This window comes from Marivita cryptomonadis (assembly GCF_002115725.1).
Classification (GTDB): domain Bacteria; phylum Pseudomonadota; class Alphaproteobacteria; order Rhodobacterales; family Rhodobacteraceae; genus Marivita; species Marivita cryptomonadis.
This window is the reverse complement of record NZ_JFKD01000001.1, coordinates 287,696-345,366: the sequence shown is the minus strand read 5'-3', so window position 1 is coordinate 345,366 and position 57,671 is coordinate 287,696. Positions and strand designations below refer to the sequence as shown.

The following is a 57,671-nucleotide window of genomic DNA, read 5'->3' as shown; positions in this document are numbered from 1 at the left end:
TTCGTTGGTTTTTCAGAAATTCAGAACTTGCCATCAATGGCGAAGAACATCGTCTCACCGGAGTGGTCATCTACACCGTCATTGTCGGTGGACACCCACATTGTGCCGTCCTGAGCGATGGCCAGACCTTCAACCTTGTCGAGCACATAGCCGCCGGTCGAAGTCAGGTAAGGCAGCAGGTCAACCACCTCTTCTTTGGCCACAACAGGCAGGTCTCCACCCAGCGGTGCGGGCACCATCTCGGACAGGGCCACCCGATAGACCTTCTTGGTCACGGCCGCATCACCGATCTGATTGTCGCGTTCGATGATGTAGACGTAATCGCCATGTGCGGTGATTTCCGACAGACCAACCCAACCGGTCTCAGGTTCGGCTTTCTCGTAGCGCACGGCACCCCATTCTTCGGTCTCGAGGTTGTAGGCTACGAGTTTCACATGGTTTGCAGGATCATCGGCCCATTCGCGCTGAACCGCCATCCATAGCGTGTTGCCGACCTTGGTGATTCCTTCGAAGCCAAATCGACGCTCGACCGCCAGCAGCTCTGATGGAACCGGGATGGTCGTTTCAATCTCGCCATCGCCATTCACATGGTAAAGCGCATGCAGGACACCGCGATCCAGACGGCCTTCCGAGGCAACCCAGAACCCGCCTTCACCGTCCAGCGTGATACCTTCCATGTCCATCAACTGTGCGGGCTGACCGCCACGTGTGACGGGGATTGCATGTTTGATCTGCGCCGGGGTTTGGCTTGGATCGATGTGGAAGATGGTGGGCTGGAAACCGTAAAAGCTATCATTGACCGCCCAGATGGTGCCGTCCGTGTCGGCGACCATCCCGGAATTCGCGCCCCAACCGGTGAGCATTTCCATGCCCGCAGAGGTGATGTGCGGATAAGAGGCAGGTGCATCCTGATATTCGTAGATCATGACATGCGCCCGCGCTGCGCCGTCCTCAAGGCCGTCGAACTCGTTGGCGGTGGCCAGCAGGTTGCGGCTTGGGATCGCGACTGCGCCTTCGGGGGAAATGCCTGAGGGCAGCAATTGCTTGAGCACAGGATTCGCGGGGTCGGTCATGTCGTAGACGCCGATCACCGACGCACGCTCGGCCAGCAGAAACACGTAAGGCGTGTCGCCGAACACGGCAGCTTCCATGCCTTCGGGTTCCACGCCTTTGGCGTCGGACCGGCGGTCAGGATAATGACCGATCTGGACCACCGCATGTTCGAACGACGCACCACTTTCGTAAATGACGGTGCCGTCCTTGTGGAACACGGTAAAGCCGCGCGATCCGCCATCCATATCGCCTTCGTTGGCGGTCACGACATGATCATTGTCGATCCACTGGATGCCATCGGGTTCACGCGGAACGCTTGTCAGGGTTTCGTTGAACAGCAGTGCTGCGCGTTCGTCGGTGGCATCGACGTTTTCGAGGTCCACAGACCCGGCAGAGAAGTGGCTGAGCACCTCACCGGTCGCGGACAAAACCACGATGTGGTTGTTTTCCTGCATCGTCACGACGATCTCGCCATTGGCGTTCACATCGACGAATTCGGGTTCGGGATCTTCGGGCGCGATATCGGCAAGGCCAGTGACATTCGCGCGGACCTGTGCGTCGCACTGCATCATGCCGTTGCCATCGAGCGGAATGATCGACACATGGCCTGCGGGCATCTGAGGCACGCGGCCATCGCCTGCATCCTCGTCACGTTCGTTCTCAATGGCGACAACGACGAAGGAACCATCGGGCGCAACGGCGGTCGAGTCAGGCTGACCGCCCAGATCACAGCGCGCGGCCTCGGCACCCGTCGCCATGTCGAGATGCAACAGGAAACCGGACGGTGCGGTGTAGCTTTCCGACGTGTTCACGCCGACAAACACCGTGTTGCCCAGCGCGGACACAGCCGTCGGCTCACCGCCTTCAAGCGTCACATTGCCCTTGGGTTGCGGGTTGGCCGGGTCGGTGATGTCGATCATGCCGATCACACCCAGCGGGCTGTCGGAATAGACCAGCGTCATGCCGTCAGCGCTGGCCGAGATGATCTCGGCGCTGGATTCGCGAGCCAAGTCTTCGCCGTCGGCCATATTGGCCACGACCGGGAAAGACGCGATGCGGTTGAAATTCATCTCGGCGGCAGCAGCCGAGGCAGTCAGAGCTATGGCCGATGTCAGGCACAGCGCGCGGTATGTCATGGAATTCACCCCTTGGATTGACACCAAGGGAGGTGCCGCGACTGCGCGACATGTGAATGACAGTTTTGATTCAGTTTTGTGAACTTGCGATTGGCAACTTGCCACGCGGCAGGGAAACCGCCCGATGCCTTCAGGACACGATTGCTGGCCAAAAACGTGCCTACACGTCGTCCTGCTCAGTTATCTGGTTTCCAATCGGGCTGGGTCGCAAAGCAGACGACATCTCTTCCAAGCTGATCCCAATGCGGTTTGTCACGCTCATATATGACAACCTCGACCTCCAGCCCGCTTGGATTGTCCATAGTTCCAAGCGTAAGTGTCAGATGATTTGGGGATCGCGTGTTCTTTCCGTAGATCGGGCTACCGCAGGTCGTACAAAAGACCTTGGTCACCTCGGACCCAATGCCAGATGTGTAACTGAATTGGCTTAGTGTTCCAGTCACGTCCACAGCTTCTGTACGGAACATAGCGCCGACAGAATGGCCCGTGCCGCTAAGTCGGCGGCATTCCTCGCAATGACATTGAGCAACAACAACAGGCGGTCCATTGACCGTATATACAACGTCACGGCAAAGGCATTGCCCGGTAAATCTCATTGTCATGCTTTAGACTTTACGGCGCGCAGGAAGATGCGCAATCACATTGCAAGACGCTGGCAACGCGTCCGGTATCTAGTTCATGCTCAAATGCGGATTATTTTTCGGTCCGAGTTCGGGGGCGTCATCACGCAACCACTCACACCTGGGAAATGCGTGAGACCTGACCCGGTCCCACGCATGTTTCGTCTCAAGTCCCACGATCACACGCTCATGCAGACATACTTCATCTCGAGGAATTCCTCGATGCCGTGATGGCTGCCTTCGCGGCCAAGGCCCGACTGCTTGACGCCACCGAAAGGGGCCACCTCGGTCGAAATGATACCGGTGTTCACGCCGACGATGCCATATTCCAGCGCCTCGGCCACCTTGTAGACGCGGCTGAGATCCTTGGCGTAGAAATAGCTGGCCAGACCGAAGATCGTGTCATTGGCCAGTGCGATCACGTCATCCTCGGTCTCGAACTTGAAGAGCGGGGCCAGCGGGCCAAAGGTTTCCTCGGTCGAGAACGACATATCGCGGGTTGCCCCGGTCACAATGGTTGGCGCGATGAAATTGCCATCGTTGCTACCCGACTCGTCACCCAGAATGATCTCAGCACCTTTAGATTTCGCATCAGCGATATGCTCGCGCACCTTGTCGATCGCCTCGGAATTGATCAGCGGCCCAAGATCGGTGCCTGCTTCAAGACCGTCGCCCACCTTCATCTTGGACACGCGATCCTTCAGCTTTTGCGCGAAGGCGTCATAGACTCCGGCCTGCACGTAGATGCGATTGGCACAAACGCAGGTCTGACCGTTGTTGCGGAACTTGCACATGATCGCACCTTCGACCGCCGCATCCAGATCGGCATCATCGAACACGATGAAGGGCGCATTGCCGCCCAGCTCCATCGAACACTTCATCACCTGATCTGCCGCCTGACGCAGCAGGATGCGACCCACTTCGGTGGAGCCTGTGAAGGTGATTTTGCGGACGGCCGGGTTCTCGCACATCTCTTTGCCCACTTCGGACGCCGAGGACGACGGCACGATGTTCAGCACGCCTGCAGGGATGCCAGCGCGTTCGGCCAGAACACCCAGAACGATGGCCGACAGCGGTGTCTCGGCGGCGGGGCGCGCGACAAAGCTGCAACCTGCAGCCAATGCCGGACCGGCCTTGCGGGTGATCATCGCGTTGGGGAAATTCCACGGCGTGATCGATCCGACAACCCCGATAGGCTGTTTCATCACCATGATGCGCTTGTCGCGCTGATGGCCGGGGATGGTTTCGCCATAGATGCGCTTGGCCTCTTCAGCGAAGAATTCGATGAAGGATGCGCCATAGGCAATCTCGCCCTTCGCCTCGGCCAGCGGCTTGCCCTGTTCGGCGGTTAGGATCGTGGCAAGGTCGTCTTGATGTTCCATCATCAGATCAAACCATTTGCGTAGAACACCCGCGCGTTCCTTGCCGGTCCACTTGGCCCATTCCTTTTGCGCCTTTTCGGCGGCGGCAATCGCATCGGCCACTTGGGCGCGCGATAGGTCGGCCACATCGGCAATCGTGTCACCACGCGCGGGATTGTCCACCGCGAAGGTGCCATCATCGCCGTCGATCCAAGCGCCGTTGACATAGGCGCGGGTTTCCAGCAGCGATGGATCCTTGAGAAGGCTGGCAAGGTTTGTTGTCTGGTCGAGCATGGAGTCCCTCCGGATTTTGTGCTGACAAAGGTGGAACACTTGCTACATGCAATAACAAGTGCTGATCTTTCGGAGCCGTGACGTGGAATTGGACGACGCCTACGCCAACAGCAAACATATCCCCAACGGGGACGGATTCCCAGCCATCTGGCGCGCCGATGCGGATGCCTATCGTCAAAGGATGTCGGTTTTGGGCCGTGCGCGGCTGGGCGTGATGTATGGTCACGGAACGCGCGAGATCGTTGATCTGTTCTTGCCGGACGGGGTGCCCAAAGGTCTGGTCGTCTTTGTGCATGGCGGGTTTTGGCGGCAGACGGATGGATCGCTTTGGTCACATTTGGCGCAAGGTGCTGTTGACAGTGGTTGGGCAGTGGCGATGCCAACCTACGACTTGTGCCCGCGCGTGCGGATTGCCGACATCACCCGTCAGGTGGCCAACGCGATTTCTGTAATCGCGCGAGAGTTGTCAGGCCCGATCCGGCTGGCTGGGCATTCCGCCGGTGGGCATCTGGTGGCGCGGATGTTGGACCCCGGTGTGCTGCCGGATGATGTGCGGGCGCGGATCGCCAATTGTGTGCCGATCTCGCCGCTTTCGGATCTACGACCGTTGATGCAAACCTCGATGAACACGGACTTCAAGCTGGACGAGGCGCAGGCCGTTGACGAAAGCCCGATTGCCATGAACCCACCCGACATACCGGTGACCGTCTGGGTCGGCAGCGATGAACGCCCCGCCTTTCTGGATCAGGCGCAATGGTTGGCCGATGCGTGGGGCTGCGGACATGTGATCGACGCGGGCACGCATCATTTTGATGTCATAAACGGCATGACCCGAGCGGACAGCCCCCTGATGCGAGCAATTCTCGACACCCCGTCTTGACACTTAGCAAAATTCGGAAAGAGCTTCCGACGCATAATGTCTTTTTCTGACCGTGAATTGACTGAAAAGGACAGGCCGCATCGTTCAGCCCCATGCGAGGGTCGTCGGGAAGGAGTCGACTGATATGCGATATTCAGGTTTCCGCGTGATCAAGGAAGCGCTCACCGGCCATCGCGGCTGGGGGCCGGCGTGGCGTGATCCTGATCCGCAGCCAGAGTACGACTATGTCATCATCGGTGGCGGCGGGCATGGTCTGGCGACCGCCTATTACCTTGCCAAGGAATACAAGCAGTCGCGCATCGCGGTGCTGGAAAAGGGCTGGATCGGCGGTGGCAATGTGGGGCGTAACACCACGATTGTGCGGTCTAATTACATGCTCGACGGAAACGAGCCATTTTACGAATTCTCGCTCAAGCTTTGGGAAACGCTGGAGCAGGACCTGAACTACAATGCGATGATGAGCCAGCGCGGGATCATCAACCTGATGCACTCCGACGCCCAGCGCGACGCCTATATCCGTCGCGGCAATGCGATGATCCTCAATGGTGCGGATGCGCAGCTTCTGGATCAGAAGCAGGTGTTGGAAAAGTACCCGTTTCTGAACGTGAAGAACGCCCGTTTCCCGGTGATGGGCGGCCTGCTGCAAGCGCGCGCAGGTACGGCGCGGCACGATGCGGTCGCGTGGGGCTATGCCCGCGCGGCAGACCAGCGCGGAGTGGACATCATCCAGAACTGCGAAGTCACCGGGTTCAGGATCGATGGCGGCAAGATCCTCGGCGTAGAGACCTCGCGCGGCTATATCGGTGCAAAGAAAGTCGGGTCTTGCGTGGCCGGTTCATCGTCCAAGGTCATGGCCTATGCCGGGATGCGCCTGCCCATCGAAAGCCATGTGCTTCAGGCGTTTGTATCCGAAGGACTTAAACCCGTTCTGCCCGGTGTCATCACATTCGGCGCGGGGCATTTCTATGTCAGCCAATCCGACAAGGGTGGTTTGGTTTTCGGTGGCAATATCGACGGCTACAATTCCTACGCTTCCCGCGGAAATCTTCCGATGGTCGAGGACGTGATGGAAGAGGCCATCGCGATGTTCCCGATGCTGGGCCGCGCACGTTTGCTGCGCTCTTGGGGTGGGATCATGGATATGTCGATGGACGGCACGCCGATCATCGACAAAACCCATATCGATGGGCTCTATTTCAATGGCGGCTGGTGCTATGGCGGGTTCAAGGCAACGCCTGCGTCGGGCTTGGTCTATGCCCATCTGCTTGCCACCGACACACCGCATGACACCGCCACTGCATTCCGACTGGACCGGTTCCACACCGGGCACATGGTCGACGAAAAAGGGATGGGCAATCAGCCCAATCTGCACTGATGATCATCAACCACCCCCTTCTTGGCCCGCGCGACCTGAGCGAATTCGTTTATCTGGGTGATGCCTGCCTGCTCAACCGCCCCGATTGGCAGGCCGACGATGCGCTGGATCAGTTCATCGACTACGGCCACACCCGCGACAACCCGGCAGGGTTACACCGCGAGCTATGGTACCACGAACAAGGGGACAGGTCGTGGCTTGTGGTGACCCGCAACACGGTCACGCACGAGATCACATCGGTGGAACTGGCCCGCAACGTGGCCCGGGCAGAGGGGCGGTCCAAATGACCCAGAAGAACCGTTTGGACGGCGGGCTGATCGACCGGTCCGAGACCTATTCCTTCCGCTTCGACAGCCAGTACTACAAAGGTCACAAAGGCGACACGCTGGCCTCTGCCTTGCTGGCCAATGGCGTGCGGCTGATGGGACGGTCGTTCAAGTACCACCGTCCGCGCGGGCCGATGACTGCCGGGTCAGAGGAGCCGAACGCGATCGTTGAGTTGCGCGAAGGGGCCCGCAAGGAGCCCAATACGCGGGCGACGACGGCAGAGCTTTACGACGGGCTGCGGGCCAATTCGCAGAACCGTTGGCCGTCACTGAAATTCGACGCAATGCAGGTGAACGACCTTCTGTCGAACTTCTTTGCCGCTGGGTTCTACTACAAGACCTTCATGTGGCCCGCCGCGTTCTGGGAAAAGGTCTATGAGCCGATCATCCGCCACGCTGCCGGTCTGGGATCGCTCAGCCTTCAGGACGACCCAGATGGCTACGATAAGGGCTTCCTGCATTGCGACCTGCTGATCATCGGCGGTGGCCCTGCTGGGCTTGCGGCCGCGTTGACCGCTGGGGCAAGCGGCGCGCGGGTGATCCTGTGTGACGAGGATTTCCTGATCGGTGGTCGCCTGAACCTTGAGACCTATGCGGTCGGCGGTATGTCGGGTGCAGCTTGGGCGGCGGAAACCGTGGCGCGGTTGCAGGCGATGCCGAATGTGCGTGTGATGCCCCGCACGACCGTTATAGGTGCGTTCGACCACGGGATCTACGGCGCGGTCGAGCGGGTGAGTGATCATCTCGCCGTTCCAGAAGACGGCAAGCCAAGGCAAATCCTCTGGCGCATCACCTCCAAGCGCGCGCTGCTTTGCGCTGGGGCCACGGAACGCCCCATCGTGTTCGAGAACAACGACCGCCCCGGCATCATGCAAGCCAGTGCCGTTCGCGCCTATGCGAACCGCTGGGCGACGACACCCGCAGAGCAGGTTGCGATCTTTACCAACAATGACGACGGCCACTGCACCGCGTCCGATCTGGTGGCGAAAGGTGTGGAGGTCGTTTCAGTGATCGACACCCGCGCCGATGCGCCGACCTCGTCGGACTATGACGTGATTGCGGGTGGCGTGATCGACCAAACGTGGGGCCGGCTAGGCCTGTCCCAGATCGAGGTGAAGATGCCCAAAGGTGGTATCCGCCGGATCAAATGCGGTGCCTTGGGTGTTTCGGGCGGTTGGAACCCGAACGTGCACCTGACCTGCCATCAGGGCGGGCGACCTGTCTGGAACGAAGAACTTTCCGCTTTTGTACCCAGCGCAACTCTGCCGCCGGGTATGTCGGTAGCAGGGGCTGCGAATGGCGTCTTCTCGACCCACGGCGCGCTTCAATCCGGCGCGGACGGGGTGAAGGCCATCCTCGCCGATCTGGGCATCAACGCCAGCGCCCCCGCCCTGCCCGAGGCCGAAGACACTCCCGCCCGCATCACCCCATTCTGGCACGTCAAAAACGCCAAACGCGCTTGGGTGGATCAGCAGAACGATGTGACCGCCAAGGACATCAAGCTGGCGCATCAGGAAAACTATGTCTCGGTCGAGCATCTGAAACGCTATACCACGCTGGGCATGGCAACCGATCAGGGCAAGACCTCGAACATCGCCGGTCTGGCGATCATGGCCGAAGTGGCGGGCAAGGCGATCCCCGAGGTGGGGACCACAATGTTCCGCCCACCCTATACCCCCACAGCGATGGGCGTCTTCGCAGGCCGCGCGTGGGGCATGGACACCAAACCAACACGCCTCACCCCCAGCCACAAATGGGCCGAGGAACAAGGCGCAGTCTTCACCGAAGCGGGTCTTTGGCTGCGCGCACAATGGTTCCCGCAACCCGGCGAGACCCATTGGCGGCAAAGCTGCGACCGTGAGGTGATCCAGACCCGCAAATCGGTGGGCATCTGCGATGTGACCTCGCTGGGCAAGATCGACGTGCAGGGCGCGGATGCGGCGGCGTTCCTGAACACCGTTTACTGCAACGGTTTTGCCAAGTTGCCGGTCGGCAAGGTGCGCTATGGCCTGATGCTGCGCGAGGACGGGATCGTCATGGATGACGGCACCGCCGCGCGTCTGGCCGAGGACCATTTCGTTGTCACAACCACCACGGCCAAGGCGGTTCCGGTCTATCGCCACCTCGAATTTGTGCGTCAGTGTCTTTACCCGGACATGGATGTGCAGATGATTTCGACCACAGACGCCTGGGCGCAGTTTGCGGTGGCCGGTCCGAATTCTCGCAAGCTGTTGGAAAAGATCGTCGACGACGGTGTGAACCTGTCGAACGACGCGTTCCCCTTCATGGCCTGCGGCGAGATCACAATCTGCGGTGGGCTACGCGCACGGCTGTTCCGGATCTCCTTCTCGGGCGAACTGGCTTACGAGATTGCCGTACCCACCCGCTATGGCGACGCGCTGGTGCGCCGGTTGATGCAGGCGGGCGAGGAATTCGATGTGGTGCCTTACGGGCTTGAGGCGCTCAATGTCATGCGGATCGAAAAGGGCCACGCGACGGCGAACGAACTGAACGGCACGACCACCGCACTGAACCTTGGGATGGGCAAGATGGTGTCCAAAGCCAAGGATTCCATCGGGTCGAAACTGTCTGAGCGCCCCGGTCTGAATGAACCCGACGCGCTGAAACTGGTGGGGCTGAAGCCGGTGGACCCTGAGCACAAGGTGCCCGCTGGCGCGCATCTGATGACCAAAGGCGACACGGTGCAGGCAAAGAACGATCAGGGATACGTCACCTCGGCCTGCTATTCGCCAAACCTTGGCTGCCATATCGCGCTTGGCTTCCTGAAATCCGGCGACACCCGCATCGGGGAAATCATCCGCCTTGTCAGCCCATTGACTGGCGTGGATCACGATGTCGAAGTCGTCAGCCCGCATTTCGTCGATCCGGAAGGAGACCGTCTCCGTGCATGATCTGGCCCCCCTGTGCGCCCTCAGCAGCGCAGAACCGCACACCGATACAGTGGCGGGTGTCACACTGACCGAAAACCCCGGTCACGCCTTTGTCTCTGTCGCCGCCCGGCTCGGACAGGAAAGCGCCTGTGCCGAACGTCTTGGCACTCTGCTGGGCGCAAATGCGCCGGGCGTCGAAGCTTGGGTCCGGTTAGACCCGATGTCAGCCTTTTGGATGGCACCGGACCAATGGATGGTCAGCGCTCCGTTCAGCACTCATGAAGACCTTGCCACGCACCTGACCGACCATTTCGGCACAACCGCGTCGATCACCGAACAGACCGATGCCTGGGTGTGTTTCGACATGCAGGGCGGCGGCGTCGAACAGGTGATGCAGCTGTGTGCCAATATCGACATCGAAACGATGCCTGTCGGTTCCGCCACGCGGAGCGTGATCCATTACATGGGGGTCTATGTACTACGAAGCGCACCGGATGCTTTGACGGTCCTCGGTGGCAGGTCCTCGGCTGGGTCGTTGCACCATGCGCTGCTGACTGCGATGAAATCCGCGCTTTAGGGCGGGAACCTTTGCCCGCGCACAACGTTATCTGGTCGTTCAGAAATAACGGTGCTCTTAAAGACGTATCATGTCCATCCGGCCTGCGTCGGCGTTTGCCTCTGGTGCGGACAGCCTTGCACAGCGCGCGCGCCCCCGGGTGATCGCGCTGACCATCGCAAAACACGCGCCCATCTTTCTCATCCTTGTTGTTCCGCCGGCGCTCTGGGCCAGTGTCGACCGTGACTGGGCGCTGGTGATCGCCCTCGCGATACCGTCAGCGCTTGCGCTTGCCCTTTTTGCGTTTTCATATCGGATCGCGCTTCCGGAAGACCTGCGGCGGGTCGAGGCGATGGTGACAGTTGCTTTCATCATGTTGATCGGTGCTCTCTTCGCGGTGCCAGCCTTTATGACACTTGGCATGGCGCCACACGCGGCCCTTTTCGAAGCCATGAGCGGAATCACAACGACGGGACATTCGGTTGCAGCGGATGCTCAAAACTGGCCCTTTGCCGCGCATTTTCTGCGGGCGTGGCTGCAATGGTGTGGCGGGTTGGTGATGGCGACAGCGGTGCTGGCCCTTCTGCTGCCAGCGGGCGTGCCGACCCAACGCTTGGGCCGCGCTGGTATCGACCAAGGCGACCGGATTGCATCGACACGCGTGCAGGCGCGGCAATTGCTAAGTGTCTATCTGAGCCTAACGGTGATCATGGCGATCCCCACAATGCTGATCATTCCGGACTGGCGCGAGGGGTTTGTGCTGACCCTTTCTGCCATTTCGACCGGGGGCTTTGCACCCCGACCGGACAGCCTCGCATCCTACTCTGCCGCCGGTCAGGGCATCGTGATGCTGACATGCGTTTTGGGATCGGTATCGTTGCTGACATTTGTTCTGCTGGGGCAAAAGAAGCCGGTTGATGCTTGGTGGTTGGGCTCCATCCGCCGGGTCATGATGGCATTGGGGTTGCTTTGCATGGCGTACGCGATTGTGTTGCTTGTCACCGTGAGCACATCTGCCGAAAGCATTTATGGCGAAATGCTCAACCTGATTTCCGGTATGACAACCGCCGGGTTTTCGACCAATGCGATGCCCGTCTATGGACCGGCAGTGATCATTTTTCTGATGGCGATGCTGCTGGGTGGCGATGTCGGGTCCACCGCCGGGGGCTTCAAGATCGCGCGCTTCGGCATTCTGATGCGCGCAATGGTTCATGCGATGCGCGACGTGCGTTTGCCCAAGCGGGCAGTGAACCCACTGATGGAGAACGGCAAGAAGGTTGAAGCAAGCACGCTGATCAATCTGCTGGCGCTTCTGATGCTCTATGCGGCGACAGTGGTGCTTCTGTGGCTGCAATGCCTTGCCCATGAACTGCCCGCGCTTCCGGCGCTGTTCGACATCATTTCGACCCTGTCCACTGTCGGTCTGTCCAGCGGCATCGTGAATGCCGATTTGCCGCCCGACCTGATCCTGTCGCTGAGCTTTGCGATGTGGCTGGGCCGTCTGGAATTCATTGCGGTGCTGGTGCTGCTGGCCCCGTCCACCTGGCTGAAGAGGAGCTGACCCATGCGGGTAGTCATTCTGGGCGCGTCACGATTTGGCGCCGCCATTGCCGAAAAACTGATCGAGGAAAACCACGAGGTCGTTCTGATCGACAAGAATCGGGACCGGCTGGAAAAACTGTCCGAACGGTTGGATTGCGGCATGATCGAAGGCGACGGCACCATGCCCTCGGTGCTTGAAGAAACCTTCCGCGACAAGAAGGATGCTTTTGTCGCCGTAACCAACGCATCCGAAGACAACATCCTTGCCGCGCTGGTTGCCCGATCAATCGGTTTTGGGCGAGTGATCCCGCAGATCGTGACATCTCAGCTGGTGAATGTCTGTCGTCAGCTTGAGCTTTATGACGTGATCAATCCACACGCGACGGTCGCCGAGAGCATTGCCGATGCACTGGAGGACAAGACCGCCCTCGAAAACGAGCCGGTGTTTCAAAATAACCTTTGCCTGAAACGAGTCGAAGTGCCGAAACGCTTGGACGGCATGACATTCTCAGACATCGACCTGCCGGATGGAGTTCGCGGTATCGCGGTGATTGCACAAGAAAGCGAAAGACTTCTGACAGGTGACGAAGTGCTTACCGCCGGAGACAGTCTTTTGTTTGCTGTCGAGCGCACTCAGCTGGACGCGCTTAGGGGGCTTTTCGAAGTGACGGGATCGTGACGAAGAGATCGGGGAACCCGATAGCCCACCATGGGTTGATACGGTGAAAGGAAAAACCCATGACAGCAGAATTTCTTGTACCACTTCTTGCCCTGATGACGATGTTGGCTTTGATCATTTTCGCCCTCGTCAGCAAGCACCGAACAGAAGAAAAGCTCCATGATCCGAACGCGCCAAAGTCGCGGTTGGCCAAGGACGCGCCCGATCACTGAACGGCGCACCACAGATCCGAACACAAAGAAAAGCGCGCTCCGATCGGGGCGCGCTATTTCGTTTGATGGGACGGGATTAGTCAGGTGTGAAGGGCTGATACTCGAAACTGATGGACAGCATGTACCGGTCGTCTGTTTCCGTTTCCTGCAGATCAGCATCCAACTGACTGGCAAAGGCAAGGATCAACCGCTTTCCCAAACCACTTCCCGAATCTGCTGATGTTTCTGCTTCAACCGAGTTTTCGATGACCAGACGCACATGGGTTGTGCCGCCTTCAGTTGTCTCTTTCAGATGCACTTTCAAACGGAACACTCCGTCAGGACCGGGACCGCCATATTTGAACGCGTTCGACAAAGCTTCGGTTGTGACCATGGCAAGCGGGCTGGTTTGATCCGGCAAAAGCGTCACCGGGTCCAGCACCAGGTCAATCTCGACGGGACGGTATTGCGCACTGCCCACAGCGTTGACCTGCGAGACAAGATCGCCCAACAGCACGTCGAACCGAATATGGGTGAGCGAAGGTTCCTGATACAATGCCCGGTGCACCGAGGCGAGGCTGGTCACTCGATCCTGAAACTGTCGCAACGCCGCAACCGCTTCGGGGCTGGCCACCTGTCGCACCTGCATGTTGATGATCGACGAGATGAGCTGAAGGTTGTTCTTCACCCGGTGGTGCACTTCTTTCAACAGCACCTCACGTTCGAACACCGCGTTCTCCAGATCGGCTTCGTCACGCAGCAACTGGTCGGCCATGCCTTCGAAGGTTTCGTTGATAGTCAGAATCTCGCTGGGCGCGTCGTCGATCTTTTCCGAGGTCTCGACATCGCGATAGGTCGCAAACCGGCGCATCCTGCGGCCCAAATCGCTGATGTGCCGCAACACAAGACGGTTCAGCGACACCACCGCGACAATGATCCCGACAAGCCACATGAGAAACGGAAAGAGCAGCGTTGAAATCGTGAACCAAGGTGCACTTGTGCGCTGCAACTCGGCGCGCCCCCAGCTGCCCAAGGCATAGACCTCTCCGGGCAGGATGGGCACAACCGAAATCAGCCGGGTTTCCCCGGTTTGGGTGGTTGCGGTGAAAAAGGTATCACCCTGATTTACGAACCCGTCAAACGCCAGACCACTTGGCAGATAATCCGTTATCGGACCGTCGGGCGTAAAGCTCGACAAGGTGTCGCCAAATTTGTTGAAGGTCAAAAGTGCAACATCCCGGTTTGGGCCGGTCGCGGTGTCCGATTGCAGCAAAGGTTCTGTCTCGAACGAAATCGTGACGAACCCTTTAAGCACATCATCCGACGAAAAGGTCGGATAGGCGACGATGATGACCGGCAGCTCCGAAGCTGACCCTTGCGGGTTGAAGGTAATGTATGGCTCGGGATTGGCGAACAAGGCGTCCGACCGCGCGTCGGGCAAAAACTCGAACCGCCGACCGATGCTATTGCAGTTGGACACGGACCCTGGCTCTAGCAGCCCGGCAAAGGCCAGCCGCGGATTGCTTTCCTGAACGCGCTGCATGATGGCCGTGCAATCCGTAATGCTGAGTTCTGCCGCGCCCATCGTATCGGCAAGTGCGCTTGCTGTCCCGATCTTGGAAAAGAGCGCCTGACGTTCAGGCGCTACAAGTGCCGCAGTGCGTGCGTGAATGGACGCTTCGAGGTTGTCATTCGTAATGTGCAACGCCCGCCAGCTTTGGCCCATCGCCACCAATCCAATCGGCAACAAAGCCAAGGACAAAAGGAAAGCGATGCGCACAACCAACTTCTGGCTGAGCGCTTTCACTCCGCTCTCTCGGCCCTGCGAGACTGCGTTATCGGTGTTAGGCGTTTGCATTGATCCTATGTCATGACTTCTGTGTCATGCACACACGCCAAGTCCCCGTCGAAAGGGCCGCCCGGTTCTGAAAGCGCCGTTCGTATCGTCGAAGACATTGCCACTCCGCTCGTTTGTTTCGATCAGGTTCCCGTCATGCAACGCACCATTTTGTAACCGGTTCCGTTAAAATGGGGATCAAGTCAGGAATTTTCTGCAAAAAACTCCATCGGACCTGCGCTGGGTGGAAACTGCCGCAGGCTTGACGCTGCTGACCTTTTGGCAACACTGCATCACACGGGGTGAAGACAACCCTGCCTCAGCACGGGTGATCTTTGACCAAACTCACGCAGAATCCACATCGCACGACAGACATCCAGGAGAAGGTTCTTGAAGTCGCAATCGGTCGCGAACTGCGGGCTTTTCGCAAGCAGCAGAATCTGACTGTGGCCGACTTGTCGAAACAGACCGACATCTCGGTCGGGATGCTCTCCAAGATCGAAAACGGCAACACCTCGCCTTCGCTCACCACGTTGCAAACGCTGGCAAATGCGCTGTCAGTTCCATTGACCGCGTTCTTTCGAGGGTTCGAGGAAAAGCGTGAGGTGGTGCATACACCCGCCGGTCACGGCCTCACCATCGAACGCGAAGGCACGCGGGCCGGGCATCAGTACAACTTGTTGGGCCATATCGGCGCGAACACCAGCGGTGTGATCGTCGAGCCCTACCTGATTGTACTAAACTCGGAATCGGACACGTTCCAGACGTTCCAGCATGACGGTATAGAAACCATCTTTATGCTCGAAGGCGCTGTCGATTATCGGCACGGTTCCACGATCTATCCGCTCAGACCAGGCGACACCCTGTTTTTCGAAGCCGATGCACCGCATGGACCGGAAACGCTGGTAGAGCTTCCAGCCCGGTATCTGTCGATCATAAGCTACGCCCAAAGCTGAAAAATCAGGCAGACACAGTTTTCCTAAGAGGAATATTTCATTCCCCTTGTTGTCGATAGACACAGGCGATGTTATCCAACGCCATCGTTTTGAACTCCGACAACGCAGAAGGAACGCGGGATGTGTGGAATCGTTGGATTATTCCTCAAAGATCGCTCGCTTGAACCACAGCTTGGGTCACTGCTGACCGACATGCTGATCACAATGACGGATCGCGGCCCCGACAGCGCTGGCATCGCGATCTATGGCGAAGAAAACGCAAATATATCAAAACTGACAGTCCAGTCGGACACCCCGGATCAGGCCTTTGCGACGCTGGAAGCGGATCTCGGAACTGCGCTGGGCAGCCCGGTCCATCTGCGCCGGAAAGACACACATGCGGTTCTGAACATCCCGCGCGGCCAACTGATTGCCGCCCGCGCTGCACTGGCCGCACTCAATCCCGACATCCGCGTCATGTCCGCAGGCGACACGGTTGAGATCTACAAAGAGGTCGGTCTGCCCAAGGAGGTCGCGGCGCGCTTCGACCTGCGCGCGATGTCCGGCACGCACGGCATCGGCCACACCCGCATGGCAACCGAGTCGATGGTGACGACGATGGGCGCGCATCCGTTCAACACCGGGCCGGATCAGTGCCTTGTCCATAACGGGTCGCTGTCCAACCACAACCGCCTGCGCCGCAAGCTGCAGCGCGAGGGCATCCACATCGAAACCGAGAACGACACCGAGGTGGGTGCCGCCTACCTCACATGGCGTATGCAGAACGGTGCGACGTTGGGCGAGGCGCTGAAAAGCTCGCTCAACGATCTGGACGGGTTCTTCACCTTCCTCGTCGGCACCAAAGACGGGTTCGGCGTGGTGCGTGATCCCATCGCCTGCAAACCAGCGGTGATGGCCGAAACCGATCAATACGTGGCGTTCGGATCGGAATACCGCGCGTTGGTCAATCTGCCGGGCATTGAACAGGCCCGCGTCTGGGAACCGGAGCCCGCAACCGTGTATTTCTGGAGCCACGCCGACACCTCCACCCCAACAGAAAAGGCCGCCTGAGATGCAGACCATCGACATGGCCAACACGCCCCTGCGCGATCTGAACGCCACGCTTCAGGCGCAGGCCGAAGCGACCAACCAGACCGCATGGGAAATCGTGAACCCAAAAGGCAGCCACGCCATCGCGGTCGGTCTAGATGCCGAGATCGAAGTGACGGTCAAGGGATCGACCGGCTATTACTGCGGCGGCATGAACAAGTTGGCGACGATCAACGTACACGGCTCTGTCGGGCCGGGTGTGGCCGAGAACATGATGTCCGGCACGGTCATCATCGACGGCGACGCTTCGCAATACGCGGGTGCCACCGGCCATGGCGGCACGCTCATCATCAAGGGCAACGCCTCGTCGCGCTGCGGCATCTCGATGAAGGGCATCGACATCATCGTGCACGGCAATGTCGGACACATGTCCGCCTTCATGGCGCAATCGGGCAATTTGGTTGTCTGCGGCGATGCAGGTGATGCGCTGGGCGACTCGATTTACGAGGCACGGTTGTTCGTGCGCGGATCGGTCAAATCGCTTGGAGCCGATTGTATCGAGAAAGACATGCGCCCGGAACACATCGCATTGCTGACAGACCTGCTGGAACGCGGCGGCTGCGATGCCAAGCCCGAAGAGTTCAAACGCTACGGCTCTGCCCGGCAGCTTTACAACTTCAACATCGACAACGCGTATTGAGGGCCGGACAGATGAAAGACGACCACACCAGCGCCCCGCGCACCGTTCCGATCCAATCTGCCACGTTCTCCAACCCGGTCAACGCCGAGATCCGGCGCGCAGCCGCCACCGGCATCTACGACATTCGCGGCGGCGGTGCGAAACGTAAGGTCCCGCATTTCGATGATCTGCTGTTCCTCGGCGCGTCGATCTCCCGCTACCCGCTCGAAGGCTACCGCGAGGCGTGTGACACTTCTGTCACTCTCGGCACGCGCTACGCCAAGAACCCGATCAAGCTCGACATCCCGATCACCATCGCAGGCATGTCCTTCGGTGCCCTGTCCGGTGCTGCGAAAGAGGCGTTGGGCCGGGGGGCGACACTTGCCGGAACATCGACAACAACCGGCGATGGCGGCATGACGCCCGAGGAACGCGGCCATTCCAAAACGCTGGTCTACCAATACCTGCCCTCGCGCTACGGCATGAACCCCGATGACCTGCGCCGCGCGGATGCTATCGAAGTGGTCGTCGGCCAAGGCGCAAAACCCGGCGGAGGTGGCATGCTGCTGGGTCAGAAAATCACCGACCGCGTGGCCAACATGCGCAACCTTCCCAAGGGGATCGACCAACGCTCTGCCTGTCGTCACCCGGATTGGACAGGCCCGGACGATCTTGAGATCAAGATTCTCGAACTGCGCGAAATCACGGGCTGGAAGGTCCCGATCTATATCAAGGTCGGCGGCGCGCGGCCCTATTTCGACACCACACTCGCGGTAAAGGCCGGGGCGGATGTGGTCGTCCTTGACGGAATGCAGGGCGGCACAGCAGCCACGCAGGATGTGTTCATCGAAAATGTCGGAATGCCGACGCTGGCCTGCATCCGCGAAGCGGTGCGCGCACTGGAAGACCTTGGCATGCACCGCGAAGTGCAGCTGATCGTGTCGGGTGGTATCCGCACCGGGGCCGATGTCGCCAAATGTATGGCACTTGGCGCAGACGCCGTGTCCATCGGCACCGCAGCCCTGATCGCGCTGGGCGACAATGACCCGAAATGGGAAGCCGAATACCAAAAGCTGGGCACCACCGCCGGGGCCTATGACGACTGGCACGAAGGCAACGACCCTGCGGGCATCAGCACCCAGAACCCGGACCTCGCCTCGCGTCTTGACCCGGTTGAAGGCGGGCGACGCTTGCGCAACTATCTCAAGGTGATGACGCTTGAAGCACAAACCATTGCCCGTGCCTGCGGCAAGAACAAGCTGCACAATCTCGAACCCGAGGATCTGTGCGCGCTGACCATGGAGGCTGCGGCGATGGCCAAGGTGCCGCTCGCCGGAACCGACTGGTGGCCCGGCAAGCCCGGCACAACATTCTGAACAAAACCCAAAGGCGCGGCCCCCATGCTGCGCCTTTTTCCATTGGATAACAGACAACGGGGAACAGATCGCATGACCACGGATCTCGCCAAATTCGCCAAGGACAATGGCGTCAAATACTTCATGATTTCCTTCACCGATCTTTTTGGGGGGCAACGCGCCAAACTGGTTCCGGCCCAGGCGATCGCGGATATGCAGGAAGACGGCGCTGGCTTTGCCGGATTTGCAACGTGGCTCGATATGACACCGGCCCATCCCGACATGCTGGCTGTACCTGACCCGTCTTCAGTCATCCAACTGCCGTGGAAACCAGAGGTCGCTTGGGTTGCCGCGAATTGCGTCATGGAAGGCGAAGACGTGGCCCAAGCCCCGCGCAACGTGTTGCGACGGTTGATCGACGAAGCAGCAGGCGAAGGCCTGCATGTCAAGACCGGGGTCGAGGCCGAGTTTTTTCTGCTGACCCCTGACGGCGATCAGATCAGCGATCCGTTCGATACGGCGGAAAAGCCCTGCTACGACCAGCAGGCAGTTATGCGCCGCTATGATGTGGTCCGCGAGATTTGTGACTACATGCTCGAATTGGGCTGGGGTCCGTACCAGAACGACCACGAAGACGCGAACGGCCAGTTCGAGATGAATTGGGACTTTGACGATGCGTTGAAGACAGCCGACAAACATTCGTTCTTCAAGTTCATGGTCAAATCCGTCGCCGAAAAGCACGGCTTCCGCGCGACCTTCATGCCCAAGCCGGTTGAGGGACTGACGGGCAATGGTTGCCACGCCCATATCTCGGTCTGGGACGCACCGGGCGACAAGGCGAAAACCAACGTCTTTGCAGGCGACGGTGATGGCCCAACCGGAGAGGTGGGCCTGTCGGAGCGCGGCAAGCATTTCCTTGGCGGCATCATGAAACACGCCAGCGCACTGGCCGCGATCACCAACCCCACCGTGAACAGCTACAAGCGCATCAACGCGCCGCGTACCATCTCGGGCGCGACATGGGCACCGAACAGCGTAACATGGACCGGCAACAACCGCACTCACATGGTCCGTGTGCCTGGACCCGGACGGTTCGAGCTGCGCTTGGCCGATGGTGCGGCGAACCCATACCTGTTGCAGGCGGTCATCATCGCCGCTGGCTTGTCGGGCATCCGGTCCAAGGCCGATCCGGGAAAGCGCTATGACATCGACATGTATGCCGAAGGCCACAAGGTACGCGGTGCCCCGCGCTTGCCGCTCAACATGCTGGACGCCCTGCGCGCCTATGACAAGGACAAGGAATTGAAGGTCGCGATGGGCGATGAGTTCTCGTCCGCTTTCCTGAACCTCAAGATGCAGGAATGGAATTCCTACGTGTCACACTTCACCCAGTGGGAGAAAGACAACACGCTGGACATCTGACTTTGGCCTTGCCGAAACAGTGAATTCGGGCATTGTGGCGGCTGAATGCATACGATTGCAAAAAGGCCTGCCATGCCCGGTTTCCAATCCGAAAAACAGCTTGTCCGCGATTACTACGCCGGTTTGTCGAGGGCTGAGGACAGCGCCAAAGTGATGGCCCAGTTCTGCCACCCCGATCTGATCTGGCGGGGCTACTATCCTGTCGGTCTGTTGACCGGACCCGAGGCCGTTGCGGCACAGTTCTGGACGCCGATCAAAACTGCGCTCACGGCGCTGCAACGACGCACCGACCTGTTCTTCGCCGGGCGCAACCATATGGCCGATGATGGCGCAGTCTGGGTGGCGTCGATGGGGCATCTCATGGGCCTTTTCGATGCACCACTCTGGGGCATCCGCCCGACCCGCAAGATCGCCATGCTCCGCTTCGGCGCGTTTCACAAGATCGAAGACGGTAAGATCACCGAAGAGGTGATGTATTTCGACCTGCCCCAACTGATGATGCAGGCCGGGCAAAACCCGTTCGGCCCGCAAACCGGTGCGCATCTGATACAGCCGGGGCCGATCACCCATGACGGGCTCCACTACCACGATGCTCCCGAGGCCGAAGGAAACGCGACCCTACATGCCATCAACGCGATGGTGGGCGATCTGGGCGACTGGAACCTTGGCCTGCCTTTGGTCGAGGAACTGCGCCGCACGTGGCACGAGGATATGCTCTGGTGGGGGCCTGCCGGGATCGGAGCAACCTACACAATCCCGCGCTATGCCGAGCAGCATTCCGCCCCGTTCCGCGCAAGTTTTACCAATCGGTCAAAAACCGGTCACCTCTGTCGTATGGCCGAGGGGCATTTCGGTGGGTTCTTCGGCTGGCCCAACTTCACCGCCGAATTCACCGGCGGGTTTATGGGGATGCCTGCCACTGGAAAGCGTGTCGAATTCCGGGTGATCGACTTTTACCGCCGCGATGGGGACAAACTGGCCGAGAACTGGATTTTCATCGACCTGCTGCACCTCTGGGCGCAGCAGGGTGTGGATTTGCTCGACCGTACGGTTCGGGTAGGCTGACCGTACGGGTCGGGGCGGCCGGACATTTCGAAATGTCGGGCCAAGTGTTTTCGAAAACACTTGGCACCTAGCCTTACTGGACCGGAAAATAATCCTCACAGTCGCCATCACGGTAGACATCCGCCGTACAGCAGTGCAGCCCGCCGCCAAACGCATAGGCATCTCGCAGCTCGACCGGAATGACTTCCATCCCAAGCTTGTCCATCTGCTCCATCTGGTAGACTTCGGACGCCTCAACGCAGACCGTCTTGGGATCAAGCACCAGCACGTTCATCGACAGCCATGTCGAGGAATAACACAGCGGCGGCGGCGTGTTGTGTGCGGGCTGGGCAGCGTCGACGATTTCCCAATCGTTCTTGTTGAAATATGCGCGCTGTTCGTCTGGCAAACGACGGTTCGGGTTGTTCAGGATCAGACCGGGGCGCAGCGGTGTGAAGGTCGCGTCGATATGGATCGGGTACGGATCGCCGGGGAAGTTCACCGCGCGGACGCGATGGTCGGGGAAGTGGCGGCGCAGCCATTCGATCCCCTTCATATTCGTAGTGAACCCGTGCTGCACGATCAGGTCTTTGCCAAAGCGCAGAACATCCGCCGCATCAAATAGAGGCTCTTCCTCGGTCGTGACAAAGAACTTTTCGGCGGTCCACTTCAGGCGCTTTTCGATGCCGATCTTCTCGGACAGGTAGTCGGCGTGATAATCCGCGTCCGTGAGGCGCGGCTTGGGCGCCGCTTCGTGGCGGAAGTTCACATCCTCTTCCCAGTACTGCTGCATCAGCGGACGGTAGCAGAGGTATTCGAACCAACGGCAGCGATAGGACATGGTCGCCTCAAGGATCTCGTGTCCCACGGTCAGCAGCACGTCGCGCGGCGGCATACAGCCGAACTGGCTGTCGGTGTGGAAATCGGGCGTCGTTGCCGGGAGGCTGAAATCCGTCGGCGTCGGGCGGTCGACCCGCACACCGCGCTTGCGCAACATGTCGGCAAAGTTATCCAGCAGCTCGTTCGCGCGGTCGATGGTTTCCTGCGGACGGCGGCCCCATTGGCCGCGCATGTCGCTGTCCTCGGGCACCTTGGCGTCCAGCGCCGGTTCCTCGGGTGGGATATGACAGTCATCGGCTTTGCCCACGATCACGTGGCGCAGAGTATCCCATTCGTTCCAGCTTTTGACCTGGGTTGTGTCGGGTGACCAATTCATTCGGTTCTTCCTTGATTGGTGGGTCTTACGTGCGGATCACGTATTCTTTTCGGGTGGTTTCGATGACGTTCCACGACCCGGAAAAGCCCGGACGCAGGATGAAGCTGTCGCCAGCCCTCAATTCGTATTCCGTGCCTTCGGCACCGGTGATGATCGAATGACCAGACAGGATATGGCAGAACTCCCATTCGTCATAGGAAATGCGCCAGTGGCCGGGCGTCGATTCCCAGATGCCACAATAAAGGCCATCATGCTCTTCATGGTTCCATGTCCGGAACATGGGCGACCCTGAAATCACACGGTCAGCCGGTGGCGCGTCTTCCTCGACCTCGACCGAGGGCAGAACGCGCAGGAACAGATCGGACATGTAAGATGCTCCTTGACTGGGTTGCGGAAGGGATGCGTCACAAGACGCAGGTCAGCAAGCCCAAAGACGACGAAAGGCGTCGCAGGAAGGACGCCTTTCAGTTTTTACCGGGGGATTGAATTGTCAGTTGCCGAAATTCGACAACCCGTCAAAGTCTATCCCCTGCATTGCCTCTAACAAAAGCGCTTCGTCACCGCCTTCGATGGTGATCAGGATGCGATTGTTGACCAAAGCCATCGCCTGACCGTCATTGATAGCGACGCGCTGACGCCCCACACGTTCGACCTTCATGCCCATCGCTGCTGCATTGGCGACCATGGCACCCATGCTGGCGACCATCGCGTTGTCTGCCATCATGGTGATCGAATAGTACTGCGATCCATCAGACGCACGGTATCCCGCGCTGGCCCCCATGCCGCCACCCATCATTGTCAGACCTGCCTGCATGTCAGTTTCCACCTCGCGGGTCCAGCCATCGGGTGCCGGGGGCAGGAATTGCTGGAACGCCTCAGTGCGCAAGGCCATCAGTTTTTGACGCGCAAAATCCAGTTCTTCCAAAGCATAGGTCACATCACCGTCGTTATAGGCATCAATGGCTGCTTGCAGCGTGTCAGTAATTTCGTCTGCCTGCGCCGAGAGCGGCAAGGACAGGGAGGCAGCAACAGCCAGCGTCATTAATCTTTTCATTTCAAATTCTCCATTCGCGTATGGCCTTGGCTCGACAAAGCGCCGCGCCTTGCACAACTTTAAGCGCGATCTTCGCTTCCCTTTCAACCGGGCTTTTGCGATTGTTTTGTCAGACCCGGTTCGGTGCCCCCCCCCGAGATGCCATTAATGCCGCTCCGGATGGTTTGATTGGAGGATTTGGAATGGCGGATTTCGACACTCAAGTGCGCGAAAGCCAGGCACAGGTGGCCGAAGCACAGGCCAAGATCGCGGAACTGACCGGACGGATCGAAACCGCACGCGCCAAGATGAAGGATGGCACAGATGTCACCTTTGACATCGAGAACGCCACTCTCGATGACGTACACGCGCATACGGATGTGATGAACGCGAATATTGCAGAGCTCATCATGGGTCTGGATGACGTGACCGCTGCGTTTTCCAAGGATTTTGACGAGATGCGGTCAAAAACCGGTTGGGAAAGTTTTGTCGGGATCTTCTCGACAGGCAAATCAGAGTCGATGCGTCAGGAACGGATGAAAACTGCCTCCATCGATGATAAGTTGCAGGATTTGATCGCCAAGTCCGACGTGATCGTGACACTGTTGCAGGGGCAGTTGAACCTGCTGAACGAGCAGAAAGACAAGGTCGAGGTAAACCTTTCCGAAACACTGGACGAGCGCGAGGCGACCGTTGGAGAGCTTGAAGCGGTGAAGGCTGACATCCTTGCGATGGACCCCAAGATCATCGCTTTGGAAGGCAAGATCAGCGTTGAACAAGACGCCGCAGCCCGCACCAAGCTGGAAACCGAACTCGCTGAACTGAACGCCGCCTACAATGCGATGGTGCAGGACGAACAGGTCAAGCTGGCCAAAAGCCAGACGCTCGAACGGTATATCGAGAAGGGCAAGACGTGGATCGACTCGCTCCAGAATCAGGCGGCGACGCAGATGGTGTTGATCAACAAGCTGCAGACCGACACCAAGCAGCGTGTTGTTCTGTATGATGCGTTATCCAAGTCGTTGAAGACAGCGCAGCAGCAGGACGTTGCGCACCGCATCAACGAAATTGGCGTGAAGACCGACCAAGAGGCCCAAACCGCCATGGCTGGGATTGGCGCGGCGACCAATCAGAAGATGGCGGACATGCTCGAAAGCCACGAGGACCACATGGTGTTCGCCCGCGAGGTTCTTGAGGCCAAGGCCAAGGCGGACGAACGCTTTGCCCGCCGGTTCCAAGCGATTGTCGAGAAACATGACAAGAACCTGTATGGGGCATGACCACCGCGGCCAATGATCACCGGGGGCTGCCTGACACCCAGGCCAGCCGCCGTTATTTTGCGAAGTTCGACAAGATCCTCACCCATCTTGGCCGGGTTGCGGCGATGCTGCATGTGGAAAAGCGGCTGACCAAGGAGGAGGTTGAGGTTCTGACGCGCTACGTGACCGCGCTCAACCTGACCTTTCGGGCGCTGTCGATGAAATACCTGCTGGTTGGCCGGGACACCGGGCAGTTTTTCGGGTCTTTGACGATGGACGTAAAGGACAGCGGGTTTCCGACGGTGACCGAACTTTTGGTCATGGCCAATGATGCCGCGCAAGCGGATCAGCATTTGCGAACCATGCACTCGGTCGATGCACTGAAGGACCAGATGGTGGCCGAGATCATCGGCGATCAGGCGATCCCGACGCGGCTGCAATTCACCCTGAGCCAGCGGCTTTATTACGAAGAACTGGGACGCGGGAAACTGTTCTGGGCGCGCAACGATCCGCAATGCCTATGGTTGTCGGGGACCGAGCCGCGCAGGCGGTATCTGCTGCATTGGGGGGTCTACGACAGCCAGGTGAACCTGCCGACGATCTACCTGATGGAGGTCGAGGACAGCGGACGGGATGCGCTGCCCAAGGATGACCGGCGCTGGCCCGAAGTGCAGGCCCATCTGATGGCGCAGTCTTTGGGTGGGTTAAAACTTTTGACCATTGCGCAGGGGTTTGACGAGACCTTTGACGACCTGCACCCCAAACGGCTGCGGCGGTTTCACATTGGCCCGATGTATTCGCATTCCTTTACCCAGCAGTCCGGCCCGATCCGCGAGGTGCTGGAACAGGCGCGTGCGGCCGAGGGGCAAGATTGGGCCTTGGCCTGGACTTTGGAAGAGCTGGAAAGCGAGCGGGTGCGGCAGGAGAAATCGGGTTGGTTCTCCAAAGTGGACCGCGAGGTATTCGCTTTGGACCCGTTTGCCGGGCGTGGGGCCGAAACTGGGACAACAGCGACCGAGCGGATGGTGATCCTGCCCGAACGGCCGTTTCAGGCGCTGGCGGAATTGAACCCGCCGGGATTTGCGACTGTCCGCAAGTTCGTGGTGAACGATGCGGGGCGGGTGTTGAGTTATTGACCGTCGTGCTTGCGTTTGCTGCGGGAGCCTCCGGCGGGAGTTTATTTGGCAAGATGAAGCATAGGAGCGTGGTGATATGAGTGTGACATCTGACCTGATGGAGCTGCGCGAAGAGGCGGTCCGCAAGCATTATGCTGCGGCCAATGCGATGCTGGAGGGGTTCGATCATACGCCACGGGTGGCGTCCGGGGCGGAGCCTGCGGCGGTGGAGCGGTCTTCGGGGATTGGCACGCGGCGGCGGTTTCGGTCGACGACACCGGGTCTGGTGACACGGTCTACGGCGCGGCCCGAGGGGGTGCATCTGCTTGACCGGATTGCCGGGGCGGATGGGGATGATCCGCTGGTGTCGCGCGCGCAGGCGTCGGTGATGCATGGGCTGCGGCGGGCGCTTGGGATTGCGCTCGCGGTTGGGGAGGCGTTTTCGGACGCGACGCCGTTGGGCGAGATGAAGCGGGCGAATTTGCAGGGGTCACTGGGGGCGGATCGGAAGGCGGAGTTTTCTTCGCTCTTGGAAGGTGAGGCGCTGGCGGTTGGGTATGTGTTTGCCAATGCGACGGCGTTTCTTTTGGCATCGCAAGCGTCGGAAGTGACGGTCGACGTGGGGGAGGTGCAGGAGGTTTTGACCGACAATGCGCAGCTTGCCCTGCATGGGGCGTTGTGGGAGTTGGACCAGAAGCTCAGCACTCATGCGAGCGATGAGCCGCGCATGGTGGCGACGGTGTTGGCATTTGCCGAGCAACTCATGGAGCGGATCGCGTTGCGTGCCCAGAACGGGGCGCGGACGGGGGCGTTTACCAGCGCCAATTGGCGGGTGGAGGCGGATGACCTGACGCTCCGGGGCTTTACACCTGCGACGAAGGCTAAAAGCACAACGCTCACCATGCAGTTCAAGAAGCCGCATCAGGTGGTGGGCAACCACATCGCCAAGTACCAGGCGATGCGGCTGGCGAAGATGCTCATGGCCTATGACTTTGAGCGCAGGCTCAACCCGTTTGCGGAACTGGGCGGATTCATCTTTACCTTCATGGGCGATGGCGCGCCGGGGACGGGGAAGACGACACTGATCCAGATGATGGCGGGGATGATCTATGAGTATTGCCAGAACGCGGGCTACACGTTCCGCTACCAGAACTTCGGCATCGACAATATCGACAGCTATCAGGGCAAATCCGGCCAGAACGCGAAGGCGTTTATCAACAATGTGCTCGACCCGTCTGTGATCGGGTTCGGGACGATTGACGACATCGACCAGATCGCGGGCAGGCGCGGTGACCGGCAGTCCAGCGCGGGCCAGCAGGAAGTCACGGCGGTGTTCATGGAGGCCTTTGCCGGGGCCAATACGGTTGTGCGGGGGAATTGCACGTTCGGGATGTTCTCGAACTTTCCCGAAAACGTGGACGATGCGTTGCGGCAGCGGGCGGGGGCGCGGTTCCTTGTGGACGGGCCGCAGACGCGGGAGGATTACATCGACATCCTTGCGCTGCTGATGGGGCGCAAGCACGACATCCCGCTGGGGGATCATGAATTGTACGCCGCGCAGCAGATCCAGAAGGCGGTGGCGGCGTCGTTTGAATCCCACAACCGGCCCAAGGAGCCGGGGTTGATGGAGGTGTTCGACCGGGTGTCGTCGCAGATCGGCGACCTGGACACGATTGCCAAGATGGGCACCTACCTCAAGGCCATTCAGGAGGCCGACCCGCGCTTTACGGGGCGGGCGATCAAGAACATCACCGACGCGGTGAAGGTCCGCGCGATGGACTTTGAGTTGCCGGACGAATGGATGGAGCAGCCGGATCTGTTCCTGTTCAAACCCTATGACGAGAAGGCGGCGATGATCGAAGACCTGCGGCGGCCGATCACGGTCGAGATGGTGATCCAGGAGATCAACCGCTACGCGGATTCCGAGTTCCGCTATGCAGACAAGTCGGATGAGGTGGCGATCGAGGCGATGGTGCGGGACTTTGGACGTCAGGAAGAGGCGAAGAAGAGGTGGTTGGAGAACCGGCCAAAATGAGCAAGCGACAAAGAGATTCGAATTTATGGCTCGGTGCGACGACAGTTACACTTGCCATAATCGGCTTCCCGATAGTTTTTATCGGGCACATTACCTACTGCGATAACGAAGGACTATGCGCAAGTTTTTTTCAAAAATTCATAACACTTCCTCCAAACGCTATTGGCGACACGCTCGCTGGAATATTCGGTCCCCTAGCGTTTCTCGCAGCGGCAGTTGCAATAATTTTGCAGTCTTCGGAGCTCCGGGCCCAAAGACTAGAATTAGAACTCACAAGAAATGAATACCGGAGGAATAGAGAAGCCACTGAAAAAATGGCTATTTCTTTGGAGGCTCAAACCTCAACATCGCAGGTCCAGCGTGAGTCTCTGGTTCAAGAGACACAACGAAGGATATTAGAAGAAATGATCCGGAACCTTCATGACTTTTGCAAAAAGGAGATTTCACCTACTTGGAGCACGTATGTTTGGTCCAAGGAAAATGGAAATGCAGTGCCTTTGTACGAAGACAGTGATGATTTCGACAGCTACGTTTCATTGTTTCCTGATACCGAGGGATACGACGATTTCAATTTGGAGGAGTTTTGCCAAGATATTTACGAGCATGCTCAATCAGCAAATGATGCACTAATACTGGAGAATGTGAGTAGATTTGTTGACCCGCTTCCCAGCTCCGACGAACGCTCCGTAATCATCACTTACCTAACCCGGCTCGAGGAGATTGTTTCTCACCATAATCGCGCAAGCGTTTTGAACACACTATGGGCCAAGCGGCTAAACCTGCTTGATACTTATCGGCTAGTCAAAGAAATCAGCGAGAGAGAATTTATTTGGCAACCTCAAGAGTTGATCGGTGTCTTTACGCCAGGTGATGAAACACAATCTTAGAAGTGGAAAACTTAGCATGTTTGTCGTGAAACATCTGACATGCATATCTAGGCCTGCTCCTTGGATACTGTTCACTTACCAACCGACACGAGTTTATCCATGAACCGCCTCATCCAATCAGGTCTGATGTTCGGCAACCTGATCCATGTCGCCTCACCGGCGCTGGTCGAACGGTATAACCGGGCGCTGAAACATCTCACCGGCAAGACCACAGCCCAGACCGATTTCCACATCGACATCTCCGGCTTTTCGCCCGAGGTGGGGGACGAACTCAACGACCCGCTCTACCTCAACCACAACGGGGTGAACCGGCAGTTTATCCTCCTTACGACGCAGCAGAAGACGGCGCCGCTGCTCGATGCGAAATTCTCGACTTCGCGGGGTATTCTGCGGCAGTTCATCGAGGCGAATGAGAGCCAGTTGTTCGCGCTGACCGCCAAGGACGCGGTGGCGGGGGAGTTGGTGAACACGGTGTTCGACGTGTCCAACCCGGAGCGGCTGTTCGATATTCACACCATCAGGATCGAGGCGGACACGACAAGCGGCACGGTGCGCGATGCGGAAAAGCTGGGCGCGCTGGTGGATCGGTTCAAGACGGAGCCGGACGGCTGGCACGATGATGTGCTGATCGCGGACATGATCACCTTGGCGAAACGGACGGGCGATGTGGTGCGCAACCCGGTGCGGCTCAAACAGATGGAGTTCCGGCAGGAGAATTTCCACACAAGCCATTTCGGCGGGATGTATGTGTTTCGCGATGTGGAGCATCCGGCGACGATCTGTGCCGGGGACGCGGTGCCGGGGTTGCCGATTGCCTATACGTTTGCGCTCAAGGACAGGAACAAGGTGGCGAAGTTTCTGGACCTGAACGGGTTGGTGGAACCGATTGTGAAGGCGCGGGGGATCGATGCGTCGGCCATTCTGCGGCAGAAGATGGATTTCGTCGTTGTGGATATCGCTCAGGAGGCGGAGATCGACCTGACCGGGGCGACCCGGCGAGACATTCGCGGGCTCGCGCGGCGGTATTCGGATCGGTTGCCACCCGAATGGCATGCGCTGAACCAGTTGGTGCAATGGGCCGATGGGGATGCCAAATGGCCCCGGATCGCGAGTGACCATCCGGCCTATTTCTACACGCTGCGGGCCAGTGACACCAAGGATGCGACGCTGGTGAACATGCTGCTGTCCGAGCTGTCACCCAAGGACATCCGGCAGCTTTACATCTGCCACAAGGAGGCGTTCTACGCCGCCTATCGCGGCTGGACGGACACAAAGCGTGCCTATGTGGTGGATTTCCTGACGCGGGAATACGTGGCCGACAAGGCCGGTGCGCGAGAGGCGTTGTTCGGTCATGACGCGCCGCTTGAAGAACCTAAGCCCGTGCGCGAGGATATGATCACGCGTGTTGGTCCGTGGGGCGCGGTTCGGAGGTAGGGTATGTTTGCACTTGGTCGGTTGCTGGTGATCGGATTTCTGGTCCTGAGCGTGGTCTATATCTGCCTTTCGCTTTATTCGCGTGCGGTGCGGCGGGACAAGCTGGAAAAGGAATGGGACGAAGAGATCAGGGAAGGCGACAGAGAGACCTTTGTCGAAGGTGGCTTGCGCGAGTATGACGGATCGCTGCGACGTAAGCTCATTCTGGGGGTGTATATCGTGCCGCTGACGGTTATCTCTGTGATCATCTACTTTACGAACTTCTACTAGGGGACGCGCCGTGGGTTACATCAAATGGGCTTTCATCCTGACCTTTTGGGTGCTGTTCGCGTCGTTCCTGCATTACACGCTCCCGCAGCACGATATCGCGCGGATCACCGATACCGAAGTGCGCCGCGTTGATCCCGGCGAGAACCGCTGGTTCTGGGCGTCCGCAGATGTGGGCAGCGATGGCAGCCTGCCGAACCGCGACGTTTTCTTCATCTCAGGCGTGCGGTCGGGTGGCGATGTCATGGTCTACCGCAACGAAGACACCGGCTGGGGTTGGCCGCCCTATTTCAAGTTCGACACATCGAACCTGCAGGCCGAAGCCGCCGACCTGCGCAGCACGTCTGCCGCGCCGCAATGGGTGGTGATCAAGCATTACGGCTGGCGCAACGAATTCCTGACGATCTTTCCCAACGCTTTGAATGTGCGGGCTGTGGATGGCCCGGATGTGCGGATCATTCCGTGGATCAACATCATCATCCTGACGACCTTGACCGCGCTGTTTTGGGCTATCTGGGTGCGCTGGCGGCGCTTCCGCATCGCGCGGATCGACCCGGTTCTGGAAGACGTGGAAGAGGGGTTCGATGCCGTGGGCGACGGGATTGCGCGTCGTCGCGGTGGGTTGCGCCGGTGGCTGGACAGCTGGAAGTCCAAGTAACGCCCTTGCCAAATCGGGGGGGTTGCGTCCAGTCTCGTGCAAACGCATGCAGTGAGGGATGATGGCAGGCGCACGACCGGAACAGGCGGTTCTGACCCGCGATACGGATCTGTCCAAGACCGAAGACACCCGCCGGGTGATCGAAGGCATGGTGGACGGTCTCAACGACCACCGCATTGCCGATATCGGTGCGTTCTTTGCCGAAGGGTTCCGCTGGATGGGCAACACCGGCTGCGGGACCAAAGAGGGTCTGCGGGAGTTTCAGGACAACTGGCAAAAGCCGTTTCAGGCGGCATTCTCCGACAAGGTCTGCGTTGACGAAGCGCGGCTTTACATGGGCGAATGGGCCGCTGCCTTTGGACGTCAGGAAGCGATACATTCAGGGCGGTTCATGGGGGTGGAGCCGACAGGCAAGCGCGTCACCATCCGGTACATGGATTTCTGGAAAGTGGTCGATGGCAAGATCGTCGACAATTACGTGATGGTCGACTTCCCGCATGTGCTGGCACAGCTTGGCGTTGACGTGTTCGGCGGCGAAGGCTGGGAAATCTATGATAGGGGCGAAAAGACCCCACCTGCCCCATGACCACAACGCGCAAAGTCACATCGCTTGACGTGGCCAAGCGCGCGGGGGTCAGTCGCTCTGCGGTCAGCCGCGTGTTCACACCCGGGGCTTCGGTCAGCGAACGCACGGCCTCCAAGGTGCGCGAGGCTGCCAGCGCACTGGGCTACCGACCCAACGTGCTGGCGCGCGCGATGCTGACCGGAAAAAGCAAGATCATTGGGCTGGTGGTGGCTTATCTTGATAACCATTTCTACCCGACCGTGCTGGAACTGCTGTCCGAAGCGCTGGAGCGCGAGGGGTATCACGTGCTGGTCTTCATGGCGGCGCACTCTACGGATGATGTCGAAGACGTGGTGAGCCAGATCCTCGATTACCAAGTGGACGGTCTGATATTGGCCTCGGTTTCCCTGAGTTCCGATCTTGCAGATCGCTGCCGCGCATCGGGTGTTCCTGTCGTTCTGTTCAATCGCAAGCTTGAGGCAGAGGGCGAGTTGGCGGTGGTGTCGGACAACCGCATGGGTGGGCGTTTGGCGGCGGAGCATCTGATCTCGCTGGGGCGCAACCGGATTGGCCATATTGCGGGCTGGGAAGGCGCAAGCACGCAGCGGGACCGTGAGGCGGGTTTCATGGAAGGGCTGCGCACTGCGGGACTCGGTCTGTTTGCACGCGAGGTCGGCGACTACCGCTTGCCCCGTGCGAAAGAAGCTGCACGGCGGATGTTCGATACACCCGACAGGCCGGATGCCGTGTTTGTGGCCAACGATTACATGGCGTTTGGCGTGATGGATGTTTTGCGGTCAGAACTGGGTTTGCGCGTACCGGAAGATGTGGCGCTGATCGGGTTCGACGATGTGCCAAGCGCGGCATGGCCAGCCTATGGCCTGACCACGGTCAAGCAGGATGCCGAAGCGATGGTAAGCACCACCGTAGATGCGCTGCTGTCCGAAATCGGCGGGACAGAGGTTTTGCCCCCTGCACCGTTGCCCGTAACTCTGGTGCGTCGCATAACGGCGTAGAGGTCAGAGGTTTCCGGTCGCCAACAGGATCTGTTTCCAGATCGCCGTTTCGTCGATCAACGTCCATTCACGCCGCAGGCCGTGGCGGCCAAACTCGGCATGGGTGATGCCCATGATGAACACTTCAACCCCGGTCGGCGCGCCGAACATGCCCCAGCCAGAATGGGTGCCGTGCAAAGACCAGCGCACCGCAGCACGCGCCCCGCACAGCGGCTCCTCCATCCCGATTTGGTGATCGATAGAAAACTGCGCGTTTGGGAACGCTGCGTGAAGTTGCATCCAGAACTGGTCTGCATCAGACCACCCCGCGCCTAGGACATGCCCCGGATAGGCCAGTTCGGCAGCGCGATCATAGCTTTGGGGGATGACAGAGAATTCCGCTTTGGCGATCTGCGTCAGGATGTCGGCCAAGGCCTGGCCCCAAGGATTGTCGTTGCCGGTGCCTTTGTAAGGCCCGGGCATGTCTGTCGCGGGTGTCAGCGGTTTCACGCAAACGTCTGGCCCACCTTCACGCGCGATGAGTTCACGGGTCCAATCGACCACATCCAAACCCATCTGCCGGACAATCGCGCCCTGATCCCGTACCAACCACTCGTCATACACGCCGTTGTCGCGGCACCAGCAATCGGCAAGGATGCGATAGGCCAGTTTGCGCCCCGTCGGCGCGCCATACACACCCGGTCCGTCATGTGTGGCGGTGCAATAGAGACGATGCGAAGACAGGAAGCTATCGTCGCCAGTGGCGCCCCAGATCACGTCTTCGCCCAGAAGCTGACGATCCGGAAATTCGGCCAAAGTGGCCTCGGTCGCGGCGATGATCCCGGTGTTGCCCTTTATGACAGAAGCTGGCGAGCGGACCACAAGCTCTGGCCCGTAGTATTGGTGCAGCGTGTGGATGCCGCGGTCTTCCCAAATGTCCTTGGTGATCCCGAGGATATAGTCGGGAACATTCTTCCAGCGCGCGTCGAACCCCGGAAGGAATGGCATGTGTCACCGCATCCCGTAGTAAAGGCCGACCACGTGTTCAGCTTCTGCAAAGAACAGCCAGCGGGACACCAGCACACCTGCGATGTGACTGATCAGGGCCAACAGCCCGAAGATGTGCGGATAGGGCAGCAACAGAAGGAGCACTGGCAAAACCAGCATCAGCACCAGCGCAATCATCCGCAGCTTTTGCGCATGCCTGCGACCCACGGTGTAGACCATCTCGTTAAGCAGGTAGTTCGTACCGGTATGCGGCGGCTCAAAAGCACGGACCTCGCCGATGTTACCAAGGCCGGTTGCGGTATTGAGGTCGGTACCGCTTTGCTTGAACCGCGCGTCCCCGGTTTTCCACCAAAGCGCCTGAAGGCCACCCGCCACCAAGAGCAGGATCAGACCGATGGTCACACGCCCCGAAAGCAGCGCCCCGCCTGCAATCGACAGCGCCAGGAAGAGTGCCGAGGTCAGGACAGTGTTCCAACGCGGCACGGTCTTGAGCTGTGCGTAGATCATTGACGTCGTGTAGACGGTGGCCAGCGCAAAGGCCGCTCCGATCCAGCCGAGGATAGAAACCTGCGTGTCGAAGAACACCAAGAGGAACGCGTAAATCCCCATGGTCACCAATGCCGCTACCGCGCACCATGCCTCGCGGCTGAGCCAGCTTGTCTGCCATTGGGTGAAGGCCTTGATTGCCCGCTCGGGGCGGCCAAGGTGGAAGGTCGAAGAGATCAAACCGCCCACGGCCAATGCGTAGCCAATCGCGAAGAATGCGAAGGCCACCCATCCTGTAGGCGCTGTTGCGTCAATCCCCAGCCAGAAGAGCAGACCCAAGCCAAGACCGGAGAACGTGCTGAACGCGATGATTGATGGAGCCGGATGCATCAGAGTTTCTCCAGCGTCTTGTCGAGCCATCCAAGGAAGCCCTTGGGCTCTTCCACCACGGGGGCGAGCAGCGGGGCAAGGATGTCGATTTCTTCGTTGAGCCGGTCCTTGGGACGCGGCGGCAGGTATTTGTTGACGGGCTTGGTGCCCTGTTCCGGCATCAGGTCCATCCCGCCGCGTTCGGCGACAAGCTGGCTGACCTCACTATCCGGGTCGCCCAGATCGCCGAAGTGACGGGCATTGGACGGACAGGTGCGCACGCAGGCGGGAACGCGGTCTTCCTCGGGGAGGTTCTCGTTATAGATGCGGTCCACGCAGAGGGTGCATTTTTTCATCACCCCTTCCGCCTTGTCCAACTCGCGCGCGCCATAGGGGCAGGCCCAAGCGCAGAGACCGCAGCCAATGCAGTCTTTCTCGTTCACCAGAACGATCCCGTCTTCGGTTCGCTTGTAACTGGCACCCGTCGGGCACACGGTCACGCAGGGTGCATCTTCGCAATGCAGGCAGGATTTCGGGAAATGAATGAGCTGGGCCGGGCCGTTTTCTGGCTGCACCTCGTAGGAATGCACCCGGTTGAGGAACGTGCCGGACGGGTCCGCGCCATAGGGATCTTGGTCCGACAAAGGTGCGCCGTAGTTTTCGGTGTTCCAGCCTTTGCAGGACACGACACAGGCATGACACCCGACGCAGGTGTCAAGGTCGATCACCAGACCCATCTTGCGGTCGGTCTTTTCGGGAAGCTGCGTCATGCCCGGCTGTCCTCTGTGATATTGGTTTCAAAAGCAGGACCAAACCCAATCGGTTGCTCAGCCTCTTTGTCCCAGGTTGCCACAAACCAGATGAACGATCCGGCCATGCCGATCAGAACGATGGCAATAGCCAGAAGTGTCGCCTTCATCGCGCCACTCACGGCTCCACCTTCCAGCGCAATTCGTCTGGCCCTTTGCCGACTGGGGATTTCAGTTCATCGAACACCGGGTGGGCTTCGGATGGTCCGTCGACCTTTTCGATTTTCACCCGCAGGTCGAACCACGCCGCTTGTCCGGTGATTGGATCAGAGTTTGCCCAGCGCAGACCATCGCCTTTGGGCGGCAGCAGTTCGTGGATCAGGTGGTTCAACAAGAACCCTTTGGTCGCTTCGGGGGCGTCCTTGTCCAAGGCCCACGCACCTTTACGCTTGCCGATGGCGTTCCACGTCCAAACGGTGTTTTCGTTCAACGCCGCCATATGCGCGACAGGGACTGTGATGTCACCGTGAGAGGACGTCACGCGCGCCCAATTCCCAGTCTTGAACCCGTGCTTTTCCCAAATCTTGGTCGGCAGGTAGAGCGGGTTATGGCCATGGATTTGCCGCAGCCATGCGTTCTGGGTGCCCCAGCTGTGGTACATCGCCATCGGGCGCTGCGTCAGCGCGTGGATCGCAAATTCATCAGTATCGACGCGGCTGTCCTCAAACGAGGCGTACCAGATTGGCAGCGGGTCGAGCGTTTCCTTGATGCGTTCGCGTAGATGATCCGGCGGTTGGCGGTCACCATGACCCTCAGCCGCCAGTTGGAACTTGCGCATCGGCTCAACATAAAGCTGGAAGATGTAGGGCGCCGCCGCATCATAGAGACCGATCTCAACCGCCCAGTCCTGATAGGCTTTGTTCCACGGTTTGTAATACAGACCCGCATCCGGCACATGCGACGACCAGAACCCGCCATTGGCGATATAGCTGTCGATCTGCGCCTCGTTGACGTCGCCGCGCCCGCCAGTTAGGCCTTCTTGGCCCATACGCCACCCCGCCAAGGGACCGACACCGGGGCGTCGCTGGTGGTTGGTGATGTAATCCGCGTAATCCGCGTATTTCTGGCTGCCATCCTCATTCACAAAACCCGGTAGGTCAAGTTTCGCACCCAACTCGCACAGCACCGACTGGAAGCCGCGCACATTACGGTCGGGTTCAACCACAGGCCAACGGATCGCATCCGCCGCTGCGTCTGCCTCACAGATCGGGCGATCGAGCAGAGAGATACAGTCGTGCCGTTCAAGGTAGGTCGTGTCAGGCAGGATCAGGTCAGCATAGGCGACCATCTCGGACGAATAGGCATCGGAATAAATGATGCGCGGGATCACGTACTCGCCGTTTTCGTCCGTGTCCGTCAGCATCTTCATGACACCGCCCGTGTTCATCGACGAATTCCACGACATGTTTGCCATGTACATGAACAGCGTGTCGATCTTGTAGGGATCGCCCGCATAGGCGTTCGAGATGACCATGTGCATCAGGCCATGCGCGCTCATCGGGTTTTCCCAGGTGAACGCCTTGTCGATGCGCGCAGGCGAGCCGTCATCCTTGAGGCAGAGATCATCGGGACCATGCACAAACCCAAGATGCGGGCCATCCAGCGGCTTGCCCGGTGTCACCTTGCAATGCGGCTTTGGATGCGCAGTTGCGGGCTTCGGGTAAGGCGGTTTGAAGCGGAAGCCACCGGGGGTTTCGACAGACCCCAGCAGGATTTGCAGCACATGCAGCGCGCGGCAGGTTTGAAAGCCGTTGGAATGGGCGCTGATCCCGCGCATGGCGTGGAAGCTGACCGGGCGACCGATCATCTTGTCATGTTTCTCGCCGCGGAAATCGGTCCAAGACTGGTCAATCTCGATGGCTTCGTCAAAGGCGACGCGGGCGATCTCGGCCGCGATACGCTTGATCTTTGTGGCGGACACCCCGCAGGTTTCAGCCACAGCTTCCGGGGCGTATTGCGGATCAAGATAACGCTCAGCCATCAGGTGCATCACCGGCTTGTGCGTGATCCCGGCGTGACGATAGCTGGCAGCCAGATCGGGTTTCACACCCGGTTGATCAAACGGCGTCAGCTTGCCTGTCACGCGGTCCATGACCAGAGGCTTGCCGTTGTCGTCCTTCAGGAACAGCCCGTGTTCCGGCGACTTCGGATCGCCATTCACCAAAACCGGCGCATTGGTATAGCGGGCGAGGTAATCAAGGTCGATCTTCCCAGCCTTCATCAGTTCATGCACAAGCGCAAGAATGAACAGCCCATCCGTACCCGGTGTGATACCGACCCAATCATCGGCAATCGCGTTGTAGCCGGTGCGGATCGGGTTGACGCCAATCACTTTGGCACCCCGCGCCTTGATCTTGCCGAGGCCCATCTTGATCGGGTTGCTGTCGTGATCCTCGGCCACCCCGAACAGCATGAACAGCTTGGTATGGTCCCAATCGGGCTGACCGAATTCCCAGAACGCGCCGCCCATCGTGTAGATACCGGCGGCGGCCATATTCACCGAACAAAACCCGCCATGGGCGGCATAGTTCGGAGTGCCGAAATTCTGAGCCCAGAAGCTGGTGAACGACTGCGACTGATCGCGACCAGTGAAGAACGCGAGCTTTTCCGGCGCCGTTTCGCGAATTGGCTGGAGCCATCCAGTTGCGATTTCCAAGGCCTCGTCCCACGAGATCTCTTCGAACTCACCCGACCCGCGCGGTCCGACGCGTTTCAATGGCGCACGCAGGCGGGACGGCGCGTTGTGCTGCATGATGCCCGCGCTGCCTTTGGCACAAAGGACACCTTTGTTCACCGGATGGTCACGATTGCCTTCGATATAGGCGACCTTGCCGTCCTTCATGTGCACGTTGATCCCGCAGCGGCAGGCGCACATGTAGCATGTGGTCTTGCGCACTTCGTCCGAGACTTTCGGTGACAGGTTCAGCTCTGGCTGGACGTGGCCCATATCAATTCTCCCTGATCCGCCGGGTGTCGCCCCGGTCAGAATTGGCGACAGTGTTTACGTTTCTGCGCCGATGGTAAAGGCGGATTATGCAAGCGCTTACATTTCCATTTCAACGGGCGTCGATCGGCACCCATTCACGCGGTTCAGGCCCGTTGTAGAGCGTGAGCGGACGGATGAGAATATTGCCGCGCTGCTGTTCGATACACTGGATCACCCAACCCGGCATCCTCCCGATAGCGAAGATCGGCACGTAAAGGTCCATCGGGATGCCATGAAGCTGGTAGATCACCCCGGAATAGAAATCCACGTTCACGTTCAGGCCGTGACGGCTGTAGGGCTTCATCGCTTCGACGACCGCTTGCAGGATCTCGTACCATTCGGGTGCGCCCATCTCTTCGCCCAGCTTGCGGACGCCCTCGCGCATATGTCGCGCACGGGGGTCCTCGGCGCGGTAGACTCGGTGGCCAAACCCGGTGACGGCCTCACGATTGGCGCGCTTGGTCTTCACGTACTCCGCCGCTTTGTCCGGCGTGCCGATTTCTTTGACCATCTTCATCACGTCTTCCGCCGCCCCGCCATGCGCAGGACCTGCCAGCGTGCTGAGTGCAGTCACAATCGCGCCGTGCAGGTTCGCCTCGGTTCCGACCGTCACCCGCGCGGCAAAGCTCGAGGCATTGGCACCGTGTTCGGCGTGCAGGACAAAATCCACATCCGCCAGACGCGCTGCATTGTCTGAGGGCTTTTCACCCTTGAGCATCCAGAGCCAGTTGGCCGCATGGCCAAGGCTGTCATCTGGCGCAACAGGGTCACGCCCGCTGCGGATCGCCTCGTGAGCGGCAACGAGCGTTGGCACCTGTGCAGTCAACCGCATGCCGTTGCGCAGGAACGCCTCTTCCCCAGTCGCAAGGCTGTCAGGCTCCAACGCGGCCAACGCAGACACCGCCGTGCGCAGAACATCCATCGGGTGCCCATCCTTGCACACGCGAATGATGTCGAGAACCGCATCAGGCACAGACCGCGCCGCCCGCATCTCTGCGTCGAATGCTGCGATTTCCGCCGCGTTTGGCAATTCGCCCTTCATCAACAGGTGGCAGACCTCTTCGAAGGTGGCATGCTTGGCCAGATCATGGATCGAATAGCCCCGATACTGAAGCGTCCCAGCCGCACCGTCGATGTCGCTTACACCGGACCGTTCGAAATAGACGCCCTTCAAGCCTCGGTTGATCTTGACGTTATCAGTCATTGAAGGCTCCTTTGCGGGCGGAAGTGGGAGAGTGATATGAGCGTTCTGGACAAGGCACGCGCCGTTGCAGCAGGGTCGAACACCCGCGTCGTGTTCCCCGAACTGGACGATCCACGCGTGGCAGAGGCCGCGCGGCGTCTGACCGATGACGGGCTGTGTACTGTGTTGGATGTCGCGGCTGATCCGACAGAGGCGCAGGTGGCCGCCCTTGTGTCAGCCCGCGGCATGAAAGAGGCGATGGCCCGTCGGCTCTTGCAGAAACCTCTGTACCGCGCCGCCGCAATGGTCGCCGCAGGCGAGGCCGACGCGATGGTGGCGGGGGCCGATAGCCCAACGCGGCGCGTCATCGAAGCGGCAAGCATGGCCCTTGGTCTGGCAAACGGTGTGACAATTCCTTCGTCGTATTTTCTTATGGTGTTCCCGGATGGTCGCGAGTTCGTGTTTGCCGACTGCGCAGTGAACGTAGCCCCCGACGCTGTGATGCTGGAAGCTATCGCACGCGCATCCGCAGACACCGCAACCGCCCTTCTGGGCGAGGCGCGGGTGGCACTCTTGTCCTTCTCCACCGGTTCAAGTGGAACGGGAGACAGTGTTGACCGGGTGCGCAACGTAGCCGAGGCCACAGGGTTTACAGGTCCCGTGCAGGCGGATGCGGCTTTGAATGCCACCATCGCGGCAAAGAAAGGTTTGGGCAGCGGCGACGCCAATGTGCTGGTGTTCCCATCGCTCGACGCAGGCAATATCGCGTACAAGCTGTGCCAGGAACTGGCAGGTGCCCAGGCCATCGGCCCGTTTCTGCAAGGTTTTGCCCGCCCGGTTTGCGATCTGAGCCGCGGTGCCACAGTGGACGACATCGTGGCGTCAACGCTGGTCACCATCGCCCTCGCGCAGCACAGCTGAACGGTGGATCTCATGCGGCCTCCAGCAAGGCCATGGCATCCAGCGCGATCATGCGCTCTTCTTCGGCGGGGATGACCCAAACAGCGACTCTGGAACTGTCGGCATGCAGGCGTGGACCGGAGCGGTGATTGAAATCCGGATTGATCCGAACACCGACCCATTCAAGCGCCCGCAATATCCGCGCCCGGACACCCACCGCATTTTCACCGATCCCGCCGGTGAACGCGATGGCGTCCAGTCCTTCCAGTGCCGCAATAAGCGATCCCGCATGGCGCAGCGTCCAATAGCAAAAATGCTCGACCGCAAAGGCGCTTTCAGCGGACGCGTCCAGCATCAACTTGCGCATGTCAGACTTGCCGCCGGACAAACCCAACAATCCGCTCTCGTGATTCAGGATTGCCTTGGTCCGCTCCAACCCGTTTTCTTCAACAAGCCGCAGGACTGCGTTTGCGTCGATCCCGCCAGAGCGTGTGCCCATCGTCAGGCCATCCAGCGGTGAATATCCCATTGTCGTGGCAATCGACTGTCCATTATGGATCGCGCAAAGCGACGCGCCATTGCCGAGGTGAAACGCCAGAAGACGGGATGGCAAGGCTTCGCCCGAGACCTCCGGCAAACGGCGCACGAGTGACGCATAGCTGAGTCCATGAAATCCGTAGCGGCGGATGCCCTTGGTCTCCATCATTTTGGGGATCGCGTAACGCGTGGCCACGTTCGGGTTGGTGGCATGGAACGACGTATCGAAGCTGGCAAACTGAGGCAGGTCCGGTGCAAGCCGCGACAACGCTTCCATCGGCGCAAGGTTGTGCGGATTGTGCAGCGGGGCAAGCGGGGTGCAATTGGCGATCTCGGCGCGCACCTCGTCGGTGACGCGCATCGGACCAGTGAGCTTGCGCCCACCATGCACCACGCGATGCCCGACCGCGCGAAGCGTGTCAGGGGTGATCCCCCGCTCGGCCAAGGCATTGAGGATGGCTTCCAAAGCAGCACGGTGGTCTATGAGCGGGACGTCCCGCTTATCGTCACCTATCCGCAGACTGGACGCGCCGCCGATGGCTTCGGCCATGCCCGAGAGCGTTTCGGCCACGCTCTGATCAAACAACGCAAACTTGATCGAGGACGACCCCGCATTGAGGACCAGAATAGGTCCGCCCTGTGCGGGGTCGGTCATGTCAGGCGACCTTCTGCGGGCGCATATCCGCCGGATCGATACCCGCCACAGCGACAGGCGTTTTCATCGCGTCGCGGCGGAACGGTTCGCCCAGTTCCTGATTGATCATCGCTTCGATCAGCGTGGTCTTGCCATTCTCCATCTGGTCCTTGATGGCGGTGTTCAGCGCATCGCGCAGTTCGTCCATCGTGCGGGCGACGATGCCCTGAAGGCCGCAGGCTTTTGCGATGGCGGCGTAGCTTACACCCTCGTCCAGTTCCGTACCGACGAAGTTGTCGTCATACCAAAGCGTGGAGTTCCGCTTTTCCGCACCCCACTGATAGTTTCGGAACACGATCTGAGTGATCGCGGGCCATTCCGGACGACCGATCGCCGTCAGTTCTGTCACGGCAATACCAAATGCACCGTCACCCGAGAAACCAACCACCGGCACATCCGGGCATCCGATCTTGGCACCCACAATGGACGGCAGACCGTAACCACAGGGGCCAAACAGGCCCGGCGCAAGGTATTTCCGGCCTTCCTCGAAGGTCGGGTAGGCGTTGCCGATGGCGCAGTTGTTGCCGATGTCGGACGATATGATCGCGTCGTTCGGCAATGCTGACTGGATCGCGCGCCACGCCATGCGGGGGCTCATCCAGTCCGGCTTGGCGGCACGGGCGCGTTCGTTCCAACTGGTGCCGGGATCGTCCTGTTCGTGGTCCATGCTGGACAGTTGCTGCGCCCATGTGGATTTGGTTTTCGCGATATTGGCTTTCCGTTCCTCACGGCCCTCATCGCCCGCCGTATCGGACAGACGTGCGAGGATGCCCTCGGCGACTTTCTTGGCATCACCAACGATGCCGACGCTGACCTTCTTTGTCAGGCCGATGCGGTCGGGGTTGATGTCGACCTGGATGATCTTGGCGCCCTTGGGCCAGTAGTCGATGCCGTAGCCTGGCAGGGTCGAGAATGGGTTGAGGCGTGTGCCAAGACACAGAACGACGTCCGCACCCGCGATCAGCTCCATCCCGGCCTTGGACCCGTTATAGCCCAAAGGACCCGCAAACAGCGGATGCGATCCCGGAAAGGCATCGTTGTGCTGATAGCCAACGCACACAGGTGCCGTCAGCCGTTCAGCAAGGGCCATGGTTGCGGGAATTGCGCCCGCCAGAACCACACCCGCGCCGTTCAGGATAACCGGGTTCTTGGCGGACGAGATCAGGTCAGCCGCCTTTTGAATGGCGCTGTCACCCCCGGACGGGCGTTCGAACTCGACGACTTCGGGCAGGTCGATGTCGATCACCTGAGTCCAGAAGTCGCGCGGCATGTTGATCTGTGCCGGGGCAGAGGCGCGCTTGGCGTTCAGGATCACGCGGTTCAGCACTTCGGCCACGCGCGAGGCGTCGCGTACTTCTTCCTGATAGGCGACCATATCTTCGAACAGCTTCATCTGCTCGACTTCCTGAAAGCCACCCTGACCGATGGTCTTGTTGGCCGCCTGCGGCGTGACCAGCAACAGAGGTGTGTGGTTCCAGTAAGCCGTTTTCACGGCGGTGACGAAGTTGGTGATGCCCGGGCCGTTCTGCGCGATCATCATACTCATTTTGCCGGATGCGCGGGTATACCCGTCAGCCATCATCCCGCCCGAACCTTCATGTGCACAGTCCCAGAACGTGATGCCCGCTTTCGGGAAGATATCCGAGATCGGCATGAACGCCGACCCGATGATCCCGAACGCATGTTCGATCCCGTGCATCTGGAGGACTTTGACAAAAGCTTCTTCGGTGGTCATTTTCATGGTGGCTCTCCCTGAGAAGGGCGCGGACCGAGGGGCCGGCGCGGTTGGGCGGACACTAGCGATGAGTCGCCGTAGCCAATAGGGCCAATTTGATACCCAACTTATAGCCAAAATCCATGGACGCACTGCCCGACACGGCCAAACCGGGAAGCTGCACTATCATGTATTTGCTGCATTCCCGCACCATTTGTGCCGAATTTCGATTGCAGTATGTTAAAGGGGTCAGGAACCAGACATGGCTTTGAGCTGTGGCTCCAGACTATAAATGCAACCGACCCTCGAACGGCAGGCTAACGGCAGGACACTGAATGCCAAATGCATTGGCACTTCTAATACTGGCCATATGGCCACTCGTGACAGTTGTTCTGTTTCAGAAACTGCCGCCCGGTCGTGCTGTGATCGTCACGCTTCTGGCTGGCTATCTGTTCTTGCCAGAACCTCCCGCTGGTTTTGACTTTCCGCTGGTTCCACCGCTGACCAAACATACGATCCCGGCGCTTAGCGCACTTGTGATGTGGTTTTGGATGTATTCCCGTGACTTCAGGCCATTGCCACGATCGCCAATCGCAGTCGTTTTGATCGTGTTGTTCGTCTTTTCGCCGGTTGCAACGGCACTTCTGAACCGCAGCCCTGTCCTCTGGGGCGACTTTTACATTCAAGGCATGACCATTCGCGATGCCATCGCTTTCGTCATCCAGCAAGTTCTTCTGATCCTGCCGTTCCTGTTGGCCCGAAGGTTCTTGTCCCAAGCGGAAGATCAGCGTGATCTCATGTTCGCCTTCATGGTTGGCGGGCTCTTATATTCCTTGCCAATGCTCATCGAAGTGCGCCTATCGCCACAGTTGAACCTTTGGATTTATGGCTACTACCAACACGATTTCATCCAGACGATCCGCTTTGGCGGGTTTCGCCCAATGGTGTTTCTGTACCATGGCATCTGGGCGGCGTTCTATCTCTTGATGGCCATCGTGGCGGCCTTTGCGCTTTGGAAGACCGGAGCGTTTAAGTCGAATTGGAAATTCCTTTTGATCGGGATGTACCTTACGGGCGTTTTGATTCTTGCAAAATCACTGGGCGCATGGCTGTTCGCAGCGGTGCTTATTCCCGTGATCGTTTTGTTCGGTATGAAATGGCAGATGCGGCTGGCCGTGTGCATTGCTGCATTCGCGATCACATATCCCGCCTTGAAAGGCGCAAGCCTGGTTCCCGAGACCGCTATCCTTGAGGCAGCCGCCAGCATTGATGAAGACCGTGCTGCCTCATTGGACTTTCGGTTCCACAACGAGAACAGGCTTCTTGAACGCGCCCAAGAGAAGCCGCTTTTTGGCTGGGGCAATTATGATCGCAACCAGATCATGAATCCGAGCAACGGCATGATCGAGACGATCACTGACGGTCGCTGGATCATCCTGATCGGTCAGTTGGGATGGCTTGGCTTTCTGGCGGAATTCGGTCTCTTGGTCTTGCCCGTTTTCCTGTTGTGGCGCGAAATCAGGTACCGGGAACAGGGCGACTATTCGCTCTTGATCATTCCGCTTTCATTGATCCTCGCGGTCAATGTCTTCGATATGTTGCCGAATGCCACGCTTACGCCACTGACGTGGTTGATGGCCGGCGCTTTAACGGGCTATGCAGAAACCCTCCGCGACGGGCGGGGCGCGTATCTATCCAGCCACCGCGTGCAATGGCGCACCGTTTTGTAGGACACGACGATCCTTATGCAAACCTCGAGAAACCGCCCTCCGCGGGTTTTGGCCATCGCCGAAGCCGCGAACCCCGAATGGGTCAGTGTTCCGCTTGTGGGCTGGTCGCTCGCGCAGGCCTTGCGGGACGTGGCGGATGTGCATCTGGTCACTCAAGTGCGCAACCGAGATGCGATCCTGCGTGCAGGGCTTGTCGAAGGGAAGGACTTTACGGCAATCGATTCAGAGGCCGTCGCGCGGCCACTATGGGCTTTGGCCGAAAAACTGCGCATGGGCGAAGGCAAGGGCTGGACAACGCTGCAAGCAATAAACGCGTTGATATATCCTTGGTTCGAGCATCTTGTCTGGAAGGAATTCGGCCCCGCAATCAAAGCTGGCGCTTTCGACGTTGTCCACCGGATCACGCCACTAAGCCCGACCATCAGCTCTCCGATTGCGCGCAAGGTTCACCGCGTCGGTGTACCGTTTGTCTTGGGTCCTCTGAATGGGGGCGTACCCTGGCCCAAGCATTTCGACGCCGAGCGGCGCGCGGAAAAGGAATGGCTAAGCTACATTCGCAGCGCCTACAAACATCTGCCCGGCCGCAACACCGCTCTCAAGCATGCATCGGCAATCGTGGTCGGATCACACCACACACAAAGCGAAATTCCCAAGGCGTATCAGGACAAAACGGTCTACATCCCGGAGAACGGCATTGATCCGGGTCGGTTCAACAAGATCGCAAAGCCGACCGGTGATGTTCTGAAAGCCTGCTTTGTCGGACGTCTGGTGCCCTATAAAGGCGCAGACATGCTGATAGCGGCGGCGGCGGATCTCCTGCGTAGCGGTCGGATGACGCTGGATATCATAGGTGACGGACCGATGCTTGGAGACCTGATCGCCCAAGCAAAATCGCTTGGATGCGAAACAGGACTCAAGTTCCACAAATGGATAGACCATTCCGAAGTTCAGACGCTCCTGAGCAAGTCTCACATCCTCAGTTTTCCGTCGATCCGTGAATTCGGAGGCGGGGTCGTGCTTGAAGCGATGGCTTTGGGCGTTGTTCCCGTCATCGTGGATTACGCAGGTCCGGGTGAATTGGTGACAACTCAAACGGGTTTCAAAGTGCCATGCGGCAGCCGTGATGAGATCATCGCCGGATTTCATACAATATTCGAACGCTTGGCAGAAAACCCGGACGCCCTTGCGCCGATTGCAGCGACGGCGAAAGCACGGGTGGATGAGTATTTCTTGTGGTCCCGCAAGGCGAACCAAATCCGAGATGTCTACGAATGGACTCTCGACAAGAGGCAAGCAGACAAACCTGACATTTTCGCGGCTGGATTGCGACCAATCTCCGCAACAATGCCATAATCAGTACAACACACTGTTTCCCAATTGGCAGTTGCCCACGCCGTCAGCGAAAGAGTATCCATGCTCAACGGTGGGGGCCGTAGCTGCTAAGGTGTGATACTGTGTCAACCCGCTCGACCTTGCGTGTGTCAGACGTCTTTGTTCTCAAAGATTCTGAATCTGCGCGGTCGGAAATCAGACAGTTTCTGCTTGCATTGGCCTGCCTCGCCTTTGTTCTTGCAGCTTTGGGTGCAGGACAAGTGGGTGCGGACGCCTTTGCCAAGGATATCATCCTGGTCTTTTGTGGCGCTTGGTGCGCCAATCAGCTGATCCGTGGCACGGACATATTCAAATCCCAGATCATCTGCGTGTTGCAGGCATACTTCATCGGCGTTCTGTGCTGTGCGGTGCTGCTGTTCGGCGTGGGCTGGATGGTGTTCTTACCGCAAGAGTATGAGAACCTTGGTCATGCGTTGTTGTTGGCTGCCACCTTCACAACCAATGTCGGCCAAGTGTTCTTTCCTGTTGAAACGGGCATGCGCTTTGACGGGCTGTTCGACCACTTGTGGTTGCTGGCACTGATCGCGCAGTGTGGCGTGATCCTCAGCGTGCTCTTCTGGTTGTTTTCAGCCAACAGCTTGCGTTTGCTTTTCGTTCTTGGAAGCATTTCCATCGTTTCGCTGATCCTGACACTGATCGACGCGCCGATGGTCCAGCAGCTTCCCATCGGCGGCTTATGGGCCTTTCTGTTCGGCGCACTGCCGTTCATCATCACGCACCGATTCCGCGTTTTGGAGTTCGCAGCACTCATCGGCGTCATTAATATCTTGGCCGGTGTCCTTGCAATCTCGGCCTTCGGTGACACGTTGGTGTCGCGTGCCATTGTGGCGCTCGGCCTGTCTTTTCTCTATCTTGGCAGCCGCAGTCGAACTTCGCAGCCAGAGATGACCGACTTGCGCAGGCGCTGGTTTGGAATGGTGCTTCACACCTTCCTATGGGCCGTTCCACTTCTCAAACTGAACACCGCGCTCAGCATCTCAGGGCATGAGAAACTCGACCTAGTCTTGTTGGTCATCCCCTGCCTGCTCTTCGCGATTTTCTCATGGTCGGTCTGGCAACATATCGAACAACGGACCGGAACAAATAAGCTCGTTATCAGCGGCGCGGTTGCAACGGTCCTGTTCGTCAATGGCATGATCAGTCTGATGACACATGGATTGCAATGGCGGTTCCCCGATGGGGCGCAAGCGTATCTTCACGCGCTGCATTCGGACGCACCGTCCACGCGGTGTCCGCGCGAAACCGACGGCCCTTTGGCGGGACTCGAAGTCTGCCGCTTAGGGCCAGACGGCCCGCCAAAGGTTTTGGTCTGGGGCGATCACCAGCTTGATGCGATCAGCATTGGCTATGCCGAGGCTGCACGCCGGGCGGCTGTACCCACATTGCTGATCGCACGCACTGACTGCGTGCCCTTGGGCGACCTGCAAAGTCGATTCCCTGCGGGATCATCTGTTTCCGGACAGGAATGCGACAGGCAGTCAGCCCAAGTCCTGCAAGCCTTGCCGCATCTGACGTCTGTACGACAAGTCACTCTTGTTGCGGATTGGGCCTATTACCTAGATGTTCCAAAGATTGAACTTTTCACCGAAGCCAAAGTGCGGATCGGGCCCTTGGACGGCAGTCCCATGGACATCTCACGACAAGCAGACTACGTGGAAAGCGCAGCAAAAAACACTTTGCAGACCTTGTCAGACAGAGGCGTGCGCGTCTCGGTTCTGCGGCAGGTTCCATCACATCCAAGCTTTGACGCAGAAATGGCCGCACGATCCAGTTTGCCTGGTGCCGGGCTGTATATGGGTATGCCCAAAATCTCGACCACGGTCGCAGTCTCGGACGTTACACAGCGCCACGCCACGATGGACGATCTGTTCCGCAGCTTTGCTGCCACCGGCCAGATGACCTATGTCGACACGTGGGGCGCGTTCTGTTCAAGCACGCGATGCGATGTGCGGGGTGGCTTGTCGAGTGACTACATCACCTCGACGCGGCTTAGCCCAAGCGGAGCCTTGTCGCTTGCCAAGATCCTCGCCGACGATCTGAAACGTGCCACGACACATGCACCGTACCGAAGAAACTTGGACAGCTGATCACGCGGCTTGCGGGGCCATGAGTTCCTTCCACCGATGGCACGCCACGTCATGCCCTGTGCCGTCCGTTTCAAGTTTGGGTTCAACCTGTTTGCAGTGGTCGATAGCGAATGGGCACCGAGTGTGAAACTTGCAGCCCGACGGTTGATTGGTCGGCGACGGTATTTCCCCCGTCAGCTTTTGCGCGGAACCCCGGTCATCCGGATCAAGCGACGGGATCGCCGAGAACAACGCCTTGGTATAAGGGTGGCGCGGGGCCGCAAAAAGTTTGCGCGTTGGAGCGGATTCCACCAAGCGACCCAGATACATCACAGCGACATGATCGCAGGTATGCGCCACCACCGACAAATCGTGGCTGATGAACATGAAGGTCAGACCCATATCGGACTGGATCTGCTTGAGCAGGTTCAGCACATCCGCCTGAATGGACACATCCAAAGCCGCAACGCTTTCATCCGCAACGATGAACTTGGGTGCAGACACCAGCGCGCGGGCAATCGAAATACGCTGACGCTGACCACCGGAAAATGCGTGAGGAAATCGGCGCAAGTGTTCAAGGTTCAACCGGCACTTCGCCGCGATCTCGCGCACGCGGGCATCGGTTTCCTGGCGGTTCTTCGTAAGACGCATCACTTCGAGTGGTTCGGCAATGATATCCCGCACCGTCATACGCGGGCTAAGCGCCGCATAGGGGTCCTGAAAGATCAACTGCGCACGTTTGCGATAATCCTTGAGCTGGTCATTTGTGATCTTCTCAAGATCGTAATCAACCTCACCATCACTGTAATGCGCACCGCCCGCAGTGATCGGAGCCGCCTTCAGCAGAGCGCGTCCCAGCGTGGTCTTTCCAGAACCACTTTCGCCGACAAGCCCAAAGAACGACCCCTTTTTGATGTCGAGGGAAACATTATCAACAGCCTTGAGGACCTGCTTGTTGAACAGTCCACCCCCGATAGGAAACCCCACGGACAGCCCTTTGGCGCAGATCAGAACATCACTCATGCCGGCACCTCGTCGTAGATATGGCAGGCCACTTTGTGTGTCGCGTCGATCTTGCGATCTCTGGGATCGGTGATTCTGCACACGTCTCCTACAACCTTGGAACAGCGTGTGTGAAACACACACCCTGATGGCCGCTCAAGCGGTGACGGGATGTCGCCGGGGACAGGCGTCAACGGCGAGTCGAGGTCATCCAGTTTCGGCAAAGCCGCAAGCAAACCCTGCGTGTAGGGATGTTTTGAATTGCGGATCACCTCGCGGACGGGGCCTTCTTCGATCATCCGACCCAGATACATGACGTTCACCTTGTCAGCGGTCTGTGCAACCACTCCAAGGTCATGCGTGATAAACACGATCCCCATCTGAAACTCGGCCACGAGGTCTTTCATAAGGTCGATCACCTGCGCCTGAATGGTCACGTCCAGTGCCGTTGTCGGCTCATCCGCGATCAGCAGCTTGGGTTGCGTCGAAAGTGCCATCGCGATCATCGCCCGCTGACGCATGCCGCCCGACAATTCAAACGCGTACTGATCGAACCTCTTGGACGGATCAGAAATGCCAACGCGGTCCAGCATTTCAATTGACCAGCGCTTGGCGCTCTCGTTCGTGTAATCCCCATGCAGCTGAAGCTGCTCGACCATTTGTTTGCCGATGGTGATCGCGGGCGCAAAGCTGGCCATCGGTTCCTGAAAAATCATGGACACAGCACCGCCACGCACGATGTTCAACTCGCGCGGCGTTTTGAGGGATAGAACGTCTACTGGGCCGCTTTCGGTGTGAAGCGTGATCTTGCTTTCCGGCGTATAAACGGCGTTGCGAGCGTTCAAATGCATCAGCGCCTTGGCGGTCACCGATTTGCCCGAACCGGACTCTCCGACCAACCCCATCACCTCGCCCTTGTTGAGCGAGAAACTGACATTGTCGACAGCGGTGATCAGCCCCTCGTCCGTGCGAAACTTGAGTGTCAGGTTTTCTACGTCGATTAGGGCCGTCATTTGTTGTTATCCGAATAGGGGTCTGCCGCGTCGCGCAAGCCGTCACCGACAAACACAAACGCCATCACCAGTGCGATGAAAAAGATCACCGGGATGAAGTACCATTGGTAATTAAGAAGCACGTCTGCGCTGGTCACGTTCTGGAGCATCACGCCAAGGCTGTTCACCGGATCCTTTAGGCCAAGCCCGATGAACGACAGCGCCGTTTCCGACAGCACCATGTACGGGAACGAAATTACGAGATCGACGATGATATAGCTGGTGAAGCTGGGCAGCAGATGGCGCCGGATCACGTGGCCAGACGAGGCTCCGCAAAGCTGGGCAGCCAACACGTATTCCTGATTGCGCTCGGTCAGCAAGTGCGTCCGCACGCGCCGCGCCAGTGTCGGCCAGCCAATCAAGCCAAGGATCAGCGAGATATAGAAGAATCGCTCCTCGGCGGATAATTCAGGTGGCATGAACGCAGCCACTGCCATGAAAAGCGGAATGGCAGGAACCGTTCGCACCGCATCGGTGATCATCTGCAGAACAGAGTCGATCCAGCCGCCATAATACCCCGACACGCCCCCGATCACGAGTGCCAGCACAAAAGCGATCAAGACACCGATCGTCCCCACTTGCAATGAGGTCCAAATGGCGTGGAAGGTGCGTGAAAAGATATCCTTTCCAGCATCATCGGTGCCAAAGACATGCACAAACCCTTCCTGCGTACCGAACAAATGTGTGTCCATCGGAATGAAGCCGAAAAGCTTGTACTCCCAACCTTCGACGAAGAAGTAGACGTAGTGCCGCTCCTCCTCGTTGATGGTCGTCACCCATCGAAAGTTCGTTGCCATCGACCGCTCGCGTTCGACTGCATGAACGAAGGGTCGCAGCGAACAGCCGTTCACGTCACAGAACTGTGGGATTTGTGGCGCGCCGTTGGTGTATTCGTCGTTCTTGCCGGCAATCGTCGGATTGTAGGGCGACAGGAACGGCGCGAAAATCCCTGACAGCACAAGGAACAGCAACACACATGCCGCGATCATCGCCGCGCGCTGTTTCTTGAAACGCGCCCAGATCAGTTGGCCTTGTGACGCTGTGAAATACGCCTCTTTCGAACGACGCTCTACGGCAGCGTCCGTTTCCACGACCTGCACATCTGGTCCCGTGGTCTGGGCCAAATTCGGCTTCATGGGATTGGGTGTCGTCGTCATGGCGTCACCTCACGATGCTCTTGCGGACACGCGGATCAAGAACCGCCAACAACACGTCCGTCAAGAAGTTGAGCGTCACGATGGACGCGGTGAGAAGGAAAATGATCGCCCCGGCCAATTGTTGATCGTTTGACCGCGCCAGCGCTTCGATCAACAACGCGCCCGCTTCGGTCAGCGTCAAGATCAGCGCCACGATGGGCAATTCGTTGAAGATACGGTTGAGGTCAAAGCCAAGGCTGTTGACGATTGGGCCAAGCGCGTGACGGGCCGGGTAGTTCCAAAGCAATTTGCGCCCATGTACGCCGCGGGCTGATGCAGCCGTCACGTAAAGCTTGCCGATCTCGTCGGACATCAGTGCGCGCACGGTTTGCAACGCAAAGGCGGTAGCCGACCAACCAAGGATGAAAATGGGCAACCACGCGTTACTCAGCAGGTCAAGAACCCGGTCCACACTCCATGGTGCATCGCGATATTCGGCTGAAAACAATCCGGTCAGTGTGTCCCCGAAATAGACAGTCGAGAACAGCATGATCATCAGCGCCAGCAAGAAATTCGGCATGGCAAGGCCAAGATAGCTGAACAGACGCAGCGAGTTGTTCAGGATCGCATTGTCAGACGCAGCAGCGATGATGCCGACAGGCAAGGCAATTGAATAGGCCAGCAGCAATGAGGCAAGACACAGACCCAGCGAAATCCAGAACTTGTCGCCAAGAAGCTGGGCGATATCGACGCGCAGGATACAGCTGTCGCCGAACTCGCCTTGGAATGCGTTGACGATCCACTTGCCCCAACGTTCGAGGAACGGTCGATCCAGCCCTAGTCGGATGCGCTCGTTCTCGATATCGGCAGCGGAGATACCGGAACCTTGGGTATTCTTGAACGCAAGGTATCGCTCGGCGCAATCGCCCGGGACCAACTCCATGAGTGAAAACACGACCAGCGAGACAATGATCAGCGTGACCATTGCCAGAACTGCGCGTGTCACCACGAAGCGCGCAAAATTCAACATGAAGCATGCCCCTGCATTGCGTCTGCGCCTCCGGTTGATCCGGTGTGCCTGTCAGACTGCCATCATTCTTGAGGAAAGACGTGGGCGACAATCGCCGCCCACGTCAAGGTCAGAGACCTTTATTCGTCCAACCACCACTGTGTCGCGCGGTAGGGGTAGGTCCGGTAGTATTCGTAGGACCATGTCTTGAACTCGGTGAAGTTCTTGAGGTTGTTGCTGGCATAGATCGGTTCCGGCGCTTTCACCGTGCCGATCATCACCATGTTGCTCACGAAGTTCTCCACCAGACCAGCGCCCAGCGCATTGGACTCAGCGGTGCCCGGAACAGCCGACTGGAACGCGTCGATATCAGCGGCCAGCTTCTTGGCCCATTCCGGCGGCTCAACGCCAGACGCGCCATTGGTGTCCAGCCATTCCGCCCAGAGCATCCCGGTGCGGTGTTCGAAATACGTGCCGAACGGAGGACGGAAGAAGCTGTTGAGACCCAGATGGATTGCCAGCGGCGCACCGTACTGCCACAGACCCACGTCAAGGTTGTTGGCGGATTGCGCGGAACGGTATTCATCCGGCGTCACTTCCTTGACCTGCGTCTGGACGCCGACATCGGCCCAGTTCTGGCCAACAAGTTCCACCACGGCACCGGCAATACCCTGAGTCGAGAATTGCAGGTTCAGAGTGATCTTTTCCCCGTTGGGCAGTTCACGGAAACCGTCACCATCGGTATCGACCATGCCGATCTCATCCAGTAGCGCCTTGGAGGTGTCTGGATCAAATTCGGCCTTGTAGGTTTCCCAGCTGGGATCAACGAAATCAGGCGCCGGATTGAACGGTGCGATCTGGCTGGGCGTACCCTGACCGAAATACGCAATCTCGTTCAGCTCGTCGCGGTTGACGGCCAACGACATGGCTTCACGGAACCGCAGATCGTTGTAAAGCGCGCGCTTGCCTTCGTCTTCGATGGTGAAGTTGAAGCTGAAGGCTGGCATGCCAACCGTCGGCTTGAGCTGGATCGAGTAGTTGCCCTTTTCCTGATTTTCCAGAAGCAGCGGAGCGGATTCAAGACGCACGGACTGCGATTTGTAGTCCACTTCGCCGTTGACCAGCTTGAGGATACGCACTTCGTTATCGTTGATATAAAGCTCGTCCTGCGTCGAGATGTAGGGAAGCTGCTGACCAGTTGTGTCGACCTGGTGGAAATACGGGTTCGCCACCAGTTTCCGACCTTCGGTCGTGTCGGTGATGTAGATGTGCGATTCCAGCGTCGGCACAGTTGCCTTGGGCAGACCATCGACGATGTCCGCACGCGACAGCATCGGCGACGGTGTGTCAGTCCAGTCCGAGTTCCCGTAATAGGCAAGGATCGCATCATAGCCGTTTTCAAAGCCAAGCGACTGCGCATAGCTGTCGGCATCCGGGTTGATGTCCGGGTGGAACTGGCCAAGGAAATGCATGGGCTGGAAACCCTGCGCGTAGGACGTCGCAAAGTGTGTCAGCAGACCAGGCTTCGGTGCTGGCAGATTGAAAATCACTGTCACATCATCCGGCGTATCGACCGTCATGGTCTCACCGCCGACGGTCACGTAGTCGCGCACCTGCTCGAAGATGTTGGTGTCGAGCATGATGTTGTCATGCCAGAACTTCACGTCAGCCGACGTAAAAGGCGCACCGTCAGACCACTTGTGCCCCGCACGCAGGTTGAAGGTAAGCTGGGTGTAATCATCGTTCCACGACCACGACTTGGCGATATTCGGAACGATTGTCTGAAGGTCATCGGAATAGCGCACGAGGTTAACGTGACGCACCGAAAGGAAATCGGATGTGCCCGCTTCTGTCGCGTTCGACAGAACATTCAGTTCACCACCGTATTGACCAACGCTGTCATAAGGCACGACAACCAGCGGCTCTGCCGGGATACGCTCTGCAAGCGGCGGCAGGTCAGGGTTGCCTTTGATCTGTGCGTTCAGCGCTTCGATTTCCGGGTTTGCCTTGAACTCCATGGAGCAGCCGGCGGCGTCCTGAAAGGCACTCAGCTCGAACTGTTGCGGGAATTCACCGGCGGCGACGCCCTGCATATCGGCGACTGTGACTGCGGGGCAGTTGGCATAAGCCGCTGCCGGCAGGGCAATCATGGCCACGCCTGAAAGTAGAAGTCGTTTCATTTTATCTCCTGTTGGTTCCAAGTGGTGAATGGGGGCTGTTCCCCCTTTTTCCGGTACATTCAACGTCCGGTCATTTCGGGTGTCCATAGTATCGCGCCAGTGTTCGGCAGATCTCGACGCGACGGTAGAACTGGGTTCTGGCAGTGTGCCTCCTTCATTTGGTCAGCCCGGTTGAAACAGCCGGGATGTGTATCTCTGGCAACCATGACAGATGCGTGACAGGACCAGATCAGCAAAACTCATGAGGCCACTTTCACGCCGTTGTCGGTAATCAGCGTTCTTGAGAAAGTGCCATCGCTGTTAACCATTCGATGGCAAAGCATATCCTGCATCAAATCAAGCATTGTCTGCATATGTGCTGAATTTTTTGCCAGATTTCGAACTTCCATGCCGCTGGACACGTCCATGAGGATCGGCGGCAGCCCGCCTGCGAATTGCACGAATCGCATCGGACCACGGCGCAGCACAGCCAGATTCGCGGCATCAATGGGCAGATCATGATCCATCTGCCAAAGTGTTGGCTTGACCGGATCGCCGAAATCCAGCTCCGATACAGAAACCTGCCGCCATTCTTTCGGCGCCTCGCCGTCAAGAAATGGCTTCAGGCTTTTCCCATCCATAGAATGCGGCGCGTCCAGCCCCAGACACTCCAGAATCGTAGGCGTGACATCTATGGACTCCGTCGGCTGCGCGACGGTCACTCCGCGAACAGTGGCGTGCGGTGCGCGAATGATCAACGGTACGTGGAATGCCGCATCATGGAACGTCATCTTGCCCCACAGCCCATAGTCACCCAGCATTTCGCCGTGATCAGCGGTCAGAACAATCAATGTATCATCGTATTGACCAGTTTCCTTGAGCCAACCGATCAGCCGCCCGATGTGATGATCCACCTCTGTCGCCAGCCCAAAATACAGCTGTCGGATCATGCGCGTTGTCGCGTCCGAAGTTTCTAAATCGGGGAACCCGACAACCGTCGAAGACACTTTGGATTTGCGCCGTGCCGTCGCCACATAAGGGTGCCAATCGGGATCATCGGCCTCTTGCGCAGTTGGCATGTCGGCTGCGGCATACATCTGGTTATACGGCGCAGGTGCCACAAAAGGCGGATGCGGCCGGATATAAGTCACCAAACCAAACCAACCCGGCGGGCGTTGGCCCAAATCGTCAATCACGCGGTCGGTCAAATAGGCCGTGTCGCTATGTTCAGCTGCATAAAGCGCGGGGGAATCCGGCGTATCCCCGACTGGCCGGTACATCTCTGGATAAGGCGGCACATCGTAGCCATGCGCGCGCAAATGATCCTCCCACGCGCTGGAATCCTCCTCCAACCGCATGCGCACCACTTCTTCGAACCCGGGCGCAAGCTCTTCATAGGAGAACAGTCTCGGATCGTCCGGCGGCAGGAATCTTGGATCATGCGATGTGTCTGTATATCCGAACAACAACGGATCGAACCCGTGCTGCCGTGAAACCGTCGCTAGATTCGGCGTGTCGCGCTTAAGCGGCGTCCCGTTGCGCGTGGCGCCGTGGTTTGACGCATATTGCGCAGTCAGCAAAGACACACGGGAAGGACCGCAAGGTGATGTCACGGAATAATGGTTGCTGAATGTCACAGCATCTGCAGCAAGCGCACGCATATTTGGCAGGCCGAGATGCGTCGCAAGCGCCCCAAACACGCAGTCCGCGCGCAGCTGGTCGATCACGATGAACAGCGTATTCGGCTTTGGTTTTGACACGGCATTTCCCAGGCTTGAGTCGATCATGCCGAGCAAGGATCATATGTAAAGACAAGTGATTTGTATAAGCCTATAGGCAAAACCTATTGCTATACCTGCGTCACGCAGTCGTCAGGGTCTTTTGCACGGCTTTCACAAACCCCCGGATCAGCGGCACATCCCTGCGCGCAGATAATGTGACAAGGGATTCCGACATTCCCAAGTCGACATCTTCGAAAGGAATGGCCTTCAGCCGCCGGTCATGCCCAAACTCAGCCTCACTGATGAACCCGATCCCCGCCCCAGAGGCGACAACCTCGCGCATGGCCTCCCGACCTTCGACCTCGATCGCGGCATTCAGTGAGAGCTTCAACCGATCCGCTTCTTCTTCGACCTGCGCCCGTGTGCGTGACCCCACTTCGCGATAGATCAGCGGGTATTGCCCCAAATCGCGGAACCGCAGTTTGCGTGTCCCCTGCGGCAGATACCCTTTCGCCACCAAGGCAAGGATCGGCGTCCGCCCAAGGTCGATGCTGTCCAAATCAGGCGCAGAAATCGAATTGCCTACCACACCAATCTCCGCCTCGTAATTCCGCAAGCGACGCAGCAAATCCTCGGTGTTTCCGGTGCGGATCGTCACGAACACCCCCGGACTGGCCTCGCGGAACCGCCGCACGGCGTCGGTGATATGCATCGCCGAGTCAGCCATGATCCGCAGGTGTCCCGAAAGTGCAGTTCGGCTTTCGTCGAACAAGGCGCTGATGCGTTCTTCGACTTCGAACATCTCACTCGTCAAACGGAACAGCGCCTCACCCGCGTCCGTCATCCGCACCTGCCGCGCTTCGCGCGTGAACAACAAAACATCATGCCGTTGTTCCAACTGGCGCACCTGATCCGAGACCGACGGCTGGGATATGTTCAAGGCGCGCGCTGCACGGGAAAACCCGCCATGCAGGGCCACGTGATGAAAGGCGCGTAGCTGACTGTACCGCATCTTCGCTCCGGGGTTC

Annotated in this window: 49 protein-coding genes; 27 read left to right on the top strand and 22 right to left on the bottom strand. The window is 58.7% G+C overall.

What is annotated here, in order from left to right; all coding sequences use genetic code 11:
- Positions 1-20: 20 nt before the first annotated feature.
- From MCRY_RS01570 to MCRY_RS01560, 3 genes are all read right to left on the bottom strand, one after another.
- Entirely contained in the window at positions 21-2,189 is a 2,169-nt protein-coding gene (locus tag MCRY_RS01570) for an esterase-like activity of phytase family protein (RefSeq protein ID WP_085627696.1), read from the bottom strand.
- A gap of 176 nt (positions 2,190-2,365) precedes the next feature.
- Positions 2,366-2,785, bottom strand: a complete 420-nt coding sequence (locus MCRY_RS01565) for a GFA family protein (protein ID WP_085627695.1) — start codon at positions 2,783-2,785, stop codon at positions 2,366-2,368.
- 203 nt (positions 2,786-2,988) lie between these two features.
- A complete protein-coding gene (locus tag MCRY_RS01560; RefSeq protein ID WP_085627694.1) occupies positions 2,989-4,464 on the bottom strand; it encodes an NAD-dependent succinate-semialdehyde dehydrogenase in 1,476 nt (491 codons plus the stop codon).
- Between the two features lie 82 nt (positions 4,465-4,546).
- On the opposite strand from MCRY_RS01560, the gene MCRY_RS01555 reads away from it, so the two are divergent.
- The 8 genes from MCRY_RS01555 (at position 4,547) to MCRY_RS22770 (ending at position 12,925) form a co-directional block, all read left to right on the top strand.
- Positions 4,547-5,344, top strand: a complete 798-nt coding sequence (locus tag MCRY_RS01555) for an alpha/beta hydrolase (protein ID WP_085627771.1) — start codon at positions 4,547-4,549, stop codon at positions 5,342-5,344.
- Between the two features lie 124 nt (positions 5,345-5,468).
- The gene (locus MCRY_RS01550; RefSeq protein ID WP_085627693.1) at positions 5,469-6,719 is read left to right on the top strand and encodes a sarcosine oxidase subunit beta family protein; all 1,251 of its coding nucleotides are present in this window, start codon (positions 5,469-5,471) and stop codon (positions 6,717-6,719) included.
- Positions 6,719-7,006 (top strand): sarcosine oxidase subunit delta, encoded by a 288-nt coding sequence (locus MCRY_RS01545; protein WP_085627692.1) that lies wholly within the window; start codon positions 6,719-6,721, stop codon positions 7,004-7,006. Before MCRY_RS01550 ends, MCRY_RS01545 begins: the two co-directional genes overlap by 1 nt.
- Complete coding sequence (locus MCRY_RS01540; protein ID WP_085627691.1) at positions 7,003-9,957, top strand: sarcosine oxidase subunit alpha family protein; 2,955 nt, start codon at positions 7,003-7,005, stop codon at positions 9,955-9,957. The genes MCRY_RS01545 and MCRY_RS01540 overlap by 4 nt, the downstream gene beginning before the upstream one ends.
- Entirely contained in the window at positions 9,950-10,513 is a 564-nt protein-coding gene (locus MCRY_RS01535) for a sarcosine oxidase subunit gamma (protein ID WP_244897871.1), read from the top strand. The genes MCRY_RS01540 and MCRY_RS01535 overlap by 8 nt, the downstream gene beginning before the upstream one ends.
- Positions 10,514-10,583: 70 nt before the next feature.
- The gene (locus MCRY_RS01530; protein ID WP_085627689.1) at positions 10,584-12,053 is read left to right on the top strand and encodes a TrkH family potassium uptake protein; all 1,470 of its coding nucleotides are present in this window, start codon (positions 10,584-10,586) and stop codon (positions 12,051-12,053) included.
- A 3-nt stretch (positions 12,054-12,056) separates the two neighbouring features.
- Entirely contained in the window at positions 12,057-12,713 is a 657-nt protein-coding gene (locus MCRY_RS01525; RefSeq protein WP_085627688.1) for a potassium channel family protein, read from the top strand.
- Positions 12,714-12,772: 59 nt separating this feature from the next.
- Positions 12,773-12,925 carry a hypothetical protein gene (locus MCRY_RS22770; protein ID WP_171046054.1) on the top strand — a complete coding sequence of 51 codons (153 nt, stop codon included), beginning with the start codon at positions 12,773-12,775 and terminating at the stop codon, positions 12,923-12,925.
- A gap of 76 nt (positions 12,926-13,001) precedes the next feature.
- Here MCRY_RS22770 and MCRY_RS01520 read toward each other — a convergent pair whose 3' ends face one another.
- Positions 13,002-14,711 (bottom strand): sensor histidine kinase, encoded by a 1,710-nt coding sequence (locus tag MCRY_RS01520; protein ID WP_176234485.1) that lies wholly within the window; start codon positions 14,709-14,711, stop codon positions 13,002-13,004.
- Between the two features lie 365 nt (positions 14,712-15,076).
- Between MCRY_RS01520 and MCRY_RS01515 the strand changes: the two genes are divergently transcribed.
- From MCRY_RS01515 to MCRY_RS01490, 6 genes are all read left to right on the top strand, one after another.
- Positions 15,077-15,697: a helix-turn-helix domain-containing protein gene (locus tag MCRY_RS01515; RefSeq protein WP_085627686.1), complete on the top strand. Its 621-nt coding sequence runs from the start codon at positions 15,077-15,079 to the stop codon at positions 15,695-15,697.
- Positions 15,698-15,817: 120 nt separating this feature from the next.
- Entirely contained in the window at positions 15,818-16,747 is a 930-nt protein-coding gene (locus MCRY_RS01510) for a class II glutamine amidotransferase (protein ID WP_085627685.1), read from the top strand.
- 1 nt (position 16,748) lies between these two features.
- Positions 16,749-17,426 carry a GltB/FmdC/FwdC-like GXGXG domain-containing protein gene (locus tag MCRY_RS01505; RefSeq protein WP_085627684.1) on the top strand — a complete coding sequence of 226 codons (678 nt, stop codon included), beginning with the start codon at positions 16,749-16,751 and terminating at the stop codon, positions 17,424-17,426.
- An 11-nt stretch (positions 17,427-17,437) separates the two neighbouring features.
- A complete protein-coding gene (locus MCRY_RS01500) occupies positions 17,438-18,781 on the top strand; it encodes an FMN-binding glutamate synthase family protein (protein WP_085627683.1) in 1,344 nt (447 codons plus the stop codon).
- Positions 18,782-18,853: 72 nt separating this feature from the next.
- On the top strand, positions 18,854-20,182 hold the full coding sequence (gene glnT, locus MCRY_RS01495) for a type III glutamate--ammonia ligase (RefSeq protein ID WP_085627682.1): 1,329 nt from the start codon (positions 18,854-18,856) through the stop codon (positions 20,180-20,182).
- Between the two features lie 72 nt (positions 20,183-20,254).
- Positions 20,255-21,247 carry an ester cyclase gene (locus tag MCRY_RS01490; protein ID WP_085627681.1) on the top strand — a complete coding sequence of 331 codons (993 nt, stop codon included), beginning with the start codon at positions 20,255-20,257 and terminating at the stop codon, positions 21,245-21,247.
- A gap of 73 nt (positions 21,248-21,320) precedes the next feature.
- Here MCRY_RS01490 and MCRY_RS01485 read toward each other — a convergent pair whose 3' ends face one another.
- The 3 genes from MCRY_RS01485 to MCRY_RS01475 all read right to left on the bottom strand — a co-directional run bounded on the left by MCRY_RS01485 (position 21,321) and on the right by MCRY_RS01475 (position 23,496).
- Positions 21,321-22,442 (bottom strand): serine/threonine protein kinase, encoded by a 1,122-nt coding sequence (locus MCRY_RS01485; RefSeq protein WP_085627680.1) that lies wholly within the window; start codon positions 22,440-22,442, stop codon positions 21,321-21,323.
- A 25-nt stretch (positions 22,443-22,467) separates the two neighbouring features.
- Positions 22,468-22,809, bottom strand: coding sequence for a cupin domain-containing protein (locus MCRY_RS01480; protein WP_085627679.1), 342 nt, complete (start codon positions 22,807-22,809; stop codon positions 22,468-22,470).
- A gap of 123 nt (positions 22,810-22,932) precedes the next feature.
- Entirely contained in the window at positions 22,933-23,496 is a 564-nt protein-coding gene (locus tag MCRY_RS01475) for a hypothetical protein (protein ID WP_085627678.1), read from the bottom strand.
- 182 nt (positions 23,497-23,678) lie between these two features.
- On the opposite strand from MCRY_RS01475, the gene MCRY_RS01470 reads away from it, so the two are divergent.
- From MCRY_RS01470 to MCRY_RS01430, 9 genes are all read left to right on the top strand, one after another.
- Positions 23,679-24,755 (top strand): hypothetical protein, encoded by a 1,077-nt coding sequence (locus tag MCRY_RS01470; protein WP_085627677.1) that lies wholly within the window; start codon positions 23,679-23,681, stop codon positions 24,753-24,755.
- On the top strand, positions 24,752-25,870 hold the full coding sequence (locus MCRY_RS01465; RefSeq protein WP_085627676.1) for a hypothetical protein: 1,119 nt from the start codon (positions 24,752-24,754) through the stop codon (positions 25,868-25,870). Before MCRY_RS01470 ends, MCRY_RS01465 begins: the two co-directional genes overlap by 4 nt.
- Positions 25,871-25,946: 76 nt before the next feature.
- Positions 25,947-27,884: an AAA family ATPase gene (locus tag MCRY_RS01460; protein ID WP_085627675.1), complete on the top strand. Its 1,938-nt coding sequence runs from the start codon at positions 25,947-25,949 to the stop codon at positions 27,882-27,884.
- Positions 27,881-28,771, top strand: coding sequence for a hypothetical protein (locus MCRY_RS01455; protein ID WP_085627674.1), 891 nt, complete (start codon positions 27,881-27,883; stop codon positions 28,769-28,771). The genes MCRY_RS01460 and MCRY_RS01455 overlap by 4 nt, the downstream gene beginning before the upstream one ends.
- Positions 28,772-28,870: 99 nt before the next feature.
- Complete coding sequence (locus tag MCRY_RS01450; protein WP_085627673.1) at positions 28,871-30,205, top strand: DUF6638 family protein; 1,335 nt, start codon at positions 28,871-28,873, stop codon at positions 30,203-30,205.
- Between the two features lie 3 nt (positions 30,206-30,208).
- Positions 30,209-30,475, top strand: a complete 267-nt coding sequence (locus tag MCRY_RS01445) for a hypothetical protein (protein WP_085627672.1) — start codon at positions 30,209-30,211, stop codon at positions 30,473-30,475.
- 10 nt (positions 30,476-30,485) lie between these two features.
- Positions 30,486-31,130 carry a DUF1523 family protein gene (locus MCRY_RS01440; RefSeq protein WP_085627671.1) on the top strand — a complete coding sequence of 215 codons (645 nt, stop codon included), beginning with the start codon at positions 30,486-30,488 and terminating at the stop codon, positions 31,128-31,130.
- A gap of 61 nt (positions 31,131-31,191) precedes the next feature.
- Complete coding sequence (locus tag MCRY_RS01435; protein WP_085627770.1) at positions 31,192-31,716, top strand: ester cyclase; 525 nt, start codon at positions 31,192-31,194, stop codon at positions 31,714-31,716.
- On the top strand, positions 31,713-32,711 hold the full coding sequence (locus MCRY_RS01430; protein ID WP_085627670.1) for a LacI family DNA-binding transcriptional regulator: 999 nt from the start codon (positions 31,713-31,715) through the stop codon (positions 32,709-32,711). Before MCRY_RS01435 ends, MCRY_RS01430 begins: the two co-directional genes overlap by 4 nt.
- 3 nt (positions 32,712-32,714) lie before the next feature.
- Here MCRY_RS01430 and MCRY_RS01425 read toward each other — a convergent pair whose 3' ends face one another.
- The 6 genes from MCRY_RS01425 to MCRY_RS01405 form a co-directional block, all read right to left on the bottom strand.
- Positions 32,715-33,698: a nuclear transport factor 2 family protein gene (locus tag MCRY_RS01425; protein WP_085627669.1), complete on the bottom strand. Its 984-nt coding sequence runs from the start codon at positions 33,696-33,698 to the stop codon at positions 32,715-32,717.
- Positions 33,699-33,701: 3 nt separating this feature from the next.
- Positions 33,702-34,574 carry a dimethyl sulfoxide reductase anchor subunit family protein gene (locus tag MCRY_RS01420; protein ID WP_085627668.1) on the bottom strand — a complete coding sequence of 291 codons (873 nt, stop codon included), beginning with the start codon at positions 34,572-34,574 and terminating at the stop codon, positions 33,702-33,704.
- Positions 34,574-35,323 carry a 4Fe-4S dicluster domain-containing protein gene (locus MCRY_RS01415; RefSeq protein WP_085627667.1) on the bottom strand — a complete coding sequence of 250 codons (750 nt, stop codon included), beginning with the start codon at positions 35,321-35,323 and terminating at the stop codon, positions 34,574-34,576. Before MCRY_RS01415 ends, MCRY_RS01420 begins: the two co-directional genes overlap by 1 nt.
- Positions 35,320-35,472 (bottom strand): hypothetical protein, encoded by a 153-nt coding sequence (locus MCRY_RS22765; RefSeq protein WP_217808225.1) that lies wholly within the window; start codon positions 35,470-35,472, stop codon positions 35,320-35,322. The genes MCRY_RS01415 and MCRY_RS22765 overlap by 4 nt, the downstream gene beginning before the upstream one ends.
- An 8-nt stretch (positions 35,473-35,480) precedes the next feature.
- Positions 35,481-38,309, bottom strand: a complete 2,829-nt coding sequence (locus MCRY_RS01410) for a molybdopterin oxidoreductase family protein (RefSeq protein WP_085627666.1) — start codon at positions 38,307-38,309, stop codon at positions 35,481-35,483.
- 109 nt (positions 38,310-38,418) lie between these two features.
- Positions 38,419-39,552 carry a citrate/2-methylcitrate synthase gene (locus tag MCRY_RS01405; RefSeq protein WP_085627665.1) on the bottom strand — a complete coding sequence of 378 codons (1,134 nt, stop codon included), beginning with the start codon at positions 39,550-39,552 and terminating at the stop codon, positions 38,419-38,421.
- Positions 39,553-39,588: 36 nt separating this feature from the next.
- On the opposite strand from MCRY_RS01405, the gene MCRY_RS01400 reads away from it, so the two are divergent.
- Complete coding sequence (locus tag MCRY_RS01400; RefSeq protein WP_085627664.1) at positions 39,589-40,452, top strand: phosphate acyltransferase; 864 nt, start codon at positions 39,589-39,591, stop codon at positions 40,450-40,452.
- A gap of 10 nt (positions 40,453-40,462) precedes the next feature.
- On the opposite strand, the gene MCRY_RS01395 is transcribed toward MCRY_RS01400, so the two are convergent.
- Positions 40,463-41,623 (bottom strand): acetate/propionate family kinase, encoded by a 1,161-nt coding sequence (locus tag MCRY_RS01395; RefSeq protein ID WP_085627663.1) that lies wholly within the window; start codon positions 41,621-41,623, stop codon positions 40,463-40,465.
- 1 nt (position 41,624) lies between these two features.
- The gene (gene xsc / locus MCRY_RS01390; RefSeq protein ID WP_085627662.1) at positions 41,625-43,403 is read right to left on the bottom strand and encodes a sulfoacetaldehyde acetyltransferase; all 1,779 of its coding nucleotides are present in this window, start codon (positions 43,401-43,403) and stop codon (positions 41,625-41,627) included.
- Positions 43,404-43,711: 308 nt separating this feature from the next.
- Here xsc and MCRY_RS01385 point away from each other — a divergent pair, with 308 nt between their 5' ends.
- From MCRY_RS01385 to MCRY_RS01375, 3 genes are all read left to right on the top strand, one after another.
- A complete protein-coding gene (locus MCRY_RS01385) occupies positions 43,712-45,106 on the top strand; it encodes a hypothetical protein (protein WP_085627661.1) in 1,395 nt (464 codons plus the stop codon).
- A gap of 15 nt (positions 45,107-45,121) precedes the next feature.
- Positions 45,122-46,459, top strand: coding sequence for a glycosyltransferase family 4 protein (locus MCRY_RS01380; RefSeq protein WP_085627660.1), 1,338 nt, complete (start codon positions 45,122-45,124; stop codon positions 46,457-46,459).
- 101 nt (positions 46,460-46,560) lie between these two features.
- Positions 46,561-48,585, top strand: a complete 2,025-nt coding sequence (locus tag MCRY_RS01375; RefSeq protein WP_085627659.1) for an SGNH hydrolase domain-containing protein — start codon at positions 46,561-46,563, stop codon at positions 48,583-48,585.
- Here MCRY_RS01375 and MCRY_RS01370 read toward each other — a convergent pair whose 3' ends face one another.
- From MCRY_RS01370 to MCRY_RS01340, 7 genes are all read right to left on the bottom strand, one after another.
- Positions 48,586-49,587 (bottom strand): ABC transporter ATP-binding protein, encoded by a 1,002-nt coding sequence (locus tag MCRY_RS01370; protein WP_085627658.1) that lies wholly within the window; start codon positions 49,585-49,587, stop codon positions 48,586-48,588. It abuts the gene before it with no gap.
- Entirely contained in the window at positions 49,584-50,579 is a 996-nt protein-coding gene (locus MCRY_RS01365) for an ABC transporter ATP-binding protein (protein ID WP_085627657.1), read from the bottom strand. The genes MCRY_RS01370 and MCRY_RS01365 overlap by 4 nt, the downstream gene beginning before the upstream one ends.
- Positions 50,576-51,775 (bottom strand): ABC transporter permease, encoded by a 1,200-nt coding sequence (locus MCRY_RS01360; RefSeq protein ID WP_085627656.1) that lies wholly within the window; start codon positions 51,773-51,775, stop codon positions 50,576-50,578. The genes MCRY_RS01365 and MCRY_RS01360 overlap by 4 nt, the downstream gene beginning before the upstream one ends.
- A gap of 4 nt (positions 51,776-51,779) precedes the next feature.
- On the bottom strand, positions 51,780-52,784 hold the full coding sequence (locus MCRY_RS01355; protein ID WP_085627655.1) for an ABC transporter permease: 1,005 nt from the start codon (positions 52,782-52,784) through the stop codon (positions 51,780-51,782).
- A 119-nt stretch (positions 52,785-52,903) separates the two neighbouring features.
- Positions 52,904-54,943 (bottom strand): ABC transporter substrate-binding protein, encoded by a 2,040-nt coding sequence (locus tag MCRY_RS01350; RefSeq protein ID WP_085627654.1) that lies wholly within the window; start codon positions 54,941-54,943, stop codon positions 52,904-52,906.
- A 239-nt stretch (positions 54,944-55,182) separates the two neighbouring features.
- The gene (locus MCRY_RS01345; RefSeq protein ID WP_085627653.1) at positions 55,183-56,709 is read right to left on the bottom strand and encodes a sulfatase-like hydrolase/transferase; all 1,527 of its coding nucleotides are present in this window, start codon (positions 56,707-56,709) and stop codon (positions 55,183-55,185) included.
- A gap of 73 nt (positions 56,710-56,782) precedes the next feature.
- Entirely contained in the window at positions 56,783-57,655 is an 873-nt protein-coding gene (locus MCRY_RS01340; RefSeq protein ID WP_085627652.1) for a LysR substrate-binding domain-containing protein, read from the bottom strand.
- Between the last annotated feature and the right edge of the window lie 16 nt (positions 57,656-57,671).

Coding starts and splice junctions, on each gene's coding strand:
- MCRY_RS01570 (WP_085627696.1), bottom strand. CDS start 2,189: ATGACATACCGCGCGCTGTGCCTGACATCGGCCATAGCTCTGACTGCC.
- MCRY_RS01565 (WP_085627695.1), bottom strand. CDS start 2,785: ATGAGATTTACCGGGCAATGCCTTTGCCGTGACGTTGTATATACGGTC.
- MCRY_RS01560 (WP_085627694.1), bottom strand. CDS start 4,464: ATGCTCGACCAGACAACAAACCTTGCCAGCCTTCTCAAGGATCCATCG.
- MCRY_RS01550 (WP_085627693.1), top strand. CDS start 5,469: ATGCGATATTCAGGTTTCCGCGTGATCAAGGAAGCGCTCACCGGCCAT.
- MCRY_RS01545 (WP_085627692.1), top strand. CDS start 6,719: ATGATCATCAACCACCCCCTTCTTGGCCCGCGCGACCTGAGCGAATTC.
- MCRY_RS01540 (WP_085627691.1), top strand. CDS start 7,003: ATGACCCAGAAGAACCGTTTGGACGGCGGGCTGATCGACCGGTCCGAG.
- MCRY_RS01530 (WP_085627689.1), top strand. CDS start 10,584: ATGTCCATCCGGCCTGCGTCGGCGTTTGCCTCTGGTGCGGACAGCCTT.
- MCRY_RS01525 (WP_085627688.1), top strand. CDS start 12,057: ATGCGGGTAGTCATTCTGGGCGCGTCACGATTTGGCGCCGCCATTGCC.
- MCRY_RS22770 (WP_171046054.1), top strand. CDS start 12,773: ATGACAGCAGAATTTCTTGTACCACTTCTTGCCCTGATGACGATGTTG.
- MCRY_RS01510 (WP_085627685.1), top strand. CDS start 15,818: ATGTGTGGAATCGTTGGATTATTCCTCAAAGATCGCTCGCTTGAACCA.
- MCRY_RS01505 (WP_085627684.1), top strand. CDS start 16,749: ATGCAGACCATCGACATGGCCAACACGCCCCTGCGCGATCTGAACGCC.
- MCRY_RS01500 (WP_085627683.1), top strand. CDS start 17,438: ATGAAAGACGACCACACCAGCGCCCCGCGCACCGTTCCGATCCAATCT.
- glnT (WP_085627682.1), top strand. CDS start 18,854: ATGACCACGGATCTCGCCAAATTCGCCAAGGACAATGGCGTCAAATAC.
- MCRY_RS01490 (WP_085627681.1), top strand. CDS start 20,255: ATGCCCGGTTTCCAATCCGAAAAACAGCTTGTCCGCGATTACTACGCC.
- MCRY_RS01485 (WP_085627680.1), bottom strand. CDS start 22,442: ATGAATTGGTCACCCGACACAACCCAGGTCAAAAGCTGGAACGAATGG.
- MCRY_RS01480 (WP_085627679.1), bottom strand. CDS start 22,809: ATGTCCGATCTGTTCCTGCGCGTTCTGCCCTCGGTCGAGGTCGAGGAA.
- MCRY_RS01475 (WP_085627678.1), bottom strand. CDS start 23,496: ATGAAAAGATTAATGACGCTGGCTGTTGCTGCCTCCCTGTCCTTGCCG.
- MCRY_RS01470 (WP_085627677.1), top strand. CDS start 23,679: ATGGCGGATTTCGACACTCAAGTGCGCGAAAGCCAGGCACAGGTGGCC.
- MCRY_RS01465 (WP_085627676.1), top strand. CDS start 24,752: ATGACCACCGCGGCCAATGATCACCGGGGGCTGCCTGACACCCAGGCC.
- MCRY_RS01460 (WP_085627675.1), top strand. CDS start 25,947: ATGAGTGTGACATCTGACCTGATGGAGCTGCGCGAAGAGGCGGTCCGC.
- MCRY_RS01455 (WP_085627674.1), top strand. CDS start 27,881: ATGAGCAAGCGACAAAGAGATTCGAATTTATGGCTCGGTGCGACGACA.
- MCRY_RS01450 (WP_085627673.1), top strand. CDS start 28,871: ATGAACCGCCTCATCCAATCAGGTCTGATGTTCGGCAACCTGATCCAT.
- MCRY_RS01445 (WP_085627672.1), top strand. CDS start 30,209: ATGTTTGCACTTGGTCGGTTGCTGGTGATCGGATTTCTGGTCCTGAGC.
- MCRY_RS01435 (WP_085627770.1), top strand. CDS start 31,192: ATGGCAGGCGCACGACCGGAACAGGCGGTTCTGACCCGCGATACGGAT.
- MCRY_RS01430 (WP_085627670.1), top strand. CDS start 31,713: ATGACCACAACGCGCAAAGTCACATCGCTTGACGTGGCCAAGCGCGCG.
- MCRY_RS01425 (WP_085627669.1), bottom strand. CDS start 33,698: ATGCCATTCCTTCCGGGGTTCGACGCGCGCTGGAAGAATGTTCCCGAC.
- MCRY_RS01420 (WP_085627668.1), bottom strand. CDS start 34,574: ATGCATCCGGCTCCATCAATCATCGCGTTCAGCACGTTCTCCGGTCTT.
- MCRY_RS01415 (WP_085627667.1), bottom strand. CDS start 35,323: ATGACGCAGCTTCCCGAAAAGACCGACCGCAAGATGGGTCTGGTGATC.
- MCRY_RS22765 (WP_217808225.1), bottom strand. CDS start 35,472: ATGAAGGCGACACTTCTGGCTATTGCCATCGTTCTGATCGGCATGGCC.
- MCRY_RS01410 (WP_085627666.1), bottom strand. CDS start 38,309: ATGGGCCACGTCCAGCCAGAGCTGAACCTGTCACCGAAAGTCTCGGAC.
- MCRY_RS01405 (WP_085627665.1), bottom strand. CDS start 39,552: ATGACTGATAACGTCAAGATCAACCGAGGCTTGAAGGGCGTCTATTTC.
- MCRY_RS01400 (WP_085627664.1), top strand. CDS start 39,589: ATGAGCGTTCTGGACAAGGCACGCGCCGTTGCAGCAGGGTCGAACACC.
- MCRY_RS01395 (WP_085627663.1), bottom strand. CDS start 41,623: ATGACCGACCCCGCACAGGGCGGACCTATTCTGGTCCTCAATGCGGGG.
- xsc (WP_085627662.1), bottom strand. CDS start 43,403: ATGAAAATGACCACCGAAGAAGCTTTTGTCAAAGTCCTCCAGATGCAC.
- MCRY_RS01385 (WP_085627661.1), top strand. CDS start 43,712: ATGCCAAATGCATTGGCACTTCTAATACTGGCCATATGGCCACTCGTG.
- MCRY_RS01380 (WP_085627660.1), top strand. CDS start 45,122: ATGCAAACCTCGAGAAACCGCCCTCCGCGGGTTTTGGCCATCGCCGAA.
- MCRY_RS01370 (WP_085627658.1), bottom strand. CDS start 49,587: ATGAGTGATGTTCTGATCTGCGCCAAAGGGCTGTCCGTGGGGTTTCCT.
- MCRY_RS01365 (WP_085627657.1), bottom strand. CDS start 50,579: ATGACGGCCCTAATCGACGTAGAAAACCTGACACTCAAGTTTCGCACG.
- MCRY_RS01360 (WP_085627656.1), bottom strand. CDS start 51,775: ATGACGACGACACCCAATCCCATGAAGCCGAATTTGGCCCAGACCACG.
- MCRY_RS01355 (WP_085627655.1), bottom strand. CDS start 52,784: ATGTTGAATTTTGCGCGCTTCGTGGTGACACGCGCAGTTCTGGCAATG.
- MCRY_RS01350 (WP_085627654.1), bottom strand. CDS start 54,943: ATGAAACGACTTCTACTTTCAGGCGTGGCCATGATTGCCCTGCCGGCA.
- MCRY_RS01345 (WP_085627653.1), bottom strand. CDS start 56,709: ATGATCGACTCAAGCCTGGGAAATGCCGTGTCAAAACCAAAGCCGAAT.
- MCRY_RS01340 (WP_085627652.1), bottom strand. CDS start 57,655: ATGCGGTACAGTCAGCTACGCGCCTTTCATCACGTGGCCCTGCATGGC.